This is a genomic window from Microbacterium sp. (assembly GCF_035556355.1).
In the GTDB taxonomy this organism is placed as follows: domain Bacteria; phylum Actinomycetota; class Actinomycetes; order Actinomycetales; family Microbacteriaceae; genus Microbacterium.
The window spans coordinates 1-55,488 of sequence record NZ_DATMFG010000021.1 but is presented as its reverse complement, the minus strand read 5'-3'; the positions used below and the strand labels follow the sequence as shown (position 1 = coordinate 55,488).

Here is a 55,488-nt window from a genome sequence, read left to right as displayed (position 1 = left end):
GCGGGCTGGCTCGCAGCTGCTCGGCGGTCAGGTGCTCGGTCGCCGTCGTGATGACGAGGGTGTCGAGCTCCGGACCGGCGAACTGGACGCACGATGTGTGCGGAGCCGGGACGTCGATCCGCGCGACGATTCGTCCGGCCGGCGAGATGCGCAGGACGCACCCCTCGCCCCACATCGCGACCCACAGGTGGTCCTCGGCATCCGTCGTCATCCCGTCGGGGGCGCCGTGCTCGAACCGCGCGAAGAGCTCACGCCGGCCGGTCGCTCCGGTGGCGGCGTCGTAGTCGCGCACGTGGATGCGCTTGCTCCACGTGTCGATGCTGTAGAAGCGCCCGCCGTCCGTCGACCACGCGAGCCCGTTCGAGAGTGTGAGGTCGTCGTCGAGCACGGTCACCTCGTCGCCGTCGACCCGCATCAGCAGCTCTCCACCCGGGCCCAGTGTGCCGACGACGAAACGCCCCCGCGGGTCCGGCTTGCCGTCGTTGAAGCGACGCTCGTCCCCCGAGATGAGCTCCACCCCCGCGCGGATCACTCCGTCCGCCGAACGGAAGTAGAGGCGGTGCCTTCCTGCGACGACGAGCTCACCCCTCTCCGCGACCGCGACCGCTCCGGCCGTATCCGGGAAGTCGTACCGCTCGTCGGCCTGAATGGTGCCGTCTGCGCGCAGGCGACCCGAGTGCACGGTGCCGTTCATGATGTCGACCCACAGGATCCTCTCGCGGATGCCGTCCCACACCGGCCCCTCGGAGAGGTAGTGCGAGTCATCGGTCGCGAGCCGTGCTGTGCCGGCCGAGGGCACATCCTCGTAGTGATGCGTCACCGGCATGGTCACTCGACGACGACCAGTTCGCGCGTCGTGTTGTTCAGGCGCCGCCCGCCGTTCTCCGTGACCGTGACGATGTCCTCGATGCGCACGCCGAACCGCCCCGCGAGGTAGATGCCCGGCTCGATCGAGAAGCACATGCCGGGCACCATCGGGCGCTCCTCCCCCTCGACCATGTACGGCGGCTCGTGGGTGGTCATGCCGATCCCGTGACCGGTCCGATGGATGAAGTCGTCGCCGTGACCCGCATCCGTGATGACCCCGCGAGCGACGCGGTCGATCTCCTGGCACGCGACGCCCGGCTGCACCGCCTCGAACGCGGCCTCCTGGGCCGCACGGACGATGTCGTGCACCTCGCGCATCTGCGCGGCGGGCTCGCCGACCGCGACGGTGCGCGTCGTGTCGGAGCCGTACCCGTGCATGAGTCCGCCGAAGTCCATCACGACCATGTCGCCTTCGGCGATCGTGCGCTCGCCCGCCTCGTGGTGCGGGTTCGCGCCGTTCGGACCCGACGCGACGATCGTGAAGTCGACCTGTTCGTGGCCGAAGTCGCGCAGCAGCCGTGCGAGGTCGGCCGCGACGTCCGTCTCCCTCCTCCCTGCGAACGAGACGTTCAGGATCTCTTCGAACGCGGCATCCGCGGCGCACCCCGCCGCCTCGAGGCGCGCGAGCTCGTTGGCGTCCTTCACCGCACGGAGCATGGGGAGCCGCTCGGTGATCGCGTAGTACCGCGTGCCGGCGACCCGACGTTGCAGCCCGAGAAGGTGCATCGCCCACGTCGAATCCGAGACGGCGTATTGCGCTCCGGGCCGCAGCAGCTCGGCGGCGACGTCGTAAGGGTCCTGCCCGTCGCGCCAGTCGCTGATCGAGAGCGCCGATGCGCCCACCGCGGAGTCCAGGTCAGGTCGCTCGAGCGTGGGCACGAGCATCCGCGGTTCGGCGTCGGTGCTGAGCACGAGCAGCGTCAGCCGCTCGGTGATCGCGGTGGGGCTGTAGCCCGTGAGCCACAGCAGGTCCGGTCCGGGGGTCACCAGCAGGCCGTCGAGCCCCTCCGCGACGGCGTCCTCCACGGCGCGCTCCATGCGCGTTCGGAAGTCGTCGGTGGTGAACGGGGCGGGAGCGGCGGTCATCGCGCACCTCCTTCGGTGTGGGTCGACGCTGCCGGTCAGGATACGCGTGACCGCGGGACCTTCGTACCTCGTCCCCGGGCGGCGCCCGCCTACAGTGAATCGCTGAGGTTCCGACCGATGGAGGGGGAACGACCATGAAGATCCTGGTGGCCTACGCGAGCAAGTACGGCGCGACGCAGGGCATCGCCGAGCGACTCGGCGACCGTCTCGGCGAGCGCGGGCATGAGGTGAGCGTCCGCTCGTGCATGGACATCGACGACGCATCCGGGTTCGACGCGTACGTCGTGGGCTCGGCGGTCTACGCCTTCAACTGGCGCAAAGGCGCGAGGAAGTTCGTCGAGCGTCACGCTGCCGAGCTCTCCGCCCACCCCGTCTGGCTCTTCGCCAGCGGTCCGCTCGGCACGGACGTCGTCGACAAGGACGGCAAGGACGTCCTGAAGGAGGCGGAGCCGAAGCAGTTCGCCGAGTACGAGGGACTGCTGGGTCCGCGTGGCAAGAAGGTGTTCCGCGGCGCGTACGACCACGAGCAGCTGCGCGGCGCCGACCGGATGGTCGTGTGGATGCCGGCGATTCGCGACCTGCTGCCCAACGGCGACTTCCGCGAGTGGGATGAGATCGACGCGTGGGCGGATGCGATCGCCGACGAGCTCGCCACGCCTGTGGCATCCGCCGAAAGAGCGCGGACCTGAGACGGAGGCAGGACGATGAGACGCCTCTCCGTCCAGATCGGCTTGGGCGTGCTGATCCTCGTCGCGGGGACGCTGCTCCTGCTCGAGGCGACCGGCGTGCTGACGACTCCCCCGGTCGTGTGGGCCGCCCTCCTGGCCGCGGGCAGCGGGGTCTTCTGGTGGGTGTTCTTCGCCGACCGGCCCGCGTGGTGGGCGGCGCTCCCCGGCGCAGCGCTGGCGGGTGCGGCGGTCGCCACGATCCTGCAGCTCGACACCGCCGTCAGCGGAGGGGCCGAAGTGCCGTTCTTCGGCGCGCTCAGCATCGGGTTCTGGGCGGTGTACCTCCGCGGCACCGCCAGATGGTGGGCGATCATCCCGGCCGGCGCGCTCCTGACGATCGCCGTCGTCGCAGGCGTGACGGGCATCGTGGGCGCGTCGGTGGCCGGTGCGATCTTCCTGTTCGGGCTCGCGACCACGTTCGCGCTCGTGGCGCTGCTGCCCGGCGGCGCGCGGCGTCGCACATGGGCGTGGGTCCCGGCCGCGGCCCTCACTCTCGCCGGGGTCCTCATCCTCTTCGGGGCGGGCGAGTGGTTCGTCGTCCTCAACTACGTGTGGCCGATGCTGGTCATCGCGGCCGGCGTGTTCGTGCTCTGGCGGGCGCTGCGAGGCGGCCGGGACTCGGAGGTTCGTGAGGTGACCGGGTCCGACGGGCGGGTGTCCGAAGACACGCAGCGCTGAGCTCAGATCCGCACCGTCTCGAGGTGCTCGGGCACGCGGGCGCGCCAGCCGAGCTGCCGTTGCAGGCGAGCGCGCAGCGCGTCGGCCGCGTCGCGCTCACCGTGCACGGGGTAGACGATGTCGGGCGGCACGTCGACCGCGGCGAGCCAGTCGTACAGTTCGTCGGCATCCGCATGCGCCGACATCCCGTCGATCGACACCACCTCGGCGCGGATCGGAACGTCGTTGCCGAAGATCCGCAGCGAGGTCGCGCCGCCCAGCAGCGCGGATCCGCGCGTGCCGCCCGCCTGGTAGCCGACGAGCACGATCGCGTTGCGCTTGTCTCCGGCGTAGGCGGCGACGTGGTGGAGGATCCGCCCGCCCGTGAGCATGCCGCTCGCAGACAGGATGACCATGGGCCCGCCGCGCAGGTTCAGGAGCTTCGACTCGTCGACATCGTGGACGAGGTTCGCGAGCTCGTACATCCGCCGGAATCGCTGCGGGTCGACGCGGTGCTCGCGGGGGTACCGCTGATAGATGCCCGCGGCGTCGATCGCCATCGGGCTGTTGAGGAACACCGGCACATCCGGAACGCGACCGCTGTCGATCAGGCGCGACAGGTGGTACAGCACCGTCTCGGTGCGTCCGACGGCGAACGCAGGGATGAGCACGACCCCGCCGCGCTTGACCACGCGGCCCACGACGTCGGCGAGCACATCCTCGGGGTCGATCGTCGGATGGCTGCGGTCGCCGTAGGTGGACTCCGTGACGAGCACGTCCGCCGGCTCGAGCGGGCGCGGCGGCTGCATGATCGGGTCGTGCGGGCGGCCGAGGTCACCCGTGAACCGCACGGAGCGCCCGCCGACCTCGACGCGCACGCCCGCCGCACCGAGGATGTGGCCGGCAGGCACGAAGGTGAACCGGATGCCCCTCCCCACGTCGTGCGGAGTGTCGAAGTCGACGCGCACGAAGCTCGCGAGCGACCGCTCGGCGTCCTCCGCCGTATACAACGGAAGCGGCTTGGCGTGCTTGGAGTATCCGCGGCGCTCCGCGCGCTTCGCCTCCTCCTCGGCGAGGTAGCCGCTGTCGGGCAGCATGATCCCGGCCAGGTCCGTCGTGGCCGGCGTCGCGTACACCGGGCCGTCGAACCCGTCGCGCACGAGGGCGGGCACGTATCCCGAGTGGTCGAGGTGGGCGTGCGTGAGCACGACGGCGTCGATCGAATCGGGCGGCACGGGGAAGGGCGCGCGATTGCGCTCGCGCAGCACCTTGTAGCCCTGGAACATCCCGCAGTCGACGAGCACGCGCGTCGACTCGAACTCGATGAGGAACCGCGAGCCCGTCACGGAGTCGGCGCCGCCCAGGAACCGCAGGGTCGGAGTCGCGCCGGGTCCCGGCTGACCGCTCATGCGCACATCCTCGCACGCCGGGCGACGCCGAGGAATCGACGGGCACCTCTGGCGCGACGCACGCGACGGTGGAACTATTAGACCAGTGGTCGAACCGTTGGTCTAGAAGGTGTGACGTGAGGATCCTCATCGCGGGGGCAGGTATCGCCGGGCCCACGCTCGCATACTGGCTGCTGCGCACGGGGCACGAGCCGACGCTCGTCGAACGCGCGCCCCACTTGCGCGAGGGCGGGTACGTCGTCGACTTCTGGGGCACGGGCTTCGATGTGGCCGAGCGCATGAGCATCGTCCCGCGACTGATGGACGAGGGGTATCACGTCCGCGAGATGCGTGAAGTGTCGCGCACCGGTCGACGGATCGCGCACCTGGATCCGGTGCGCGTGATCGAAGGCGCCGCGGGCGGGCGCTACGTCACCGTCGGCCGATCCGAGCTCTCGCGAGCCGTCTACTGCGCGATGGAGGGCAGCGCAGAGACGATCTTCAGCGACTCGGTCCAGACCCTCGACGACGACGGCACCCGCGTGCGGGTTCGGTTCGAAAGCGGGGTGGAGCGCGAGTTCGACCTCGTCGTCGGTGCGGACGGACTGCACTCCCGCATCCGCTCGCTCTCGTTCGGCCCCGAGAAGCAGTACGAGCGCTACCTCGGGATCACCGTGGCCGCCTTCGACCTCGAGGGCTACCGACCGCGCGAGGAGCTCATCGCGGTGACTCACACCGAGGTCGGTGCGCAGATGCTGCGATTGGCACTGCACGACGACGCCACCATGTTCTGCTTCATCTTCCGGCACGAGGGCGACGTCCCGATCGACGATGTGGGCGAGCAGCAGTCGTTGCTGCGGCGTCGACTCCGCGGAATGGGCGGCGACGTTCCCGGCGTCCTCGAGCAGATGCCGCGGGCGCGCACGTTCTACATGGATCGGGCGAGCCAGATCCGGATGCCGCAGTGGTCGAAGGGCCGCGTCGCGCTCATCGGCGATGCGGCGGCTTGCCCGTCGCTGCTCGCGGGCCAGGGATCCGCGTTGGCGATGGTCGAGGCGTTCGTCCTCGCGTGCGCGCTCCACGAGACGGATGGCGACCACCGGGCGGCGTTCAGCTCCTACGAGGATCGACTGAAGAGGGTGGTGGGCGACAAACAGGATGCGGCGATCGGACTCGGTTCGGCGTTCGCCCCGCGCAATCGCGCGCAACTCTGGCTCCGGGCGGCAGTCATCGGCCTCATGGGCGTCCCGCTCGTGTCGCGGCTCGCGATGGGACGAAGTCTGCGCGATCCGATCGAGCTCCCGCCGACGCCGAACGGTTGAATGGTCGCATGCCGCGCCCGCGCTTCCACCGACTCGCCGACGAGCAGCAGACGAGGATCCTCGACGCCGCTCTCGACGAGTTCGCGGCCCACGGCTATCGCGGGGCGTCCTTGAACCGCATCATCTCGAACGCCGGGGTCTCCAAAGGCTCGATGTACTACTACTTCGACGACAAGGAGGACCTGTACACGCACGTCATCCGTGATGGTCTGCAGCAACTGCTCGCCGAGGGCGGCGGCGTGCCGCTCCCCGCCCGCACCGACCCCGATGCCTTCTGGGCATCGCTGGAGTCGCAGTGCCTGCACCTCATGCGCAGGCTCGCCGCCTCTCCGCGGCTCGGCGCCGTGCTGCGCGACTGGCTGTCCGGCGCGGGGACCCCCGCGCTGAGATCCGCGCAGCACGAGGCCGAGCAGGAGGCGATGCCTTGGCTCACCGAGACGCTCGCGACGGGTCAGGCGATCGGCGCTGTGCGCACCGACCTGCCCCCGGGCCTCATCATCGCCCTGGCCATGGGCATGGGGAAGGCGATGGACACCTGGCTCATCACGAGTCCACCCGACGACGAAGGGCTCGAGAACGCAGTGCGCGCCCTCATGAGCACCATGCGGCGGGCGCTCCAGCCCTGACCGACCAGGCGGTCGAAGACGAACGCGCAACCGCATGTCGATTCCGGTCGGTCCCGTTCGACGCTTCAGTGAGGGCGTCCACCGCGCCCCGACGAGAGGATCGACCGATGAACGAGTACTTCTTGACCATGCCCCACGACTCCGAGACGGAGCCCACCATGGCCTCGATGCAGGAGAGCGACCCCGATGCGCTCGCCGCGGTGATCGCCGCGGTCGAGGAGTTCAACACCGCACTGAAGGAGTCCGGCGTGTGGCGCTACGCAGGCGGACTCCACCCGCCGTCGACCGCCAAGACCGTCGACGCGTCGTCGGGCGACGTGCGCGTGCTCGACGAGCCGTTCGTGCAGGCGCCCGCGTACGTGGGCGGATTCTGGGTGATCGAGGCGTCCGACGAGGCGACCGCGATCGAGTGGGCCGCGCGCGCTTCGCGCGCCGTGCAGTCGCCCGTCGAGGTGCGTGCGCTGCAGTAACCGCGAGCACATCGACCAGGCGGGATGGATGCCGCACGGAGTCCCGGGGGCGGGAGAGCGTCTTTTCGGGTCTCGGCGACCGTCGCCTAGACTCCCCTGGAGTCTCCCCCAGACGGACGACCCCGTCCCCAGGTACGACGCCGTCTCCCCAGTAGCGGGCTCCCCACCCGCCGTTCATCGGAGTGCATGTGGTCCGAATGCAGCCGAGCACCGATACCGCCGGCATCCGCACGCGCGCGGCCGCCCGTGCGCAGCAGCGGCGCCGGCGCTCGATCATCCTCCTGAGCATCACCGGCGCCCTCGTCGTCGCGCTCGTCGTCGTGCTGAGCGTCGTGTTCATCCGCGGGGCCGCCGGCGAGTCCGGCCAGCCGCAGGAACCCGCAGTCGCGGGTGACTGCCTGCCCGCGAGTCTCGACATCACGGCCGACCCGGTGGTCGCCGGCGCGCTCGAGGCGATCGTCGCCGACATGGCGGGCGATCGCTCCGACTGCCCGGAGACGACCATCACGACTGAAGACAGCGCGGTCACCGCGGCCGCCCTGGCGCAGGGAACCGCTCTGGAGTTCGATGTATGGGTCCCCGACTCGTCGATGTGGCCGGCGCGCGTCTCCAGCCAGCGCGAGCCGGCGGGCGCGGATGCCCCGGAGCTCATCGTCAGCGATCCCATCGCGAGCACGCCGGTGGTCTTCGCGGCGACCGACCCCACCGCGCGTGCCCTCGGCGCCGAAGCCGGGTTCGCAAGCCTCGCCCAGGGTGCGGTCGCGGCCGTGCTGCCCGACCCGTCGTCGGCGTCGGCGAGCGCCGCGGCCCTGCTCGCGCTGCAGACCGCGGTCGGCGGCGACGCACGCGCGTTCACCGGTCTCGTACTCGGCCTCGACGCCGAGGCCGTGGTTCCCACGACGGGCGACGCGCTGGCCGCGGCATCCGCTGCGGCCTCGCCCACCGTCGCCATCACGACCGAACAGGCCCTGTACGCCGACAGCGACGCCGCTCCGCTGGTGCCGATCTACCCCGTGGACGTGAAGCCCACCGTGACGGTGTCGCTGGTGACGGTCGCGGATGCCGCAGGCGACACTCTCGAGGCCGTCGACGCGCTCACCGCGGCGGTCGCCGACGCGAGCGACCTGCTGGCCGAGCACGGCCTGCGTGCCGCCTCGGGTGCGCCGCTCACGGACGGTGGCGGCGCCCCGAGCGTCGCGACCGAGCCCACGGACGGTGCGAACCAGGCCGAGGCGCTGCGCACGTGGGAGGTCCTGACTGCTCCGTCGCGCATGTTGGCACTCAACGACGTTTCGGGATCGATGTCGCAGCCGGCGACGGGCGACATGAGCCGGATAGACCTGTTCGAGCAGGCAGCCGTGCGCGCGATCGACTCGATGTCGGATGAGTCCTCGCTCGCCATCTGGGTGTTCTCGAGCCGCCGGAGCGGCGGACAGGACTGGGAGGAGATCGTGCCCTTCGGATCGCTCGGCGCCCCGGCGCACAAGCAGCTCACGATCGACACGGCGAACTCGCTCGACCGCTTCGTGGGCGGAGGGACCGGACTCTACGACAGTGTCCTCGCGGCGGTGAAGTACATGCGCGAGACGTACGTGCCCGGGCAGGTGAACCTGGTCCTGCTCAACACCGACGGCTACAACGAGGAGGACGACGGCCTCGACCTGCCCGGCCTCCTCGCCGAGCTCGAGAAGCTGCGGGATCCGTCGAAGCCGGTCGCGGTGATCGCGATCGGCTACGGTCCCGATACCGACCAGGCCGCGTTGGAGCAGATCGCCGCCGCCACAGACGGTGCGGCGTATCAGGCGCTGCAGCCGACCGACATCGGCTCGGTGCTCGTCGACGCGACCACCCAGCGAGGCTGTCGCCCGAACTGCGGCTAGCCGCACGACCGCTCATGGGCGTCATCCGGCCCGCCTGTTTCTCCTCGTTTCGCAGGATTTCCGCAAGTTCACCTCAACACTCCCAGCGGAAAATGCAAACTCCCTCGGCTCCCGATACTTTTGTCTCCGGACCGGTAGATGAGAGTTTCATGAGAATCGAGAGAGATCGCTCGTGGCAAGTACATACGTTGAGACAGGCACTCGCATCCGCGTCTACGACTCCTCGGTCAAGACGCACGCGTCGCTTCCGCTCGGCACGTACCGCGTTCACTTCGACGGGAAGGAAGGCTTCAGCCTCCTGAGGGTCGAGAACCTCACCGCCGGCGGCGAGCGCGTCTACGGACAGCGCGAGCAGAAGGTCGAGAAGATCTTCCGCTCCTACGAGCGCACCGATCGCAGCCTGGGCGTGCTGCTGTCGGGTGACAAGGGCCAGGGCAAGTCGCTGTTCCTGCGCATGGTCGGGCAGGAGGCGATCGCCCGCGGCATCCCGGTGGTGCTCGTGACGCAGGACGCCGACGGCATCGCCGACTTCCTCGACAGCCTCGAGGAGTGCCTGATCATCTTCGACGAGTTCGAGAAGATCTTCCCGAACGGACGCCAGCTCCACCACGGCGAGGTGAACCGGCAGCACCAGTTCCTCTCGCTGTTCGACGGCATGTCGCAGGTGAAGCGCATCTACTGCGTCACCGTGAACGACGTGCACGATGTGAGCCAGTACATCGTCAACCGGCCGGGCCGATTCCACTACCACATGCGGTTCGACTACCCCGGACCCGACGAGGTCCGCCAGTACCTCACCGATCAGGCGCCTGAGGCCCCGGCATCCGAGGTCCAGAGCGCCGCGCTGTTCTCGCGCCGCGTCCGACTCAACTACGACCATCTGCGGGCGATCGCGTTCGAGCTCAACAACCCGACGGCGCAGTTCTCCGAGATCGTCCACGACCTCAACATCAAGGCCATCGAGCCCAGCCACTACCGGGTCGAGGCGAAGTTCGCCGACGGCAGCTGTCTCGCCGGCGAGACGGCGCTCAACCTGTTCGAGCGCGTCCACGACACCCGCACGCTCGAGCTGCGGAACAAGCAGCGGTCGCTGTACATCTCGTTCCTCCCGCGCGACCTCGTGTTCGAGGAGGACGGGTCGATCCAGCTCCCGCTCCACAAGACGGACATCCTCGACGAGTACGACGAGACTCCCGACGACCTGCCGGTGAGCGTGTCGCTCACGCTCGTCGGGCACAACACCTACGCGTTCGACGCGTTCTGAGACCGGCCGGGGGGCTGAAGAGGCCCCGGGATCTCTCCCGGGGCCTCTTCGTGGTTGCGGCTTGTGGCTGTGCCGTCGTCAGGAACCGGCGACGCTCCGGTTGACCGCGCGTGTCGCCGAGAACTTCAGCACCGTGTAGTCGTCGATCTGGGTGGAGCCGTCACCGTCCGCGAACCGCACGCGGTGACCCTTGTGCTCCTGCGGATAGAACTTGCCGAATCCCGTGAGCGTGACCTTGTTCCCCTTCGAGACCAGGTCGATCAGCTCCTCGATGAACGCGTCGTAGACCTGCTGCGTGACCCCCAGCGGGAGCTTGCCGCGCCGCGCGACGCGCTGCACGAACTCCCTCTTGCTCACACGCCCCTGCTCGAGCCCTGCAATCGTGCTCATTCTTGCCATCCCCTGCTGCTCGCCGATGCGAGCGGTACGTGAGCCCCGGAAAACTCAACCCAGACCGGGACTCTGTCCACTTGAACGACGTGCCGTCGTCAGCATGCGGTCACGTCCTCTTCCGAGGATACCGCGTCGATGGCAAAGTTCGCTGGTAAAGGTGGTGATGCGTGGTTTTTACCTCGTTTATCACCGCATCCGTTGTCAAGGGGCGACGAGCGGCGCCCGCAACGGATAGCTCTGGTCGTCGAGGATCACCTGGGCGGCGCATCCGGTCTCGCGGTGGATGACGATCGGCGCGCGCAGGTTGACGCAGACGCCGTCATCGGCCGGATTGGCGACGACGAACACGCGCACGTCGGAGTCGCGTGCGGCCCCGATCAGATCACGGATGCCGTCGGTCAGCTGCGGGCGATAGCCGAAGTCGCCCGACAGCACGTCGAGCACGAACAGCCGCACCGCCTCTGATCTCGCGCGCAGCGCGTACAGCCCCTCGGCGCCGTCGATGCGGTCGAGCGTGAACAACGTGAGCGGCGCGAGCCCGAACGGCGGCGATGCGAACTCGACGACGGCCGCGGTGCTCATGCTCATCGCAGGAACTCCAAGAGGTTGGTCTGCAGAGCGCGGGCGGTCACCTGCAGTGCGGACTGGAACGTGAGCTCGGCCGACTGGAGCCGGATGAGCACCTCGAGGCTGTCGACGTCCTCGACTTCGGCCCGGCGAGCCTCGAGATCGACCGAGACGGCGAGGTTCTGCGCGGAGGCGCGCTCGATCCGGGACTGCTGCGCGCCGGTCGCACCGCGCGCCGCGATCATGCTCTCGAGGCGCGCGTCGATGTCGCCGAGCCTCGACCCGATCTCGCCGCCCGCTCGCAACTCGGCGGCGATGTCGTTCAGCATTGCGAACACGCTCGTCGCCCCCTCGCCGAACGCGTCCGCGCCGTCGCTGTCGACGCGCACCGTCTCGTTGTCGCCGATCCGCCGCTGCACACCGCTCCCCGTCGTGCCGTTGAAGGTGAAGGTCCCCGGTTCGAAGGCCCGGCCCGCATCGCTCGTGCCGGCGAAGACGCTGCGCCCCGCGAGCGTCGTGTTCGCCTGTGCGAGCAAGCCGGCGCTGATGCTCTCCAGCTCGGCCGCGATCGCGTCGCGGGCCGCGGGGCTCATCGCGCCGGAGTTCGCGCCTTGCACGACGAGGTCGCGAGCACGGTTGAGCAGATCGATGCCGGCGCCGAGCGCCGTGTCGACGGTCGTCACCCACGCCATCGCATCGTTGAGGTTGCGGGCGTACTGCGCGACGCGCGCCTGCTCGCTGTGGACTCCGAGCGCGCTCGCTGCGGCGGCGGGGTCCTCGCTCGGCGTCCGGAATGCGCGCTGCGACGTGGCCTGGTTCATCAGCCGATCCCTCTGGGCGAGATTCGCCTGGAGGGTGTGAAGCGTCTGCTGGGTCATCGTGCTGCTGGTGATCCGTCCGATCATCGTGGCTCCAGGACGATCAGCGGCCGACGAGGCCGGTTCGGTTGATGAGGATGTCGAGCGCCTCATCCATCGCGGTGAGCACGCGGGCGGACGCCTGGTAAGCGGTCTGGTACGTGAGGAGGCTTATCGTCTCCTCGTCACCGTCGACCGACGCGGTCGACTGCTGCGCAGCGATCGCGGCGACAGCGCCCGTGTCGGCGATGTCGGCGCGGTGCAGGTCGCCTGCGACCGAGACGCCGAAGCCGGTGACGAACGTCGACCACGTCGCGCTCGGCCCCGAGGCGGACATGCTCAGCGCGCTGATCCGGTCGGCGATCGTCGTATCGAGCGGACCCGCGCCCGGCGCACCCAGGGCCAGGTCCGCGATGCCGTCCGGCACGACGCTCAATCCGAGAGCCGCGGGGCCTGCCGGGTCCAGCGCGAAGAAGTCGCCGCCCGGAACGCCGGCCGACGTCTCGCCCGTGCGATGGATGTCGTTCACCGCCGTCGCCAGCTCGCCGGCCACCCGGTTGTAGGCCGCTGCCACAGCCGCGAGCGAGCCTCCGTCGTACTCCGGCGCGAGCGCGCTGATCGTGCCGCCGACAGTGCCGCCGGTCACCGCCACCGCGATGTCGGGGCGATCCGCCCACGCGACGGTGATGCGGCCCCCGTCGGCGATGTCGACCGGGCCGGCCACGACGAGGGCGCGGGCGCGATCTCCCGACACCAGCGCGTTGCCGTCGACGCGCACCGTGAGCGTGCCGTCCGTCTCGGCGGTGGCCGTCGCGCCGACCGTCGTCGACAGCTGCTGGACGATCAGGTTGCGCTGGTCGATCAGCTCGTTCGCGTTGCGCCCGGACTGCACCGCGTCGCGGATCTGCCCGTTGAGCACCGCGACCTGTTCGGCTGCAGCGTTCACATCGGAGATCTGGCGGTCGACCTGCTGACGCAGACCGGACCACTGGTTCGCAACCGACTGGTATCCCGCGGCGATCTGTCCCACGAGCACGCGGGCGTTCGTGATCACGACGTGGGCGGCCGCAGCATCCGGATCGTTGGCGAGATCGGACCACCCGGCCCAGAAGCGGTCGAGGGTCGCAGCCAGACCGTCCTCGGTCGGTTCGGCCATCGCGGCCTCGACCTGGCTCGCAGCGGTCGCGCGTGCCCTCCAGAAGCCCGAGGCCGACAGCGCGTCCCGCACACGCGCGTCGAGCACCTCGTCACCGAGCCGCGCGATCGCGGTCACGCCGACTCCGCCGCCGACGGCGAGCACCGAAGGCCACAGGCCGGTCAGACCGGGCGCCGGAACAGGCGTCTGCTCGACGCGCTGTCGGGTGTAGCCGACCGTGGTCTGGTTCGCGATGTTCTGGCCCGTGACGTTCATCCCCGTCCGGGCTGCGGCGAGGCCGGATTCGGCGAGACGGATGCCGGAGAAGGTGGACACGGTCGCCTCACACCCTCGTGTCGAGGAGTCGGGAGCCGCTGCCGTCGCGGACGACGTCACCGGACTGGTCGTACTCTCCGGTGGGCACGCCCAGGCCTGCGATCGTCTCCTGCGTGACGCGGAGCGCCGTGCGCAGACGCTGCTCGTTGAGCTTCTTCAGCTCGCCGATCTCGGCGGCAAGGCCCAGCATGGCCTCGAGGTGCCCGCTCAGCACCTCGCGCCACGCGCAGCTCGGCGCGGCGTCGATGAGCTCGCGCAGGGTCGTGGCATCCGGAACACCCCACTCGTCGGCGACCGCCACCACAAGGGTGTCGCGCGTGAGTGCGGTCACGGGCATCGCGGCGAGCACGCGCTCGATCTCGCTCACGGTCTGCGGAATCCACCGCGTCCTCCCGGTCGCCAGGAGCATCTGCTGCACGTCGAGTTTGAACAGCAGCAGCTCGAGCATCTCGCGCTCTCGCATCAGATGCATGCTCAGCTCATGAGCGGACACGGGCGGTCACCTCGTCGGGTCGAAGTCTGGCGACGGGGTCGCCCGTCACGTGCACGACTATCGCGACAGCGCACATCCGACGTAACCGCCCGCCGGCCGTCACTCCGTCTCCGACCGGCGTCCCAGCGCGTTCAGCAGCGCGTTCTCGGCCGCTTCGTCGGAGGAGGACTGCACGGCGCCGCGGTTCTCGTCGCTCACCGCCACGACGATCTCGGCCCGGTGGATGCCCTTGTCGCGCGGCGCGTCGATGCCGACGCGCACTCCGCCGGGGGTCACACCCAGGATCGTGACGGTGATGTCATCGCCGATCAGGATGCTCTCGCCGGCTCGTCGCGTGAGTACAAGCATGTCCGCCCTCCATGGCGTGAGCGCGCCGCGCTCGTCCTGAGATCACCATAGACCATATCCGCTGATATACGAGTGGAATCGTCACGGATTGACACCTGGAAGCGCGGGTTGCGACAACCGGACCACTCCGACGACGTCGGTGGCGAAGCCGCCCGCCGCGGCTTCGTCGTACGACAGCACGGGCAGCCCTCGCACCTGCGTCGCGACCATTCTGCGCACGGCCTGCCGCAGCGACGGCGCGCACACGAGGATCGGTTCCGGACCCGATCGGTCCAGTTCGTCCACGGTGCGACGGATGCTGTCGAGGAGGTCGAGCGTGGCATCCGGTGCCAGCACGATCTGCGGCTGGCCGTCGACGACCCGCATGCCCTCGAGAAGCTGCTGCTCGAGCAGCGGATCGAACATCACGACGCGGATCCGCCCCTCTTCGGCGAAGCGCGCGGCGATCGCAGGCCCGAGCGCGGTGCGCGCGGCCTCGATGAGCATCGGGGTCTCGGTCGTCGTCTTGCCCCGCAGCACGAGCGCCTCGAAGATCCGGGCCAGGTCGACGATCGGCACGCGCTCGGCGAGCAGTCCCGCCAGCACCTTCTGGATGCCCGCGAGCGACAGCACGGCCGGCGTGAGCTCCTCGACCGTCGCGGGATGCGTCTGCTTCAGGTGCTCCGTGAGCTGCCGGACGTCTTCGAGCGAGAGCAGCCGGTCGGCCTGCGCCTGCACGAGGTCGGAGAGGTGCGTGATGATGACGCTCGCGCGGTCGATCACGGTCGCGCCGGCCATGTCTGCCGCGTGCGACATCTCGGCCGGCACCCACTTGCCCTCGAGCCCGAAGACCGGATCCGTGACGCGCCTGCCGGGCAGCTGGTCCAGGTCGGCGCCGATCGCGAGCACGTGTCCGCGCGGCACGCTCCCCCGGCCCGCCTCGACGCCGGCGATGAGGATCGCGTAGGTCTCGGCGGGGAGCTCGACATTGTCGCGCGTCCGCACCGGCGGCATGATGATGCCGAGCTCGAGCGCCAGCTTGCGCCGCAGCGACTTCACCCGAGTCAGGAGGTCGCCCGCGCCGCCCGCGGCGAGGTCGATGATGTCCGGCGCGAGCGAGATCTCGAGCGGATGCACGCGCATGCGGTCCATGAGCTCGTCGGGGCCCTCGGCCGCGGCATCCGCCGATTCGGTCGCCTGCGCTTCTGCCGCCTCCGCCGCCTTGCGCGCGCGGTTCGCCCTCACGCGGGCCGCCGCGAACAGCAGCAGGCCGCCGATCGCGAGGAACGCCAGGAACGGCATGCCTGGGATGAGCCCCATCGCGATGGCGGCGAGGCCCGTGATGAGCAACGCGTTGCGCGACTGCATGAGCTGGCGACCCGCCGCCTGCCCGATCTCGGACTCGGTGTTCTCGCGCGTCACGATCATGCCGGTCGCGACCGCCATGAGCAGCGCCGGGATCTGGGTGACGAGGCCATCGCCGATGGTCAGGATGCTGTAGTTCTGCAGGGCATCCGCCATGTCCATGCCGCGCTGGGCCATGCCGATGATGATGCCGCCGACGAAGTTGATGGCGACGATGACGATCCCCGCGATCGCGTCGCCCTTGACGAACTTCGAGGCGCCGTCCATCGCGCCGTAGAAGTCGGACTCGGCGGCCACCTCGGCGCGCCGCCGGCGGGCCTCCTCCTCGGTGATGAGCCCCGCGTTCAGGTCGGCGTCGATCGCCATCTGCTTGCCCGGCATCGCGTCGAGCGTGAACCGGGCCCCGACTTCGGCGACGCGCTCGGCGCCCTTCGTGACGACGACGAACTGGATGACGGTGAGGATGAGGAAGATCACGGCGCCGATCACGAGCGACCCGCTGATCGTGATCTGGCCGAACGCCTGGATGACCTGCCCGGCGTGCGCCTCGCCGAGGATGAGGCGCGTCGAGGCGACGTTCAGGCCGAGCCGGAAGAGCGTGGCCACCAGGAGCAGGCTCGGGAAGACCGAGAAGTCCAGGGGCTTCTTCGCGAACATCGCGGTGAGCAGGATCAGCAGCGCGAACGAGATGTTCACGACGATGAGCACGTCGAGAAGCGCGGTCGGGATCGGGACGATGAGCAGCAGGATGATCCCCACGACCCCGACGGGAACGGTCGCCTTCGACAGCAGCTGTCTGATCATGACTCTGACCTCTCGCCTCTCCTCGAACTGTGTGCGGCGGCATCCGTCATAGGCCGCGGCTCCTCATGCTCGCCGCAGGCATCGTGTGCGTGCCGCGCGCCGACCCGCGACGTTTGAGGTGCTCGATGAACGCGAGCACCTGCGCGACCGCGGTGTAGAGCTCCTCGGGGATCTCCTGCCCGATGTCGCACGCCGCGTGCAGCGCACGTGCGAGCGGGATGTCACGGATCATCGGGACGCCCGCCTCCTCGGCACGCTCGCGGATCTTCTGCGCGACGACCCCCGCGCCCTTCGCGACGATCCGCGGCGCGGACCTGCCCGGCTCGTAGCGCAGCGCGACGGCGAGGTGCGTCGGGTTGAGCAGCACGACGTCGCTGTCGCCGACGGCGGCGATCATGCGGTTGCGGCTGAGGGCGAGCTGGCGGGAGCGGCGCTGCGCGCGCACGAGCGGATCGCCCTCGCTCTTCTTGTGCTCGTCCTTCGCCTCCTTCTTCGTCATGTGGGTGTGCTTACGGTTGCGGCGCATCACGACGGCCATGTCGATCGCCGCGAGGAGCACGCCGACGACGACCGCCACCTGAAGAAGCGCGACGACCCCTTCGCCGGCTCGTTCGAGCAGCCACGCGACGTTGTGGCGCCCGCTGTCCATCAGGACGGGCACGAGGCCGGATACGACGATCCACAGCGCTGCGCCGATCGCGAGCGTCTTCAGCAGCGCCTTGACGCCCTCCCACAGCGCGCGCCGGCCGAACACCCGCTTGAGCCCCGCGACGATGTCGAACTGCTCCAGCCGCATCGTCAGTCCGCGCACGTGGACACCGCCCTGCGCGACGGCCATCGCGGTGGTCGCGAGCAGGACGACGACGAGCATCGGCAGGAGGACCCCGCCGATCGAGGCCATCGCAGCACTCAGGGCCTCGACCGCGTTCGCCCTCGTCGGCTGCCGAGCGACCTGCGCGACCCGCAGGAACTGCTCGGTCAGCACCTGTGCGGCCGCGGCGATCGTGAAAGGCATCATGATGGCGGCGGATGCGATGCAGATCCATGCCGTGAAGTCCTGGCTGCGTCCGAGCTGCCCCTTCTTGCGGGCCTCGCGGAGGCGCCGATCGGTCGCCTTCTCGGTCCGTTCGCCGGTGTCGGTGTCGCTCATCGGGTCACCCCCACGAGCGTCCGGGCGGCGTCCTGCGCGAGTGCCGCGACGACGCTCGGGAGCGCGATGTAGACCAGTCCCACGAGCGTGAGGGTCAGGAGGATCTTGAGCGGGAAGCCGATCGCGAACGCGTTCAGGGCGGGCGCGACGCGCGTGACCAGACCCAGGCCGACGTCGGCGAGCACGAGCACGATCAGCAGGGGTCCTGCGATCTGCACAGCGCTGAGCATCATCTGCCCCGCGGCGGTGATGAGGACGTCGGCGGGACGGGCGAGGTCGATCATTCCCGTCACCGGCACGGCGTCGAAGGAGCGGAGCAGTCCTGCGAGCACGAGCTGGTACCCGTCGGAGGCGAACAGCAGCGCGATCGCGGTCATCTGGAACAGCCGGGTGAACTGGGCGCCGTTGATCGCCATCCCCGGATCGAACGCCTGCGCGAGCTGGAAGCCGCCGAACGTGTCGATGAGATGGCCCGAACCCTGGATCGCGCTGAAGATCACGAGCACGAGGAACCCGAGCAGTGCGCCCGTGATCGCCTGGCCCGCGAGCGCGAGCAGGAACGCGCCCGTGTCGAGCCGTTCGTAGCCGGCCATGGCGACCGGAGACACGGCGAGCGCGAGCCCCACGCCGAGCATCGCGCGGACGCGCATCGGCACCGTCGCGTGGCTGAAGGGCGGCGCGAACACCAGGAACGCCGTGATCCGCACGCACGCGAGCGCGGTCGCCTCGAGCCACACGAAGTCGACGGGGATGTTCACGGCGCCCCACTCAGCAGCGACGGGAGCTGCGCGAAGAGGTCGTTCGTGAACGCGACGATCTCCGAGATCATCCAGTGCCCGCACACGAGCAGCGCGATCCCGACGGCGACGAGCTTCGGCACGAACGAGATCGTCATCTCCTGCACCTGGGTGATCGACTGCAGCAGCGAGACGGTGAAGCCGACGACGAGGGCGGTGACCAGCAGCGGCGCGCACAGCTTGGCGCCGACCACGAGGGCGGCCAGGCCGATGTCCATGACGGCTTCGGGGGTCATCCGCCGCTCCCGTAGGACTGCACGAGTGCCGTCACGACGAGGCCCCAGCCGTCGACGAGCAGGAACAGCAGGATCTTGAACGGCAACGAGATCATGACCGGCGGCAGCATCATCATGCCCATCGACATGAGCGCGCTCGCCACCACGAGGTCGATCACGAGGAACGGCACGAAGACGACGAACCCGATGAGGAACGCGGCCTTCAGCTCGCTGATCATGAACGCGGGGACGAGCGTGTACAGCGGGACGCTCGACGGATCGGCGGGGTTGTCCATCTGCGCCGCCCGGTGCATGAGCGCGATGTCCTCTTCGCGCGTGTAGCCGAGCATCCACTCCTTGAGCGGCACCTGCGCGAGGTCGAACGCCTGGCTGAAGTCGATCCTCCCTTCCACGAACGGCGTGACGGCGATCGCGTTGATGTCGGTGAGCACCGGCCACATGATGAACAGCGTCAGGAAGAGACTGAGCCCGGCGAGCACCTGGTTCGGGGGGATCGACGGCAGCGACAGCGCGTTCCGGGTGAGCGCGAGGACCACGAAGATCTTCGTGAAGCTGCTCATCATGAGCAGCAGCGCCGGCGCGACGCTGAGCACCGTGATGCCGAGCAGCGTCGTGATGCTCGCCGACGGCGTCCCGTCGATGCCGTTGATCGTGACGCTTCCGCCGCCGTCGTCGGCGGGCGGGGTGGCCGCGTGGACGACGGCGGCCTGAAGGAGCACGAGCACCAGCGCGACCCCGATCCCCGCGGCGACGACCGCTGCCGTTCGCCGGCTCGCGCGCGCGGCCCGCGCGGTCGGCACGACGGTCGAGACGGATGCGGGCAAGGCGGCACTCCGAAGATGGTGGCGTGGCCGATCCGTAGCCGGGGGTGTCGAGCGATCCGTGCTCCCCGCCGACTATCGCGACAGGGCGGCTCGCGGTAACCCGCGAGCCGCCCTGCGGGTCAGGCGACGGACTTCGATCCCCCCGGTGTCCGTGCGCCCGACTCCCTCCCCCCGGCCGGTCTGTGAGATGTACTGCACCGCGTCGGCGTCGACCGACGACACCTCCTGCGTGTCGACGACGCTGATCCCCCGCTCGGTCACGCCGAGGATGTACCGGATGCCCCCGAATTCGGCCACCACGAGCTGCGCCTTGCCGCCGAGCCCGGCACGCGTCACGACCTCGATCCGGTCGGGACGGCTCGCGCGCGGCCTCCCCCCGGGTCGTCCCGGCAACAGCGCGGTGAGCTTCGCCGGGCCCGTGTGGGTCGCGTCCGCTTTCGGCGCCGCTGTGCCCGACTGACCCTTGCGGATGCGGTGGCGCAGCCACAGGAGCAGGCCGAGCACCGCCCCGAGCGAGACGATCACGCGGGCTGCGATGAGGACTTCTTCCATGCTCAGACGCTCCCCGCACCCTCGAGGATGCGCTCGACGCGCACCGCGAAGTCGCCGTCGGCGACGACGACGGTCCCGTGTCCGATGAGCCGGCCGTTGAGGCGGATGTCGGCGGGCGACCCGGCCGCCCGGTCGAGCTCGACGACGCGGCCGGGCTCGAGCGAGAGCACGTCGCGCACCGGCATCCGGGTTCGCCCGATCTCGACCACGAGATCCATCTCGACGCCGGCGATGCGGCTGAGCCGCTGGGGCGGGGCGGGCTGCGCGGCGTCCTCCGCGTCGAGGGTCACGGCCGTGCGCCCGACGACCGACCCGTCGGCGCCCAGAAGATCGAACACCTGGGTGCCCGGGGCGGTGAATGCCTCCTGCGCGCTCACCTCGCGGGCCTCGCCGAGCGTGCCCGGCCCGAGCACCGCGACGGCGGATTCGAAGACGGGGTGCAGCCGGTCGGTCAGGGAAGCGGCATCCGAACCGTCCTGAAGCGCCGACGGGTCGTTCACCTGGATCGCGATGCGCGCACCCGGCGCACCGGTGAAGGTCGCGACGACCGCGGTGCCGACGGCTCCGGGGTCGGTCGACGGGGTCGGGATGACCGGATGCCCGAACGGCAGCCGGCCGGCGATCGCGGCGGCGACGGCGGTCGCGTGGAAGGTGCTCATCAGCGGGTCTCCTCGTGGACGGTGGTGATCGTGCAGGCCAGACGCGAGCCGCGCGCGCCGGGCGTCGCGCGCGCGATCGGCGTCGCGCCGGCCACGAGCTCGAAGGGCTTGGTCTCGGGGTGCGGGAAGCGGAGGAGGTCGCCGGGTGCGAGCTCGAGCACCTCGCCCGCGCGGATGGTGATGGGCGCGAGCCGCAGCGCGACGTCCACCGGCGCACGGCTGACCTGGTCGAGGGTGTGCTCGGCCGTGTGCCCGGGCGCGACGCCGTCGCCAGCCTCGGCGAGGCGGTCGACGACGACCGAGACCGGGAGCATGACGGTCGCCGCGGTCTCGGCATCGCCCAGGCGCATCGCGTACCGCGCGACGATCACCGCCGCGGCGGCCGAGATCACCTGCATGTACTGCGGGTTGTAGTGCACGGCGCCGAACACCGGGGCATCCGGAAGCAGTGGATCGAGGCTCGCACCGAGGTGCTCGAAGGTGCCGTCCATCACGTGCCGCACGAGCGCGAGCTCGATCGGCGTGAACGTGCGACCCTCGGGCAGCGTCGTGCTCCTGCCGCCCATCATCTGCACGACCCACAGCAGCGCGCTATCGAGTCCGAACTGCACGACGCACGGCTCCTCGCGGTCGGCGAACGCTCCCGTGACCATCGCGGTCGTACCGGGAAGCGTGCTCGCGTACTCCTCGTATGTGACGAGCTCGACCCGTTCGAGCGCGACGTGCGCGCGGAGCCGCACCTTGGCGGTCAGCTGCGACGACCACAGGCGGGCGAACGACTCGAATGCCGCCTCGAGGTGACGGATGCTCTCGCGACTCAGCTGCGCCGGACGGCTGAAGTCGTACGGGACGTGCTGCACAGCGGCGTCCGGGGCTCCGGTCGTCCGAGGTTCCTCCACGACGATGGTCACGGTCCGTCAGCCTCCTTCACAGCAGCGACGAGTTCGGGAAGGAGCGCTCTGACCCGCTCCTCCTCCTTCGACTCGACGACGATGTCCACGCGCCGGTTGACCGCGAGCGCCGCCGCGTCGTCGCCCGGCGCGAGCGGCCGAGTGTCGGAGAAGCCGGTCGCCTTGACCCGGCCCCCGGCGACACCCTCGCGCTCGACGAGGAACCGGGCGACCTGCGTCGAGCGGCCGCTGGACAGCTCCCAGTTCGTCGGGAACGGCGGCACCGCGGCCCGATGATCGGCATGCCCCTCGATGCTCACCTCGTTGTCGACGCCCGCGAGCACATCGCCGATCGCGTCGAGCACGGCGTTCGCCTTCGCCGAGAGCTGCGTGCTGTTGTCGGCGAAGAACGTCTCGGCTCCGATGAGTCCCACCTTGAGGCCGCGGTCGTCGATGACGAAGTCGACGGTCCTCTCAAGCCCCTTGGCTGCGAGGGCCTGGCGCATGCGCTCCCGGAGCTCGACGAGCGACTCGTACTCGGTGGCGGCGCGCGCGGTGAGCTCCTCGGCACCGTCCTCGTCGAGCATCTCGGGCGGGATCACGAGCCCCTCGGTCGTGTCGGCGCCACCCTCCGTCACGTCGCGGCCGAAGCCGCTCGCGAGGCTGTTCGCGAGCTGCTCGAACTTGCCCTTGTCGACGGTCGACATCGCGAACAGGACGATGAACAGGCACATGAGCACCGTGACCATGTCGGCGTACGAGACCGCCCAGCGCTCGTCGGGCTCGTGCGCCTCGATCTCGCGACGGCCTCCGCGCGCTCCGCTGATCGCGCTCACGCCGGCACCTCCTCGGGCTTGCTCGAGGTGGCCTTCACCTTGACGCCGGCCAGGGCCTCGAGGCGCTCCTGCACGACGTGCGGTGCGCTGCCGGCGTGGATCGCGAGTATCCCCTCGGTCACGAGATTCATGCGCTCCTGGTCGGAGGCCCCGATGCGGTTCAGCCGGCCGGCGATCGGGTGCCAGATGAAGTTCGCCGACAGCAGGCCCCACAGGGTCGCGACGAACGCCGCGGCGATCATGGGGCCGAGGTGGTCGGGCTCGTCGAGGCGCTCGAGCACGTGCGTGAGCGATACGACGGTGCCTACGATGCCGATGGTGGGCGCGTAGCCGCCGAGCGAGGAGTAGAACTTCGCGGCGACCCGATTGCGGGCGGATGCTGCGGCGGTCTCGTCCTCCATGACGGTCCGCAGGTCCCGCGCGTCCATGCCGTCCGCGAGGGCCTGGAGCGCGTTGCGCGTGAAGTCGTCGGGTGCGCCGTCGAGCTCGCGCTCGAGCGAGAGCAGTCCGTCGCTGCGCGCCCGTTCGGCGTACGTCACGAGGAACGGGATCACCGCCTCGGGGGTCGTCTTCGGCCCACGGATCATGCGACCGAGGCTCTTGACGGCGAGGATCGTGTCGCGGAACGTGTGGCTCGCGATGCCGACGCCGATCGTCGCGCCGAGCACGAGGATCATCGGCGCGGGCAGCAGAAGGGCGTCGATGCTCGCGCCCTCCATCGTGATCATCGCGAGGAGCGCCCCGAAGGCGATGATGACGCCGAAGATGAATGCCGGATCCACGATCAGACCTCTGGTCGCCCCACGAGAGCCTGCGCCGTGGCCAGCACTCTGGCCCGATAGCCCACGATCAGATCGGTGAGCTGGTCGAGGGTCTCCTCGATCACGTACACGTGCCCGTCCACCATGTGCAGCGTCGTGTCGGGCGCCGCGTGGACCCGCTCGATGAGGTCCGGGTTGACCGCGAACCTGGCGTGGTCCAGGCGAGTGACGGTGATCATCGGCGCACTCCGGGTTCGGGCGAGGGGTCTCGAGGGGCGGACGGGGTCTGGCCCCGACTATCGCGACGAGGCCCGCCCCGGGTAACCGGGGCGGGCCGATGATGCGGGGGCATCCGTCTTCGGTGCGATCAGCGTTTGAGCTGCGTGAGCTCCTGCAGCACCTCGTCGCTCGTCGTGATGATGCGGGCGTTCGCCTGGAAGCCGCGCTGCGCGACGATGAGGTTCGTGAACTCCTGTGACAGGTCGACGTTGCTCATCTCGAGCGCGCCCGACACGAGGTCGCCGAAGCCTGCGGCGCCGGGTACGCCGAGCTGCGGCTGACCGGAGTTCGCCGAGACACGGTAGGCGGTGCCGCCCGCCTTCTCGAGACCCTCGGGATTGGCGAACGTCGCCATCGCGATCTTCGCGAGCGTCTCTGTGCGGCCGTTGCTGAAGATGCCGATGATCGAGCCGTCGCCGGTGATGCTGTAGGACTTGAGCGAGCCGGCGGCGGCGCCGTCCTGCCCGGTGACGGCGACCGTCGACATGTCGGCGTATCCCGTGACGGCCGTGAGGTCGACCGTCAGCGCGCCCGCCGTGAGCGTGAGTCCGGGGGCGGTCTGCACGCCGTCGGTGAACGTCAGCGAGCCGGTCGCGCCGCTGACGGGCTCGGTGACATCCCATCCTGCGGCGGTCTTGGTGAATGTGAGGCTCAGCGTCGAGCCCGCACCCTGCGCGTCGTAGACGGTGACGTCGCGGACGAGTGTGTCGCCGATCTCCGCCGTCGAGGGCAGGTTGCCGGTGACGGTCGCGGAGGTCGTGGCGCGGGCCGGGGAGATCGCGTTGAGCGGCAGCACGATGTCGGCCGGAGCGAGGCCCGTGTTGACGACTCCGTTCGTCGCGGCCCAGCCCTGCACGACGGCGCCGTCGACCGTCACCATCTTGCCGGTCGAGTCGAACGTGAAGGCTCCCGCTCGCGTGTACAGCGTCTCGCCGCCGGAGCGCACCGCGAAGAATCCGTCGCCCGAGATCATGAGGTCGCCGCCGCGGCCGGTGGCCTGCGCCGAGCCCTGCGCGAAGTTGGTGCGGATGCCGGCGACCTGCACGCCGAGGCCGACCTGCGCGGGGTTGCGGCCGCCGACCTGGTCGTCGGGGATGCCCGCGTTGCCGATGAGCTGCGAGAGGGAGTCCTGGAACACGACCGACGAGCCCTTGAAGCCGGCCGTGTTGACGTTGGCGATGTTGTTGCCCGTGACGTCGAGCATCGTCTGGTGCGAGCGGAGCCCGGAGATTCCGGAGTAGAGCGAGCGGAGCATGGGTGTCTCTTCCTGTGGGGAGTGGGTTCGATGTCAGGAGATGTCGGTGATCATGTCGAGCGGGATGTCGGCGTCGCCGACGGTGACCTGCGGGACGGGGCCGTTGAACGAGACCCTCGTCACGGTGCCCGTCACGAGTCGGCCCTCGGCGTCTTCGTACCCGACCTCGCGGCCCAGGAGGGCCGTCGCGGCGTGACGCATGTTGAGCGCGAAGGCCTCGCCGCCGATGTCGGTGAGTGCGGTGAGCTGCTCCATCATGGCCAGCTGGGTCGTCTGCGAGATCATCTCGTTCGTGTCCATGGGGTTGGACGGATCCTGATGCGTGAGCTGTGTCACGAGCAGCCGCAGGAACACCTCGCCGTCGAGCACCTGCTTGCGCGCGGCGGGGTCGGTGGTGCCGCCCGTGTAGAGCGAGGCCGGCGGGGTCGAGGTGACGGCTTCGACGGTCATCGTGCGCTCCTTCCTCAGACGAAGATGTCGAGCCCGGCGCCGGAGGCGGCGTGGACGGTGGTCGGGACGGAGCGGTCCGCGGCGGTGCTCGCCGCGCGCGGAGTGCTCTCGCCGTCAGGGCGCTGTGCGCCTTCGGGTTGATCGCCCGCGCGCTCGCCGATGCCGGGCTGCGCGTCGCGATCGTGTGCACCCGTCTCACCGGCGGAGCTCGACGCGAGGCTGAGGCTCGCATTCGGCATGACGGCCGCGAGATCACGGCGCAGGTCGGCGACGATCGCCCGCAGGGCATCGCGTCCTGCGTCGGTCGCCCCGAGAAGCTCCACCTGCACGTCGCCGCCGGCGCCGATGCGCGCACGCACCGTCACCGGGCCGAGGCTCTCGGGGTGCACGGTCATCGTGAGCTGGTGCGTGCCCGACGGGCGCTGCGCGATCGCGATGACAGTCGGCGAGACCTGGGCGGCGATCGCGCGGGGCGTGGCCGCAGGAGGTCCGGATGCCTCGACCGGCGCCGGCGCAGAGACGGATGTCGGCGCCGGCGCGACCGCAGGCGCTGCGTGCGTCACGCGGTGGGCAGGACCGGCCTCCTCCGCCTGCTCGGACTCGCGGGGCGCGAGCGTCGGCGGCGCGGTGGGAACCTGAGGCGGGTTCGCAGGACGCTCGGGCGCAGTCGGCTGGAATGCCTCCGGAGCGACGGGCGCCGTCCGCACGCCGGCCGTGGCGGGGGCTGGCGCGGGTGCGGTCGCGCGCACGGGCGAGGCATCCGGCCCCGAGAGAGCCTGCTCGCCGGCGGCCGACCCGGGGTCCGCGGGAGCGGCCGCAGGGGTCGACAGGGCGGCGGCCGCGGGCATCGTGGCGGCGGGGACTTCGCCCGAGTCGGCGGGCGGGGCGACATCGGGCGCGGACGGGCCCGACGGCGCGGCCACTCCAGGCCGGGGTGCCTCAGCGATGAGTGCAGTCGCGGGCGCCGGATGCCGCGGTCCGATGCATTCCGACGCTCCCCCGCCGAAGCCGTCCACCGGCAACGTCACGGGAGTGGCGGGATCCGTCGAGTCGTCTTCGCCTGCCGGCGCACCCGCAGAGTTCTCAGACGGGTCGAGTTCGACCACGGGAAGCTCGAGCGCGGCGAGCGCCAGCGCGGTGCCGAATCGCGTCCCGGTCGCCTCGCCCGCGCGGCCGCGGTCGGCACCGGAGACCGATGCGACGGTCGGGGCCGCGAGCAGGGTCATGACGGGCAGTGCATTCATGCGGCGCTCCCTTCTCGACGCACAGACCGCACCACGGCTATCTCGTCGAGCGCGCTCTGCTCGGCGTCGCGCTGCGCCTTCGAGGTGCGCGTGCGGTGGGCGAGTTCGAGGCGCTCGAGCCCTTTGAGCTCACGGCGCGCCTCGACGTGGGCGGACTTCGCGCGGGCCTCTGCCTCTCGGCACAGCACGGTGAGCGCCTCGAGGTCGCTCAGCGCGCTGCTTCCGGCCGAACGGGCGGCGGCCATGGCCAGCAGCATCCGAGGGTCTCCGATCGCGACGGCGGTCTCGGCGAGACTCGACGAGATCCGGTCGCGGGCCTGTTCGGCCTCGGCGCGCTCGGCGGTGGCGTGCGACAGCTGCTGCGCGGCGAGGCGCTCTTGCATCTCGCGCACGCGCAGAAGTCCTGCCAGGGGGAATGTCATGGCGTCAGCCCTCCGAACTCGGTGGTGAGGGCAGCGAGCCGCTGCCAGGAATCGCCGACGTCGGCGAGGTCGTCCATCCCCTGCGTGAGGAAGCGGTCGATCGCGCCCTCGTGTGCGAGCGCCGCGTCGACGAGCGGGTTCGCACCCTGTCGGTAGGCACCGATGTCGATGAGGTCGGCCGCGGCGCGGCGCGCAGCGAGCACGCTGCGGAGAGCGACGGATGCCTCGCGCTGCGCTCCGCTCGTGACCTTGGACTCGACGCGCGAGACCGAGCCGAGCACGTCGACCGCGGGGAAGTGCCCGCGCACAGCGAGCCCTCGATCGAGCACGACGTGTCCGTCGAGGATGCCGCGCGCGGCATCCGCGATCGGCTCGTTGTGATCGTCGCCGTCCACGAGCACCGTGTACAGGCCCGTGATCGACCCGGTGGGTCCCGTTCCGGCACGCTCGAGCAGCCGCGCGAGCACGGAGAACGTCGACGGCGGGTAGCCGCGTGTGGCCGGCGGCTCACCGGCCGACAGTCCGATCTCGCGTTGAGCCATCGCGACGCGCGTGAGCGAGTCCATCATGAGGAGCACGTCGTGGCCCTCGTCCCGGAAGTGCTCCGCGATGCGGGTCGCGACGAACGCCGAGCGCATACGGGCCATGGCGGGCTGATCGGAGGTCGCGACGACGACCACCGAGCGGGCGAGACCGGCCGGGCCCAGGTCGTCCTCGAGGAACTCGCGCACCTCGCGCCCGCGCTCGCCCACAAGCGCGATGACGTTCACGTCGGCCGTCGACCCGCGCGCGATCATCGACAGCAGCGACGACTTTCCGACCCCGGAGCCGGCGAAGATGCCGAGTCGCTGCCCGATCCCGACCGGGGTCATCGTGTCGAGGACGCGCACGCCGAGCCCGAGCTGCCGGTCGATGCGCCGACGCGTCATGATGCTCGGCGACTCGTGGTCGAGGGGCACGAAGGCGGTCGCCGGATCGAGCGGACCCTTGCCGTCGATCGGTCTCCCGAGCCCGTCGAGCACGCGGCCCAGCAGCACCCGCCCCGTCGGAACGTGCAGCGGGGCCCCCGCGTGACGCGCCCGCGAGCGAGCCCTGACGCCGGCCACCGGTCCGAGCGGCATGCACCGTGCCGACGTGCCGTCGACCGCCACGACCTCGGCGTCGACGGGTCGGCCGTCATGCGTCTCGATGCGGATGCGGTCGCCGACGGCGGCGCTGATCCCCCGCACCTCGACGCTCAGGCCCACGACGGCGTCCACGGTGCCCGAGCGCTCGGGACGGACCGCGCTCAACGCACGGATCCACGACGCGGTCGCGGTGCTCACGACAGCACCTCGCCGCCGTGCTCATCGGCCCCGCGCAGGGCGTCGGCGGCCCGGCGCAGCGCCTCCCCGATCCGGGTGTCGACGGCGCCGTCCTCGATCTCGACGATCGCACCGCCGGGATCGACGTCGGATGCCGTGACCACCTCGATCCCGTCGAGCAGGTGCGCGGCATCCGCGTCTTCTCGCAGCGTCTCTCCGTCGCGCTCGCTCAGCGTGACCCGCGTCCACAGGCCGACCGGCATCGCATCGAGCGCACGGCGCAGCGCATGTGCGGCCGACCGCGCCGGGTCGGACAGCTCCACCCCGAGGATCGCGGTGGCGAGCTCTGTCGCGAGCTCCTCGATCCGCGCCGCGGCGACGTCGCCGAGCCGTGCGGCGCGCTCGTCGAGCGCGACCTTGGAGGCCCGAAGCGCACTGAGCGCCGTGCCCCGCTCGTGCAGGTACGCCTCGCGCAGCATCCGCATCCGCTCGTCCTCGCGAGCCTGCTCGGCGCGCGCCTCTTCGAGCGCGACGCGGCGACCCTCCGCGAACCCGTCCGCGTAGCCCCGTGCGCGGGCGCGATCGGCTTCGCTGCGCGCATCGACGGGGGTCGCACCGAGGCGCGGCACCACGAGCGGCGTGAAGGCGGAATCGAGCACGGCGGGCTTCCCGGTAGTGGATGTGGCCGGTCCGTGGCGGAGGTCGAGCGATCCGTGCTCGCATCGGACTATCGCGACAGGGTGCGACGCGCGTAACCTCGCGCGCCGCGGGCGGCTCATTCGACGAGCTCGTCCTCGTCGTCGCGCGAGATCGTGATCTCGCCGGCGGCCGCGAGCTCGCGGATGATGCGCACGACCTCGGCGCGCGCCTCGTCGACCTGGCGCATGCGCACAGGACCGAGCGTGCGGGCCTCCTCGGCGAGGTTCTCGCGGTTGCGCTCGGTCATGTTGCGGCGGATCACCTCGGCGATCGGCTCGTCCGCGCCCTTGAGCGCGAGTGCGAGCATCCGCAGGTCGATCCCGCGCAGCACGCGCTGCGCGTCGCGGTCGTCGAGCCGCACGATGTCGGCGAATGTCACCATGCGGCCGCGGATGTCCTCCGCGAGCGCCGGGTCCCTCCCCTCGAGGCTGGCGAGCAGCGACTTCTCGAGAGAGGTGTCGGAGCGGTTGATGATCTCGACGAGCGGCTGCACGCCGCCGATCGACTCCTGCACGTCGCGGACCGCGAACACACCCGTGCGCGAGCGCAGCGAGTCCGCCACGATCGAGATCGCCTCCTGGGTCGCGGTGCCCATCGTCGCGATGGCCTGCGCGACGTCGGTGCGCAGCGGGTCCTGCAGCGCCGCGAGGACGGCCGCGGCGCGATCGGCCCGCAGGTTCGCCAGCACGACGGCGACCGTCGCGGGCAGCTCCCCTTCGAGGATCGTCGCGAGCTGAGCCGGATCGGCCGCGTTGAGGAAGTCGAACGACACCGCGCCCTGCGACATGACGCGGCTCACGATGCCGACGGCCTTCTCGCGCCCGAACGCCGTCTCGAGCAGGCCCGTCGCGAGCTCCTGTCCCCCGCGCGACGGCACCGAGCCGCCGACCGCGATGCGGCGGAACTCGCCGAGCGCGCGAGCGGTCGAGGCGACGTCCACACCGCCCAGCTGCGTGAGCTCCGCGGCGAGCAGCTCGGCGCGCTCCTCGCCGATGCGGCGGAGCACCTCGGCGCTGGCGGCGCGGTCCATGTTGAGGAGGACGATCGCCGCCTTGCGCAGCCCGCTCAGCGGCGGTGCGGCCGAGGCAGGCTGGGCGGGCTGGAGCGCGACATCCGTCTCGTTCGTGTCTTCCGTCTCGTCGACGGGGCCGACATCGGCGGTCGGCCTTTCCGCGAGCAGGCTCATACCATCGCCTCATCCATGAGGTTCGCGAGCGCGGCGGCGATCGCGTCGGGATCCGACTTCGCGATCTCGTCGATCTCGCGCCGACGGCGTTCGACGAGCACCTGATCGGGCTCGGGTTCCTCGTCCTCGATGTCGAGCACCGCCGTGGGCAGCGTCTTGGCGGGGGGCGGCGCGGTGACCTCGAGCGGGTCCTTCCAGCCCTTGATCGCCTTGAGCTTCTGCTCCTCGGACTCGGTCATCGTGGCCAGGTACTCGATCGGCCCGTCCTCCGTGTGCAGCAGGCGGCGCTTCATGCGCCGGCGCACGACGAGGGCCGCCACGACGATGATCGCCGCGAGCAGGATCGACCCTCCGATGATGATCGAGCGCAGCAGCTCCTGCTGAAGCAGCGCCTCGCGTTCCGCTTCCGCCTGCGCGAGCGCCTCCTCCGCGAGCTGCGCCGGTGACTGGCTGAACTCCACGAACTCGACCGCGACGGTGTCGCCGCGCTCGGTGTCGATTCCCGCGGCCGTCGTCACGAGCGCCTCGATCTGCTCGGCGGTCACGCCCGCGACCTCGCCGCGGTTGAGCGCGACGCTCACGGTCTGCCGCGTGACCTCCCCGGCCGGGGTCACCGTCTTCTCCGTGGCCTTGTTGACGGCGTTGCTGCGGATCGTCTCCTCGTACTCGTACGTCCCCTCACCGTTGCCGCCGTTCGGGACCGCGATGTTGTCGGGACCGAGCACGCCCGCGCCGGGGGCTCCGCCACCCGTGTAGGTCTCGGTGGTGGTCTGCTCGGTCGGGCTCAGCTCGCCGTCCGGCGCGCTGTACACCTCCTCGAGGCGTTCCGATGTGGAGTTCGTGACGTCCGTCGACACCGTCACGGTCGCGTTGCCGGGGCCCACGATCGTCTCGAGCATCTGCGTGACGGCGGCGGCGACCTTCGCCTCGCGCTCGGACGCCTGCTTCGAGGCGTCGCCGACGATGCCGGCCCCGATGGCTGAGAGCACGCGGCCGTTCTGGTCGGTCACCGCCACGTCCTGCGGCGTCATCCCCGACACCGCGGCGCTCGTGAGGTGCACGATCGCCTGCACCTGGTCTTCGTCGAGGGTCGCGCCGCTGCGGGTCTTCACGAACACGGATGCCGTCGGGTTCTGCTTCTCCGAGACGAAGACGCTCTCTTCCGGGATCGCCAGCTGCACGCTCGCGGTGGAGACGTCCTTCATGGCGCCGATCGTGCGCGCGAGCTCTCCCTCGATCGCCCGCTTGTAGGTCACCGACTGCTGGAACTCGCTCGCGGTCACGCCCATCTCATCGAGGAGCGTGTAGCCCTCGCTCGTGTCGCCGGGAAGGCCCGCGGAGGCGGCGGCGAGACGCTGCGCGTAGACCTGGTCGTCGGGGACGAGGATCGTGGCACCGCCCTCAGTCAGTTCGTACGAGACACCCGCCGACTTCAGCTGCTCGACGACGGCGGAGGCGTCCGCGGCGCTGAGCCCCGTGAACAGGGGGCTCATCTGCGGCCGCGTGAGCCACGCGCCCAGCGCGACGGCGCCCATCGCGAGCAGCGCGACGCCGATGATCGCGATGGTGCGCTGCGCGAGCGTGAAGCCCGACACGACCTGCTTGGCACGGTCGTAGTAACCCACGAGCACTTTCGGCATGTCAGGCCTGCATCCTCATGATCTCGTTGAACGCCGCAACGCTTCGGTCGCGCACGGCGACCACGAGATCGAGCGTGAGCGACGCGCGGGTGGCGGCGATCGTGGCCTGGTGGATGTCCTGCAGGTCACCGGTGACCGCCTTCACGGCGAGCGCGTTCGAGGTCGACTGCAGCTCCTGCAGGTTCTCGACGGCGTCGGCGAGGGTCGAGGAGAAGGCTCCGGATGCGGCGGCGTCGGCGACCGCCGCATCCGGAACCGGTCTTTCGAAGCTGAGCGGCGTGAGAGATCCCGCGCCCAGTGGCGGGATCGCGTCGATCGGGCCGGACATCAGCCGCGTCCGATCTGGAGGGCCGCCTCGTAGGCGGTCTTCGCGCGGTCGACCACGGCCGCGTTCGCCTCGTACCCGCGCTGGGCGAGGATGAGCATGCTCATCTGGTCGCCGAGGTCGACGTTCGGGTACTGCACGTAGCCGGCCTCATCGGCGTACGGATGCTCCGGGTCGTACACGAGGCGGCCGTCGGCCTCGGACTCGACGACGCCGGCGACGTAGACGCCCGGGCTCCGGGTACCCGCCTGCACGGTGACGAGCCGCTCGCGGAACGCCTCCTCGCCGGCGGGCGTCGCGGTGTTGATGTTGGCGATGTTGTCGCTCAGGGCGTCGAGCCACTTGCGGTGCACGTTCAAGCCGGTGCCGGCGATGCCGATCGCGTCGAAGGTCATGCGGATGCCTGCCCGATCGCCGTGCGGATGGAGTCGGCCTGGCCGCTGAACGCCTGGCTCGCGAACTGGAAGCGCAGCACCGTGTCGATGTTCGACAGCGTCTCGGTGTCGAGGTTCACGTTGTTGCCGTTCAGGCGGGTCGGCTCGAGCGAGCGCTCGACGATCGCCTCGGCGGCACCGGTGCCGCGCGCGACGGCTTCGCGCAGCTCGTCCTCGAAGAGGACGCGCTTGGCGTGGTAGCCGGGCGTGTTGATGTTCGCGATGTTGTCGGCGATCGCGCGCTGACGCAGAGAGAGGCCGTCGAGCGCGCTGGACAACGCGACGGCGGTGACGGATTCGAGCACGGCGCACTCCGGATGCTGGGGATGGGCCTATCCGTGGCCAGACGTCGAGCGATCCCTGCTCGGTGCCGACTATCGCGACAGGTTCGCGATCGCGTAACCGCGATGCGTCAGCCTTCGACGTCGAGGTAGGCCGGCGCATCCGGCGGCGTCGTCGGGACCCGGCGCAGCGCCGCGAGCTGACGCGCGACCTTCGCGCGCGACGCGATGACGCTGTTGATCATGAGCTGCTGCCGCGCGAGGATCGCCTCGGCTCGTTCGCGCACCTCTTCGGGCGGCGGGCCCGGCGGAGGCTCGAGCTCCTGGGGCACGAGCTGCTCGTCGGCCGCATCGAGCGCGGCCTCGAATCGGTCGAGCAGCCTGAGCCACTCGGCGAGGTGGTCGGCCCCGTCGGTCACGTCGCTCACGCGAGGGCGGACTCGACGGATGCCGGAACCCCTGCGAGCTTCGCGGCGGCCTGGTGCCACGCATCGCGCAGCGGCGCGACGATGTCACGGCACTCCGCGGTCGCGGTGCGGTCATGCCCGACGTTCGCGACGATGAGCCGGCCGGTGAGGTAGGTGTAGAGGCTCCGCAGGCCCTCGGCTCCGTCCCAGGCATCCGTGAGCGACGCGGTCAGCTCGGCGACGATCTGCTGCGCGTGGATGAGGTGGTTCCCGGCGGCGATCCACTCGGCGCTGTCCTGCGCCGCGGCGGCGCGATCGATGTCGACCAGCAGCCGGTCGTAGAGCATCGTCACGAGCAGCTCGGGTGAGGCCGAGGCGACCCGCTGCTCGAGGTACTGCTGCCGGGCGCGTTCCGGTGAGGTGCGCATCGTCATGGGCTCCCAGAGAATCGGTGGCGGAGGTCCTCGCGGTCAGGATGACGAGGACGGCGGAGAAGGCAGGGAGGCGAGCTGCGACGTCAGCCACGCGGACTGGGACTGGAGCGCAGACAGCCGCACCTCCAGCTGCGCGTAGGTGCGCTCGAGGGTGGCGCGGCGCTGCTCCAGACGCAGGTCCCAGCGTTCGACCTGCGTCTGGAGGCTCTTCACCTCGTCCTGCTGACCGGTGATGCGCTGGGTGAGAAGACCTTCGTACTTGTCCGAGTACTGGTTCGTGGTCTCCTGAACGCGGGCGGCGATCTGCGAGAACATCGCCTGGGTGCCCTCCGGATCGTCGGCGAGCGCCTTCTCGAACTTCTCGGCGTCGAAGGACAGCACCCCATTCCGGTCGAACGAGATGCCGATGGTCGAGGGCGACCAGCCGTCGACCGGGGCCTGGACGGCGTTCGAGAGCGCGATCCGCAGCGAGCGCACCGTGCTGTCGCCGCTGAAGACGCCGAGCCGCGTCTTCTCGCCCGCGTCGCCGATCGTCGCCTTCGAGCCGTTGTCGATGCGCGTGAGCAGGGCGGCGATCTCCTTGACGAAGGCCTCTGCCGATGTGGTCTGGGCCTTCGCGTCCAGCGCCACGGTAACGGTCACCGGGTCGGAGCTGACGGCCGAGACCGTGACGTCGATGCCCTCCGCCGGCGTGAACGTGTTCGTCGCGCTCGTCAGCGTCTGCTCGGCCGCCGTGCCTGCGAAGAGGCGGATGCGGGCGTCCGCGCCCTGCGCGATGACCGCCGCCCCGGCATCCGCAGCGACATCGGTCGCGGTTCCCCCCGCGACCTCGTCGGCGGTGCCGCGGTACATCCTGAAGGAGGCGGCCGCGCCGGTCCTGTCGGCGGTGAGCTGGATCCGCGAGAGCGGATCGCCCCCGGCATCCGTGCCCGCCGGCACGACCGTCGCGACCACGCCGGCCTTCGCGGCGTTGATCGCCTTCGCGAGGTCGTGCGGGCCCGTGCCCGTCGCGCTGACCTCGGTCTTCGTGCCGTCGGATGCGACGAGCGTGAACGTGCCGCCCCACGCGTCGGCGCCCGCGGCCGCCGTGACGACCGTGTGGGCGGATGCGACGGCGTCGACGACGATGCTCGTCGAGAACGCTCGCGCACCGGCACCCGCGGCGACGGTGACGCCCTCGGCGGACGCGGTCGCGGTGTACGCGGCGAGAGAGCTCGCGCCCGCGGCCGCCTTCGCCTTCTCGAACAGCTCCTGCAGCGACGTGTTCAGCGACTGCAGGTTGGAGATGATCGAGTTGCGGTCGGTGATCTTCGCCGTGAGCAGCGTCTTCGGGATCGCGTGCACGTTCATGAGCGCGTCGATCACCTCGGCGGTGTTGAGACCCGAGACGAGGCCGTCGATCTTCATGCCCGGATGCCTTCCATCGGTGGTTCGGGGATGACCGTTTCATGTGTTCAGGCGCCCGGGCGGAAGGGGAAGTCCCCGCCCGGGCGCCTCGTGCGCCGGAAGCGCGGTGGGTCAGCGGAGCAGCTGCAGGATGCCCTGGCCCGACTGGTTCGCCTGCGCGAGCATCGCGGTGCCCGCCTGCTGCAGGATGTTCGCCGACGTGAAGCGGACCATCTCGGCCGCCATGTCGGTGTCGGCGATGCGGCTCTTCGCAGCGGCGAGGTTCTCGGCTGCGACCTGCAGCGAGTTGATCGTCGACTCGAAGCGGTTCTGGACCGCACCGAGGTTGGCGCGAGCGGTCGAAACCGTGATGATCTCGGCGTCCACGGCAGCGATGCTCGTCAGCGCGGTCGCCGCGTCGTCGGCGGTCAACGCGCCGATGGTCGCGCCCAGGCCCGAGAGATCTTCGAGGCTGACCTCGATCTGATCCTCGGCGGCAACCGAGCCCGCGCCGACGTGGAACGTCAGCGTCGCGTTCGTGCCGTCGAGCAGCTTGATGCCGTTGAAGTTCGTCGACGCCGCGACGCGCGTGAGCTCCTCGCCGAGCTGCTCGATCTCCGTGGCGATCGCGGCACGCGAGTCGTCGTTGTTCGAGTCGTTCGCGCCCTGCACGAGCAGGTCGCGGACGCGCTGCAGGATCGAGTGCACCTCGGTGAGCGCACCTTCCGCGGTCTGGATGACCGAGATGCCGTCCTGGGCGTTGCGCGTGGCGACGTTGAGGCCGTTGACCTGTGAACGGAGCCCCTCCGAGATGGCGAGGCCCGCCGCGTCGTCGGCCGCGCGGTTGATGCGAAGACCGCTCGAGAGCTTCTCGAGCGACTTCGACAGGTCGTTCTGCGTGCCCGACAGGTTGCGATAAGCGTTGAGCGCGCTGATGTTGGTTGCGATCTGAAGACCCATGTTGTCCTCCGTGTCTGGGGTCGGATGCGGGTCCGTCCGTGGACCTGCACATCCGACATTCGCGACACCGCCCGAACGCGTAACCGCGATCGAGGCGTATCGTGTCAGGACGCGACGAGCAGCCCGTCGGAACGACCGTGGGTGCGGCGCGGCGGGCGACCGAACACCGCCTCGAAGAACTCCGCCTTGATCTTGGTGCCGCGGTCGCCCTCACCCCCGCTCTCCCATGCTTCGAGTGCCTCCCGCATGAGCTCGAGGCCGTTCCGCCTCAGCTTCGACACGTAGGCGTGACTCACCCCGAGCTCCTCGGCGATGTCCTTGACCATGCGGTCCTCGATGTAGATGCCGCGGATGACGTGCTTCATCGCGGCGGGGAGCGCTTCGACCACGCGCAGGAGCATCGCGCGCGTCTCGGACTGCTCGGCGGCGTGCTCGGGCAGGATGACGCTGCTCGTGAGGTCGGCGGCCTGCCGGCCCTCCTCCGCGTCGAAATGGGCCTCGAAGCTCGTCGCCGTGCGGACCATCGCGTCGAGGTGCAGCGCGTCGGCGACGACGTCTTCGCCGAGACCCGACTCCCTGGCGAGCTCGGCGAGCGTGGCGTCGCGTCCGGTGCGCGCGCGCACCGCCTCCGCGGCGACATTCACGCGCTGGATCTTCACGCGGCCGCGCTCGCCCGCGGGGTCGGCGCCGCGCATTTCGTCGAGCATCGCCCAGGTGATCTGGTGCCGGGCGAACGCGCCGAACGGGATGCCGCGCTCGGGCTCGTACGAGAGCGCTGCCCTCGCGAGCCCGAACATCGCGGCGGAGATGAGGTCGTCCAGATTCACGTGCTGCGCCGTCCGCGCCTTCTCGACGGCGAGGTACTTCGCGAGCGGCAGATTCTCGCGGGCGAGGCGTTCAGGAGTGGGGATGGATTCCGAAGGCGCGTCGGAATCAGCGCAAAAAACAGAATGGTTCGACAACGTGACTCCGTGGGGATATCGGCTCGTTTACGAGCGAAAATAGCACCTTCCACAAGAAAGTGTGAGAACTTTCTCATTATTGGCTTGCGCGCAGATCCGCGCCCGCGCAAGGCGGCGGAAAGGCCCCATCCCCGCATCCGCTCATGCCCGTCCGGCGGCCGACGCGGATCGGCCGGGCGAGCGTCGCCGAACGCGCGCACGGCGGGAGTCGTGCGCGGGACGATCGCGCACGTGGCCGCCTTCCGCGGTGCGAAGCGCTCGGGCTACGACGCGGAGAGGGACACCGAGAGCGTCAGACGGCCGCCCGGATGAGCGGCACGGGGAATGCCGAGGCGCGGATCGGGTCGAGCCGGGCGTCGGTGATGCCGGCCGTGAACGGTTCGAGGTCGGAGACCTTGAACAAGGCGTCCCGACCGAACTTGGAGCTGTCCGCCACGAAGAACGCTTCGCTCGCGATCGACAGCATCGTGCGCTTGAGCTCGATCTCGTAGCTGGACGTGCTGTAGACACCGTCGTCCATGACGGTGTCGCAGCCCAGGATGGCGACGTTCACGCGGAGATTCTGCAGCTGCTCGACGGCCGTCGGACCCCACATCGACACATCGTTCGGGAGCAGCTCGCCCCCTATGAACACGAGGCTCGCGCTGCGACGCTGCGCGATCTCCACCCCGATCTGCAGGTCGTTCGTGACGACCGTGATGCGCGAGCTGGCGAGGTGCCGGGCGACCTCCAGCGTCGTCGTGCCGCTGTCGAGCAGGACAGTCTGGCCGTCGAGGATGCGATCCGCCATCGCCTTCCCGATCGCGACCTTCTCCCGGCGGTGCAGAGTCTCCTTCAGGTCGAAGGGCGCATCGGTCTGGCGCACGGGCAGCGCACCGCCGTGCGTGCGTTGCACGAGATCGCGCGCCTCGAGGCGCTCGAGATCGCGTCGGATCGTGGACGGAGTCACGTTGAAGACGCTCGCCAGTTCTGCGACCGACTGAAAGCCGCGCTCCACGAGAAGCTCGACGATCTGGGCCTCACGCGTCATTGCGATCCGACTCCTCCGCTAGGTGATGCGAACGACTATACCGCGCGATCTGCGCGTTTTCGCGCGGACTCTGCGCGCCTGCTGCCCGCTCTGCGCGAATTCGATTGCACAGATGCGCGATTTCTGTGTAATGTCGTGCGCCAGATCGTCGCAAACGCGCACCGTGAGCGACCCGATCACGAAGGAGTGAGTATGAAGCGAAAGAGTCCTGCAATCGCCCTGCTCGCGGGAGCGACTGTGTTCGCACTCGCGGGATGTGGCACCACGGCCGGGGGCGGATCGTCTGACGGTGGCGCGAACAGCGGCGGCACCGCCGAGGGCGCGTACGTCACCGTCGTCAAGGCGACCGGCATCGGCTGGTTCGACCGCATGGAGGTCGGCGTCGACGAGTGGGCCGACGAGACCGGCGTCGACGCGCGTCAGGAGGGTCCGGCCCAGGCCACGAACGAGGGCCAGGTCGAGATCATCCAGAACCTGATCGCCCAGGAGCCGGTGGCGATCACGGTCGTCCCGAACGACGTCGCGGGCCTTGCGACCGTGCTCGGCGAGGCGCGCGACAAGGGCATCATCGTCGTCGCGCACGAGGGCGCGGGAATGCAGAACGTCGACATCGACATCGAGGCGTTCGAGAACAAGGCGTACGGCTCGCAGATCATGGACAACCTCGCGGAGTGCATGGACGAGGAGGGCGGCTACGTGCAGTTCGTCGGCCGCCTCACCAACGGCTCGCACAGCGAGTGGGTCCAGGGCGCGCTGGAGAACCAGGAGGCGAACTTCCCGAACCTCACGCGCCTCGAGGACCCGATCGAGTCCGAAGAGGACGAGGAGGTCGCCTACAACAAGGCCAAGGAGCTGCTCGCGAAGTACCCCGACATCAAGGGCTTCCAGGGCTCGGCGGGCACCGACGTCACGGGCATCGCGCGTGCGGTCGAGGAGGCCGGCAAGAGCGACAGCGTCTGCGTGATGGGCACGTCGATCCCGTCGGTGGCCAGCAGCTACCTCGAGTCCGGCTCGATCGACAAGATCTTCTTCTGGGACCCGGCCATGGCCGGCAAGGCCCAGCTGGCGATCGCCAAGATCCTCGCGGAGGGCGGCTCGATCGAGGAGGGCACCGACCTCGGTGTTCCCGGCTACGAGTCGCTCGTGAAGCTCGAGGGCTACGACAACGTGTTCGCCGGTGAGGCGGGCGTGGTCGTCGACGCCTCGAACGTCGCGGAATACGACTTCTGATCCGATAGATCGCTCGTCGACCGCGCGGGAGTGCATCGAGCAGATGCGCTCCCGCGCGGCGACTCGAAGGAGATCGCACACTCATGAGTCCCGCGCACACGGTCCTCGAGGTGCGCGACATCGTCAAGACGTACGGCGGTGTGCGCGCACTCGGCGGAGTGTCGCTCAGCCTCGAAGCCGGCGAGGTGCATTGCCTCGCCGGTGAGAACGGCAGCGGCAAGTCGACCCTCATCAAGATCATCAGCGGTGTCGAAAGGCCCGACTCCGGCACCATCACGATCGACGGTGAGACCCACACCCACACGACACCGACCGGCGCCATCCGCGCCGGCATCCAGGTGATCTACCAGGACTTCTCCCTCTTCCCCAACCTGACGGCCGCCGAGAACATCGCCATGCTGAGCGAGCTCGCGGACCGCCGCAAGCTCTCCTCGCGCCGCCGCATCCGCGCGGCCGCGGAGCGCATCGTCGCCGACCTCGGCCTGAACATCGATCTCGACGCCGATGTCGAGCATCTCTCGGTCGCGGATCGCCAGCTCATCGCCATCTGCCGCGCGCTGGTCGGCGAGGCGCGAGTGCTCATCATGGACGAGCCGACGACTGCGCTGACCCACTCGGAGGTCAAGCGCCTGTTCACGATCGTGCGCCGGCTCCAGGACCGCGGCGTCGCCGTCGTGTTCGTCAGCCACAAGCTCGACGAAGTGCTGCAGATCTCGCAGCGCGTCACCGTGCTGCGCAACGGCGAGGTGGTCGAGTCCGGCCTCGCATCCGAGTACACGGGCCGCGCGATCGCCAAGGCGATGACCGGCCGCGACGTCAGCGAGGAGCGGCTCGTCGACGAGCTTCCCGACGGCCGGGAGCCGCTGATGGTCGTCGAGGGCCTCGGCCGCAAGGGCGCGTTCGCCGACGTCAGCTTCACTCTCCGGCCTGGCGAGATCCTCGGCATCACCGGCCTCCTCGGCTCCGGTCGCAGCGAGATCGCCGAGGCGATCTTCGGAGTCGCCCCCGCCGACACGGGCACCGTGACGATCGGCGGTCGCACCCGCCGCATCCGCTCGATCAAGGATGCCGTCCGAGCCGGCATCGGATACGTTCCCGAGGATCGCCTCACGCAGGGTCTGTTCCTCGAGAAGTCCATCGCCGACAACATGGTCGCGGCGTCGCTCGACTCGTACCGCAACAAGGCGTTCCTCCTGGACGGCAAGCGCATCGCCCGGTCGATGGCCGACCTGTTCCGGCGGCTCCGGATCAAGGCGCCCAACGTGCAGGCGCCCGTGCGCAGCCTCTCGGGCGGAAACGCGCAGCGGGTCGTCATCGCGAAGTGGCTCGATCGCAAGCCGAACATCCTGATGCTGAACGGGCCGACCGTCGGCGTCGACATCGGCTCGAAGGAGGAGATCTTCGCGATCCTCCGCGAGCAGGCCGCGAACGGCATGGGAATCATCGTCATCTCGGACGACATCCCCGAGCTCGTGTCGAGCTGCCACCGCGTGCTCATCGTGCGCGCGGGGCACGTCGTGGCGGAGGTCGTCGGCGACGACATCGACGTGGACGGCATTCAGGAAAGGATGACCGCCTGATGGACATTCTCCGTCGTCTGCGTGGGGCGAACAACGAAGGCGTGCTCGCCGCGGTGATCATCGTCGTGGCCATCGCCATGGCGCTCGCGAGCCCGGCGTTCTTCACGCCCAGCACCTTCTTCGGCCTCGTCCGCAGCTCCCTCGTGCCGCTGATCTTCGCGCTCGGCGTGCTGCTGGTCATGATCTCGGGCGGGATCGACGTCTCGTTCCCCGCCATCGCGATCTTCGCGGCGTACACCACCGTGCAATGGTCCTCGCAGGCGAGCTTCGACCCCACGCTCGTCGGGATCTTCGCGATCGCGATCGTGATCGGCGCCCTGTGGGGCCTCGTCAACGGCGTGGTGATCGCGCGGTTCCGGCTTCCCACGCTGATCGTGACCCTCGGAACCCAGGGGATCATCAAGGGGATCCTGCTCACCTACATCGGCTCCGCCTACATCTCGGCGGCCAAGCTCCCCCCGAGCATCTCGGATGCCGGCGACGCCCACCTCGTCGACATCCCCGGGGCCGGCTACCTGCACGGAATGCTCATCCCGGTCGTGATCGTCGTCGTCGCGGTGTGGTGGATGCTCAAGCACACGACCTTCGGGCGCAGCATCTTCGCGATCGGCGGCGACATCGAGGCGGCTCGCCGGGTCGGCATCAAAGTCGTGCGCACGCAGATCCTCCTGTACGTGCTCGTCGGCGCGCTCGCCGCGTTCGGCGGCGTCATCTCGGTGATCCTCGGCAAGAATGCAAACCCGCAGTCCCTCGTCGGCACCGAGCTGGACATCATCGCCGCGGTCGTCCTCGGCGGAGCGTCCATCTTCGGCGGGCGCGGCTCGGTGTTCGGGACGGTGCTCGGCGTCGTCCTCGTGCAGCTGATCAACAACAACCTCGTGCTCATCGGCATCCCCAGCACGTGGCAGCGCGCCGCGGTCGGCGCTCTGCTCATCATCGGCGTCAGCATCCAGGCGCTGGCCGCGCTGCGCGACCGCCGAAAGCCCGTCCTGCTCGAAGAGGAGGTGAGCCGAGCATGAGCGATCTCGGTTCGAACGGCCTGCGCACGGCCAACAGCAGACTCGACGGCGCGGTGCGCAGCGTCATCGACCGCGTCCACCTCCAGCGCGGCGCGGGCCGCATGGTGATCCTGCTGGTGGTCACCTTCCTGCTCTTCGCCGCGCTCAATCCGCGTGTGTTCCTGAACCCCGTCAACCTGCAGAACATCATGGTCGGGGCGCCCGAGATCGGGCTGATCTCGCTCGCGATGATGATCGCGATGCTCACCGGCGGCATCGACCTGTCGGTCGTGGCGATCGCGAACATGGCGGCGATCACGGTGTCGTCGCTGTACACGCTGGTGGCCGCCACCTCCGGGCCCGAGACCGCCGAGGCGATGTCCGGGCTGATCATCCTCGCGGGGATCGCCATGGGTGCGCTGCTCGGCGCGGTCAACGGCGTGCTCGTCAGCGTCGTCGGCGTCACGCCGATCCTCACCACGCTCGGCACTATGCAGCTCTTCAACGGGCTGGCGCTCGTGTGGACGGGCGGAGTGACGATCTCGGGGGCTCCGACGGTGCTCACCACCATCGGCAAGACGACGCTCATCGGCATCCCGGTGCTCTTCCTCGTGCTGATCGTCGCCGCGATCGTCCTGGCCCTCGTCATCGATCGCACCCCGATCGGCCGCAAGGTGCAGCTGCAGGGCGCCAACCCGGCCGCGGCACGCTACTCCGGCATCAGCGCACGGTCGACGCTGATGCTCACGTACACGGTGAGCGGCCTGCTCGGCGCGCTCGCGGGCCTGGTGTTCCTCGCCCGCAACCCCTCGGCGAGTGCCGACTACGGGTCGAGCTATGTCCTGCTCGCGATCGTGATCGCGGTGCTGGGCGGCACGAACCCGAACGGCGGCTTCGCGACCGTCCTCGGCGTCGTCCTCGCGACGCTCACGCTGCAGGTCGTCTCCAGCGGGTTCACCGCGATGCGCCTGTCCGCGTACGAGTACGCCATCGCGCAGGGCGTCCTGCTCATCGCCGTCATGGTGTTCGACCAGATCAACTTCAGGCGACGCAGGCGATCACCGCTGCCTGCCCCGCCGGCGTCGAGCGAGACCGTCGCCATCGCCACCGAGCGTCGCAGAAAGGACACAGGAGAATGAGGAAGATCATCAACGCCCCCGAGGCGTTCGTCGACGAGTTCGTCGAGGGCATCCTGCTGGCGCACCCCGACCTGGTGAAGACGCCGGGCGATGATCTGCGGGTGCTGGTGCGCGCCGACGCACCCCAGCAGGGCAAGGTCGGCATCGTCACCGGCGGCGGCTCCGGCCACCTCCCCCTCTTCAAGGGGTACGTGGGCAAGGGCCTTTGCTCGGGCGTCGCAATCGGCAACGTGTTCAGCTCGCCCAGCTCGCAGCAGATCTTCGAGGCGACGAAGGCCGTGGACGGCGGCGCGGGCGTGCTGTACCTGTACGGCAACTACGGCGGAGACGTCTTCAACTTCGACCTGTCCGTCGACCTCGCCGAGCTCGACGACATCCCGACGCGCACGGTGCTCGGCCGCGACGACGTCGCGAGCCAGCCGAAGGAGCGCAAGCAGGACCGCCGCGGCGTCGCGGGCATCTTCTTCGCGTACAAGGCCGCCGGAGCGGCGGCCGAGCGCGGCGACACCCTCGACGAGGTCGCGGCCGTCGCCGAGGACGTCGTCGAGCACACCGCGACGATGGGCATCGGTCTCGCGCCCACCATCCTTCCCACGACGGGTCAGCCGAGCTTCGAGCTGCCCGACGGCGAGATGGAGATCGGCATCGGGATCCACGGCGAGCCCGGCATCCGCCGCGGCCCCCTCGAAACCGCCGACGAGATCGCCGAGCACATCGTGCAGGCCCTCGTCGACGATCTGGAGCTCACCTCCGGCGCCCGCGTCGCGGTGCTCGTGAACGGCATGGGCGCGACTCCTCTCGAGGAGCTGTACGTGCTGTACCGCAAGACGCACCAGATCCTCAGCGGGCTCGGCATCGAGATCGCCAAGAGCTACGTCGGCGAGTACGCGACGAGTCTCGAGATGGCCGGCGCGTCGATCTCGCTGCTGGAGCTGAACGACCAGCGGCTGGAGCTGCTGAACGCACCGGCGAAGTCCCCGTTCTTCGAGGAGGCCTGACATGGATGCGACCGACCTCAACGAGCACATCCGCCGGAGCCTCGCGCTCCTGATCGAGTCCGCCGACGAGCTGCGCGACCTGGATCAGCAGCTCGGAGACGGCGACCTCGGCATCACGGTCTCGGCCGGCTCGACTGCCGTCATCGGCGCGCTCGAGCAGCTTCCGGCCGACGCGACGCCCGCCGAGATCGCGAAGGCGACCGCCAAGGCCTTCGCGAACGCCAACCCGTCCACCATGGCCGCGCTCGTCGCGGGCGCGCTCCTCGCGGGATCTCGCGTGTGGGCCGACAAGACCGAGATCGCGATCGCCGACGCGCAGGCGTTCGCGGCGGCCGCCGCAGACAGCATCGCGCAGCGCGGCAAGACCCAGCTGGGCGACAAGACGATCTACGACGGGCTCGTGGCGGTCGCCGAGGCTCTCGTCGATCAGACGGATGCCGACACCGCCGTCGACGCGGCCGTGACCGCCGCCGCGGATGCGGTCGAGCGCACCAAGAACCTGCAGTCCCGCCGCGGCCGTGCCTCGTGGCTGCAGGAGCGCAGCATCGGCATCGCCGACCCGGGCGCCACAGCGCTGCTCCGCTTCACCGAGGCCTGGCGCACCGCGCGCCGATCGGGCTGACACGCCTCATCCCAGACCCCATCCCCAACCAAGCAACACCTAAGGCGGTAACCCTCTGTGAGTACCTGGCTCGACGACGTCTTCCCCGTGACCAAGCCGATCATCGGCATGTGCCACCTGCCCGCTCTCCCGGGCGACCCCGCGTACGACAAGAACAGCGGCATGGACGCCATCATCGCCCACGCGCGGCACGAGATCACGGCCCTCCAGGAGGGCGGCGTCGACGGCATCCTGATCTCGAACGAGTTCAGCCTGCCCTACCTGACCGAGACCGAGCCGATCACCGCCATCAGCATGGCGCGCGTCATCGGCGAGATCCGCAGCGAGCTCTCCGTTCCCTTCGGCGTGAACGTCCTGTGGGACGCCGTGCGCTCGATCGACCTCGCCGTCGCGACGGGAGCCGCGTTCGTGCGCGAGATCTTCACGGGCGTCTATGCGAGCGACTTCGGCCTGTGGAACACGAACGTCGGCAAGACCGCGCGGCACCGTCAGGCGGTGTCGGGCGGCGACGTGCGGCTGCTGTTCAACATCGTCCCGGAGGCCGCCGCGTACGTGGCGGAGCGCGACCTCGCGCAGCTGACCCGTTCGACCGTCTTCAACTGCGTGCCCGACGGCCTCTGCGTCTCGGGGCTCACCGCCGGCGCCCCGACCGACACGTCCACCCTGAAGATCGTGAAGGAGCACGCAGGCTGCACGCCCGTGTTCGTCAACACCGGCGTTCGGCCCGACACGCTCGCGGAGAGCATGAAGTTCGCCGACGCGGGCATCGTGGGCACCTTCTTCAAGAAGGACGGCAAGTTCGAGAACGACGTGGACAAGGCGCGTGTCGAAGACCTCATGAGCGTCGCAAGGAGCGTGCGCTGAGGATGTTCCTCGGGATCGACATCGGCACGTTCGAGAGCAAGGGCGTGCTGGTTGACAGCACCGGGACGGTGATCGCCGAAGCCCGGCGGCGCCACGGCATCTCCACGCCCGAGCCCGGCCATGTCGAGCAGGATCCTGAAGCTGTGTGGTGGGCGGACGTCACCGCCATCGCCCGTGAGCTCACGGCCCACCCCGCCGCGGCGCAGATCGCCGGGGTGGGCGTGAGCGCGATCGGCCCTTGCGTGGTGGCGACCGACGCCGAGCTCCGACCGCTGCGCCCCGCGATCCTGTACGGGATCGACACGCGTGCGACCGCGCAGATCGAGAGCCTCACCGCTCGGCTGGGCGCCGACGAGATCGTCCGGAGGGCGGGCAACTCGCTCACGAGTCAGTCGGCCGGGCCGAAGATCGCGTGGCTGAAAGACGAGGAGCCGGATGTCTGGAGCCGAGCGCGCTGGTTCATGACGAGCCAGTCGTGGCTCGTCGCGATGCTGACCGGCGAGGTCACGATCGATCACGCGACGGCCGGCTACTTCCATCCGCTGTACGACATCGCACGCGGCGCATGGGACACGAGCGGCTGCGAGGACTTCATCGACGAGACGCGCCTCCCCCGCGTCGCATGGAGCGCCGACATCGCCGGCACCGTGACCGCCGAGGCGGCGGCGGCCACGGGCATCCGTGAGGGCACTCCCGTGGTGCTCGGCACGACAGACTCCCCGGCCGAGGCCGTGGGCTCCGGCGTCGTGGGCGAGGGCGAGCTCATGGCGATGTACGGGTCGAGCGGCTACTTCATCCGCGTCGGCGACCGGCTGCGCGTGGGCGACGACCTCTGGTCGGCCCCGTTCGTGTTCGAGGACACCTACGTGCTCGCAGCGGGAACCTCGACCGCCGGAACCGCGACGCGGTGGATCGCGGATCTGCTCGACATCACGGCGGATCGCGACGAGGACACGTTCTCGACTCTGATCGCGCTGGCTTCCGAATCCGAGCCCGGCGCGCGCGGACTGCTCGCGCTGCCCCACTTCGCAGGCGAGCGCACTCCGTTCCAGGACCCGGCGAGCCGCGGCGTGCTCATGGGTCTCGGGCTCGAACACACCCGCTCCGATGTCGCCCGAGCGGTGCTGGAGGGTGTCGGCCACTCGATCGCGGCCGCGATCCTCTCCTTCCGCTCGGCCGACGCCCCGATCGACCGCGTGGTCGCGATCGGCGGGGCGACGAAGAATCCGTACATCATCGGCACCGTGTCGACCGTGACGGGTCTCACGCAGGTCGTCGCGGACACCCCCGGAGCGTCCTTCGGAGACGCGTTCCTCGCGGCACTCGGCGTCGGAGCGGTCGGCGCGCCGACGGATGCGCGCGCATGGGTGCGCGAACGGAACCCGGTGCGACCGGACTCCGCGACGCAGGCCGCCCTCACCGCCGACCACGACGACTACATGGCGCTCTACCGCGCTTTGGCTCCCCTTCAGCACGGACGGGCACGATGACCAGCAGCACGATCGAGTGGAGCCGCATCGCGGCTCTCGTCGCCGACGGTGTCGGCGTCACCCGGGGCGACAAGGTGTCGGTGTTCGTCACCGACAGCTCCGCGATGGATGCCGTGGCCGGATTCGTCGACGAGTGCTGGCGACGCGGCGCGGTTCCGCAGGTCGTCTCGACCGATGAGCGGTTCGACGAGAGCGCCCTGCGCTGGGCGGACTCCTCGGTGCTCGAGCAGGCGCCGCCGCTCGAGGTCGCGGCGATGGAGTGGTCGGACGTGCATGTCTCCTTCCGCGCCATGACGTCGCCCGTCGTGGACGCCGACCCCGCGCGCATCGCCGCACACCGGCACGGTCGCGGAATCGTCTCGACGCTCCGCTGGCAGAACACCCGGTGGGCGCTCGTCCGGGTTCCCACGCCGACGTGGGCGGCCGAGACCGGGCTCGACTATGGACGCCTGCTCGCCGAATGGGCCGCCTCGTTCGACGCGGACTGGTCGGAGGCGGCTGAGCGCATGGGCGCCCTGTGCGATCGGCTCGCGCGCACGCGCACGGTCGTGATCGAGGACGAATGGGGCCGTCTCGAGCTCCCCGTCGCCGGCCGGCGCTGGGTCGCCTTCTCTGGCGAGGCGAACTGGCCCGACGGTGAGATCGCGACCGCGCCCGTCGAGCACGGCGTGAGCGGCACGATCCGATTCCCGGGCGTCTTCTATTTCGCGGGTGTGCGGGTGCGCGATCTGGAACTCACCTTCGAGAACGGCCAGGTCGTACGCGAGACCGCATCCGAGGGGCTCGAGCTTGTCACCCGGCTGCTCGACACCGACGCCGGAGCGCGGCGCGTCGGGGAGCTCGGAATCGGCACGAACGCCGCTCTGGCGACCCCGACGGGCGACCTGCTCATCGACGAGAAGATCCTCGGCACCGTCCACATCGCACTCGGGCGGGCCTACCCGCAGTGCGGTGGCGTGAACGAGTCCGCCCTGCACTGGGACATCGTCAAAGACCTCCGCCCGACTGCCGGGAGCGGCTCGCTCGCTGTCGACGGCGAGTGGCTCATCCGAGACGGAGTCGTGCAGCAGGCACTGGCGGATGCCTCGGTCGCCCGGCCTCTGGACGCCTGAAGCGCTGCACTCCCCCGGCCGCGACCGGCCGACGACCGACCATGAGGAAAGAGACATGTACGCGAACGAACTCGACACGCCGGCACCGCTGACGCAGCATCCGCTTCGCTGGCGGGAGACCGCCACGCCCGCCCCCGGACCAGGGCAGGTTCTCATCGAGGTCGTCGGCTGCGGCGTCTGCCGGTCCAACCTGCACATGATCGAGGGTGACTGGGTGGCTGCCGGCGTACCTGCGATCAGCCCCATCGTCCCGGGTCACGAGGTGACCGGACGCATCGCCGCGCTCGGCGACGGCGTGACCGGCTTCTCCGTCGGCGACCCGGTCGGCGTCCAGCCGCTGTGGTGGACGTGCGAGGAGTGCGAGTTCTGCACGAGCGACCGCGAGCACCTGTGCCACCGGCGCCTCATCACCGGCGAGCACGTCGACGGCGGCTACGGCGAGTTCATGCTCGCGACGGCCGCGCACACGTATCGCGTGCCGGAGAACCTCGACCTGGCGGATGCCGCACCGCTCTTCTGCCCCGGCATCACGGGGTACGGGGCCGTGAAGAAGCTCGACGTCGGTCCCGGCCAGCGTGTCGGCGTGTTCGGCCTGGGCGGCGTCGGCCACCTCGCGCTGCAGTTCGCGCTGCTGACCGGTGCGGAGGTCGTCGCCGTCGCACGCGGCGCGGACCATCTCGCCGTCGCACACGAGCTCGGCGCGCACGAGACGGTCGATGCATCCGCCGTCGATCCCGGGGAGGCGCTCGAAGACTCGCTCGATGCCGCCGTCACCTTCGCCCCGTCGGATGCCGTGACCGCGCAGGCGCTGCGTGCCCTCAAGTGGGGAGGCACTCTCGTCAGCGGCGTGCCTGTCTCGGTCGAGGGGTTCCCCTTCAACAAGGAGCAGGTCATCAAGGCGTCCATCCTCGGGTCGCGCCGCGACATGGAGGAAGTGCTCCGCCTGGCGTCCGAGGGGAAGGTGCGCACGGTGGTCGACCGGTTCGAGATGTCGCGCGCCGAAGAGGCCCTCACGCTGCTCGCGCAGGGGCGGCTGCGCTCACGCGCAGTCCTCGTGAACGGCTGATCCCGCCGCCACGGGACCTTCGACCCCGTGGCGCTCGAGGCTGCGGCGCATCGTGGTGTGCGAGGAGGCAGAGATGTTCACGAACCCCGCATCGTCGCGGATCGATGAGGTCGTCGAGATCCTGACCGAGGAGCAGTGCTGGAACCTGCTCGACCGGTGCGAGCTGGGTCGCCTTGCGGTGGTCGCCGACGGAGACCCCGAGATCTTCCCCGTGAACTACGTCACGGACGGTCCGCACGTGCTCTTCCGCACCGCCCCGGGCACGAAGCTGGAGCGGCTCTCCGAGAGCCCGCGCGTCGCGTTCGAGGTCGACGAGTACGACGACACGCACGCCGCGAGCGTCGTCCTCAAGGGCGTCGCCCACCGCCTGACGCTTCAGAGCGAGATCGACGCCGCCGAGGCGCTCGCGCTCGAGTCGTGGATCCCGACCCTCAAGTACCGGTGGGTGCGGATCACCGCAACCCAGGTCTCGGGCAGGCGATTCGCGCGCGGCAAGGAGCCCGAGCGCTATCGCGCGTCGCGCGAGGAGCCGGGCGCCTAGACGAGACTGCGAGTCGGTCTCGTCTTCGACGAAGCGCACCTGACCTCCGATTCTGCAATGGGAGTACCCTGCGACTGAGCGTGCGACCCACGCATCCGCGCACTGGGGACGGATCATTCGCGAGGAATCATGGTCGACAACCGGACGCCCACACGTGTCAACGCGCGGCTGAGCCTCATTCTGGCCGCCGTCGCAACCCTCGTCGGGTGCACGGTGGGTCCCGCCGCGAATCCCGCCCCGACGGCGACATCGGCACCGCCGGCATCGTCGAGCGAAGGCCTCGACCCGGACACGACCTTCACACCGGTCATCGCCTCGATGCTCACCACTCCGAGACCCGTGATGGGCACGGACGAGAGACTCCACCTGGCGTACGAGTTCCTCTTGACGAACGCCACCTCCGCGCCGTTCGAGCTGGAAGGGATCGAGGTCGTCGACTCTCGCACCCAGGCGAGTCTGCGCACGGTCGGCACGGAAGAGCTGCCTCGCACGGTGACCAGGCTCGGAGAGTCCGCCGGCGGGGTTCCGGGAACCGGAAGCGTGCTGCTTCGACCGTCCGAGACCTGGATCGCGTGGATGGACGTCCAGCTCGAAGGCGATGAGATCCCGGCTGAGATCGAGCACCGGCTCATCGGCAGCATCGACGGCCGGAACGGCCCCGTCTCGTTCGAGGCAGCCGTCGGAACCTCCCCCGTCGACGACCGACCCGCGCCCACGGTCGGCGTGCCCGTCACCGACGGCATCTGGTACATGAGCGAGGGATGCTGCTTCGACGACACCCACCACCGGCGCGGGTTCGCCCCAGTCAATGGCCAGGGCCTGGTGCCGCAACGGTTCGCGATCGACTTCTACCTGCTCGACGAAGACGGACGGACGTGGGAGGGCGACCCGAGCGACATCACGAGCTACTTCACATACCGTCAGCCGATCATCGCGGCCACGGCCGGCACCGTGGTCAAGGCGATGGACGGCGTGCCCAACTCCACGTCGATGCCGGAGCCCCCGCCCATTCCTCCGATCCAGGAGACGGTCGGAAATCACGTCGTGATCGAGATCGAAGAGGGTCTCTACGCGCTCTACGGCCATATGGATCCCGGATCGGTGCGGGTCGCGGTCGGCGATCGGGTCGAACGCGGTCAGGAGCTCGGACTGATCGGGAGCAGCGGCAACTCGACCACGCCCCACCTGCATTTCCACCTGCAGAGCACGCCGACGTTCTTCCCGTCAGACGGCATCCCGTACGAGTTCGACGAGTTCGAGCTGCTGGGGACGATCACCGAACGGCTATGGGATGACAACCTCGGGCTCGAGTCGGATGGGCTGCTGCCGTTCGAGCGAGTGGAGCCAAGCATCCGGCGCAATCAGCTGCCCCTCGACCGAACGGTGATCCGCGTTGGACCGTAGGCGCCGCGATGCGGCTACCAGACGATGCCGCCGCCCGCCGAGATTCCGGCCCACGTGAGCAGGACGAAGATCGCGGCGAACACGACGGGCGCGATGCCCTTGCCTTCGCGCGCGAGTCCTTTGAGGAGTGCGATCACGGTGAGGACGGCCGCGACGATCGAGAGGCCGCCACCCAGGATCAGCCCGATGAACAGCGGGATCGGCATGAGCACGAGCCCGGCCAGACCGAACCAGAAAGCTGCCCAGGCGGTCGGGTTGCTGCGGCGTGGGGCGGTAGAAGACATGCCTCCATCATGTCGCCTTCTGCGGAACCCGGTCGTCGGCGAGCGTTGACTGCTCGCCCGCGGGAGGGATCGCCCCCGGTGCGTCCTGGTTCGCGCCGCGGCATCCGCACTCATGTACAACGTTGGAATTTTCTCATGACCTTCGATGGTCAAAGCGGCCACTATGGGTGATGTGGGAATTTACGACGTTGTAAACCGCCACATGCGGAGCTTCGTCGACCTTCCGCCCCCTGGTTCGCCCCTCGGGCGAGCGCGCGCTTCCGCATGACGCGGGCGCGAGGTTACACGAGAGGAAATCGAAGGTGATTCTGACAGATCGAAGGCGGGGCACCGAAAGGCACTCCCGTCGTGCAGTGGTGGCGATGACCGCTGCAGCCGCGTTGGGCGCGTCCACGCTCCTCGCGGCGCAGCCGGCCGCAGCCGCCGAGGACACCTGGGTGGCCGAGATCGACAACGTCGTCTCGGACGTCTACCAGTTCACGGTCCCCAACTCGGCGATCGAGCCGGCGACCGGCATCACGGGCGCGGTCGTCGCGGTCGAGGGCAACTTCGCTCCGGGCAAGACCTGGACGACCCTGAACATGGGGCAGAACGGAGCCAATTGGACCTCGACCATCGGCCCGCTCGAGCCCGGCTTGTACTACTACCAGTACTCGGCACGGCCATCGTGGGGCGAGGACGCCATCCCGTTCCGGAACCCCGCCAGTCCGCAGGAGGTGACCTCGAAGCCGACGTGGAACACGCTGTTCGTCGACGGCCCGGGCGCTGAGTGGCTCGCGGATGTGCCGAACGGCGGCAACCTCGAGGAGCTCGCCTACAAGGGCACCGCAGGCGCCGAACGCTCGGCCCTGGTGTGGACCCCTCCCGGGTATGACCAGAACCGCTCGGAGCCGTACCCGGTGCTGTATCTCCTGCAGGACGAGGGCCAGAGCTATCGCGAATGGGTCGAGCTCGGGCGGGTGAAGCAGATCCTCGACAACCTGACGGTCAATGGGGACATCGAGCCGGCCGTCGTCGTCATGGGGGACGGCGAGACGGATGAGATCCGCGGCGAGGTCGTCAAGAAGCTCCTCCCCGCCGCGGAGTCGTCCTTCAACATCTCCGGCGATCCCGACGATCGCGCGATCGCCGGGATCGGGCGTGGTGCGGAGCAGGCGCTCAGCCTTCTCGTCAGCGCCACGGGCGAGTTCTCGAAGGTCGGCTCGTTCTCGGGTTACCTCGAGCGCAACGTCGGCAAGGGCAAGGCGCGGCAGATCAACGACGCGACCGACCTCATCCGCCTGTACGTCGGCAACGTCACCGACCCCCGCTACAACGACACTGTCGCGCTCGCGGACAAGCTCGAGCGCGCGGGTGTCGAGTTCCAGTCGGACGGCTCCGACCCCGAGACGGGCGGCACGTGGGACACGTGGCAGAAGGGCCTGCACGACTTCGCACTGCGCGCGTTCGGCGCCCCGGGTGACACGGGGCCGAGCGAGGGCCATCTCCCGCTCGAGCCGCACTCGCTGCCGGCCGCCGGGACCACCCCGACCCCGTGGATCGACGAGAACGGAGTCGTCACGTTCGAGACCGGCACGGAGTTCGCCGACGCGAACAACGTCACGGTGTGGGGCAACTTCGGCCCGGGCGGCAGTTGGCCGCGCACGCCGATGACCAAGCAGGACGACGGCCGCTGGCGTCTGACGATGCCTGTCGAGTCGGGCTCGTACTACTACAAGTTCATCGTCGAGGGCGTCGACCACAAGGACGAGACCAACCCGACGACGGTCTTCTCCGAGCCGAACTGGAGCACGTTCCAGATTCCCGGCGACGACACGCTCCGCGGCGAGTACACGACCCCGCTCGAACCCGAGTCGCGCGGCACCGTCGAGATCATGAGCTACACGAGCACGGCCGCCGGCAACCCCGAGCGCTCCGCGTACGTGTGGACGCCGCCGGACTACGACCCCCAGCGGGAAGAGCCCTACCCGGTGTTCTACCTCCAGCACGGTGGCGGACAGACGTGGACGGACTGGATCGAGGTCGGCTTCGCCGCCCAGATCCTGGACAACCACTACCTCCGGGGCAACATCGAGCCGATGGTGGTCGTGATGGCCAACGGCAACGGCGTGAACTTCCCCAACGAGATCATGCAAGCCATCACGGTGGCCGCCGAGGCGCAGTACAACGTCAGCAGCGACGGCGAGAACCGCGCTCTGGCCGGGCTGTCGCTGGGTTCCGGACACGCCCTCAGCACCCTGTGGGCGTTCCCGGGCGAGTTCGCCTACGTCGGCGCCATGTCGGCGTTCGGCAACGTTCCGGCCAACGCGGATGTCGAGGCGATCAACTCCGGGACCAAGCTGCTGCGCATCTACTCCGGTGACGTCCAGGACTTCACCTATGGAGCGACGCTGACCCTCATCAGCAGCCTGACGAGCCGCGGTGTGGTGCACGAGTTCGCGCCGATCATCCCCGGCCCGCACAGCTGGGACGTGTGGCAGAAGTCGCTGATCGACTTCCTGCCGCGCCTGTTCCAGGACTGACGCGTCAGCCGAGAGTCCGGTCGAAAGGAGGTCCCGTGAGAGTGGGCAGGTTGCCCGCCCTCACGGGGCCCTTCGCTGTCGAGCGGTGTCAACATTCAGCATTCGGCCCGGGTCCGGGCCCCTCCGGATGCGCCAGGTCATAGGCCCGGGAGAGTTTGAGCGGCACGACCATCCGCCACGCGTCGACGACGAACTCGCGCGCCTCACCCGGATCCAGCGCCGCGAGGTCGGACTCGACCCAGTTGAAGCGAAGGTCTGACGGCGCCGGCATCCGGAACTTCTTCGGGTTTCCTCCGACGAGGGCGGCCCGTTCCTCTCGCGGGAACGCGAAACCCATCTGCAGGTTGTCGGCAGAGAACGCGACGTAGACGAGCTGTCCGACCCGGAACTTCAAACGATTCCGCACAGAGACCGGGTAGGACCGCTCCAGCTCCGATCCCAGGTCGAGGACATCTTCCAGCACTGCCATTCGACTTCGCCTCTCAGCGCAACTCCACAGGGAAGAGCTCGGTGCGCGCGACCACCCGATCACGTTCGCTCGCGAGGGCCACACGGTCGGCGTCGGTCACGTAGGCGTCGAGTGCCGCGGCATCCGGGAATCGGTAGAGATGAACCTCGTGGGGCCTGCCCTCCGCGCCGTCGCCCACAGCGCGCTGGATCACCTCGCCACCGTGACGGGGAACGAGCACGAGGACGCGGTCCTCATACGCGGTGAGCCCGGCGGCCTCGCCTTCGCGGGCCCACAGCAGGCAGCACAGGAGAATCTCGTCGCCGTTGCTCACGCGCTGATCCTATGGTCCTCCACACCCGTCGGCTCAGTGGATCGTCTCGCCCCGTCGGAGCATCTCGACGTACTGGGCGACCCGGGCCGCGCGGTTCTCCGGCCGCTTGAGGCTGCTCACGCGGAACGCCATCGCGAACCTGTTCTGCGCGGATTGCGCGGCGAACGCGGCGGCGACGGCCGGGTCGGCGTCGAGCGCCGCCTGGAGCTCGGGCGGGATCTCGCCGTCGCGCTGACGATATGCGGCATCCCAGCGTCCGTCCGCCTTGGCACGGTCGATCTCGCGCTGACCGGCGGGACGCATCCGGCCCTCCTCGATCAGGCGCGTGGCGTGCTGGATGTTGACCTTCGACCACACCCCGCGCGGCCGGCGTGGAGTGAACACCTGCAGGAAGTAATCGGCATCCAGCGCCTGCTTCTGTCCGTCGATCCAGCCGAAGCACAGCGCGGCATCCAGCGCTTCGGCGTAGGTGATGCCCGGCTCCTTCGACGCGGTCTTGCGGATGCGGAGCCTCACCCCATCGGGATCGGGATCCGACTCCAGCCAGCGCTCCCATTCCTCGACGGTGTCGACGTGGAGCACGGGTTTGGCGGAGACGGCGACCATTCTCGAACCGTAACCGCTGCCACGGACACACCGTTCGGGGCCGCGCGGTTCAAAGCTCCCCGGCAGCCGGGGTCGGCGGGTTCGCCGTCCACAGACCGATGGAGACGCCGGTCGGCTCTCTGAAGGTGGCGAACCACCGGTCTGAAGCGCCCTGGGTCTGATGGAGACTCGCGCTATTTGATTCCGACCAGCAGTTCGCGGTCGGCTTGGACAGCATAGAACGCGTTCTCGAACTCGACGGGCGGGACGTCGCCGAGGTAGCCATGGAGACGTTGCGCATTG

The 55,488-nt window shown here is 69.7% G+C and carries 61 protein-coding genes (1 of these 61 only partly in view); 20 read left to right on the top strand and 41 right to left on the bottom strand.

Annotated elements, in window-relative coordinates:
• Positions 1 to 826 carry the 5' portion of an SMP-30/gluconolactonase/LRE family protein gene (locus VNR19_RS04815; protein WP_325724442.1) on the bottom strand. 89 nt of this gene lie to the left of the window's left edge, so 826 of the gene's 915 nt are visible here — the first part of the coding sequence; it begins with the start codon at positions 824 to 826; its stop codon lies beyond the left edge, outside the window.
• Positions 827 to 828: 2 nt separating this feature from the next.
• Positions 829 to 1,953, bottom strand: a complete 1,125-nt coding sequence (locus tag VNR19_RS04810) for a M24 family metallopeptidase (protein ID WP_325724440.1) — start codon at positions 1,951 to 1,953, stop codon at positions 829 to 831.
• A gap of 134 nt (positions 1,954 to 2,087) precedes the next feature.
• Between VNR19_RS04810 and VNR19_RS04805 the strand changes: the two genes are divergently transcribed.
• Positions 2,088 to 2,642: a flavodoxin domain-containing protein gene (locus VNR19_RS04805; RefSeq protein ID WP_325724438.1), complete on the top strand. Its 555-nt coding sequence runs from the start codon at positions 2,088 to 2,090 to the stop codon at positions 2,640 to 2,642.
• Between the two features lie 15 nt (positions 2,643 to 2,657).
• Complete coding sequence (locus VNR19_RS04800) at positions 2,658 to 3,359, top strand: hypothetical protein (RefSeq protein WP_325724436.1); 702 nt, start codon at positions 2,658 to 2,660, stop codon at positions 3,357 to 3,359.
• Positions 3,360 to 3,361: 2 nt separating this feature from the next.
• Here the strand turns inward: VNR19_RS04800 and VNR19_RS04795 are convergent, their stop codons facing one another.
• Positions 3,362 to 4,747, bottom strand: coding sequence for an MBL fold metallo-hydrolase (locus VNR19_RS04795; RefSeq protein WP_325724434.1), 1,386 nt, complete (start codon positions 4,745 to 4,747; stop codon positions 3,362 to 3,364).
• Positions 4,748 to 4,863: 116 nt separating this feature from the next.
• Here VNR19_RS04795 and VNR19_RS04790 point away from each other — a divergent pair, with 116 nt between their 5' ends.
• The 5 genes from VNR19_RS04790 to VNR19_RS04770 all read left to right on the top strand — a co-directional run bounded on the left by VNR19_RS04790 (position 4,864) and on the right by VNR19_RS04770 (position 10,288).
• Positions 4,864 to 6,048: an FAD-binding domain gene (locus VNR19_RS04790; protein WP_325724432.1), complete on the top strand. Its 1,185-nt coding sequence runs from the start codon at positions 4,864 to 4,866 to the stop codon at positions 6,046 to 6,048.
• Positions 6,049 to 6,056: 8 nt separating this feature from the next.
• Positions 6,057 to 6,674, top strand: a complete 618-nt coding sequence (locus VNR19_RS04785) for a TetR/AcrR family transcriptional regulator (RefSeq protein ID WP_325724430.1) — start codon at positions 6,057 to 6,059, stop codon at positions 6,672 to 6,674.
• A gap of 107 nt (positions 6,675 to 6,781) precedes the next feature.
• Positions 6,782 to 7,144: a YciI family protein gene (locus VNR19_RS04780; protein WP_325724428.1), complete on the top strand. Its 363-nt coding sequence runs from the start codon at positions 6,782 to 6,784 to the stop codon at positions 7,142 to 7,144.
• Positions 7,145 to 7,332: 188 nt separating this feature from the next.
• On the top strand, positions 7,333 to 9,024 hold the full coding sequence (locus VNR19_RS04775) for a vWA domain-containing protein (protein ID WP_325724426.1): 1,692 nt from the start codon (positions 7,333 to 7,335) through the stop codon (positions 9,022 to 9,024).
• 172 nt (positions 9,025 to 9,196) lie between these two features.
• Positions 9,197 to 10,288: an AAA family ATPase gene (locus tag VNR19_RS04770; protein ID WP_325724424.1), complete on the top strand. Its 1,092-nt coding sequence runs from the start codon at positions 9,197 to 9,199 to the stop codon at positions 10,286 to 10,288.
• Positions 10,289 to 10,366: 78 nt separating this feature from the next.
• On the opposite strand, the gene VNR19_RS04765 is transcribed toward VNR19_RS04770, so the two are convergent.
• From VNR19_RS04765 to VNR19_RS04600, 34 genes are all read right to left on the bottom strand, one after another.
• Positions 10,367 to 10,678 carry an HU family DNA-binding protein gene (locus tag VNR19_RS04765; protein ID WP_325032827.1) on the bottom strand — a complete coding sequence of 104 codons (312 nt, stop codon included), beginning with the start codon at positions 10,676 to 10,678 and terminating at the stop codon, positions 10,367 to 10,369.
• A 204-nt stretch (positions 10,679 to 10,882) separates the two neighbouring features.
• The gene (locus VNR19_RS04760; protein ID WP_325724422.1) at positions 10,883 to 11,269 is read right to left on the bottom strand and encodes a flagellar assembly protein FliW; all 387 of its coding nucleotides are present in this window, start codon (positions 11,267 to 11,269) and stop codon (positions 10,883 to 10,885) included.
• The gene (gene flgL, locus VNR19_RS04755) at positions 11,266 to 12,153 is read right to left on the bottom strand and encodes a flagellar hook-associated protein FlgL (protein ID WP_325724420.1); all 888 of its coding nucleotides are present in this window, start codon (positions 12,151 to 12,153) and stop codon (positions 11,266 to 11,268) included. The genes VNR19_RS04760 and flgL overlap by 4 nt, the downstream gene beginning before the upstream one ends.
• Before the next feature lie 16 nt (positions 12,154 to 12,169).
• On the bottom strand, positions 12,170 to 13,576 hold the full coding sequence (gene flgK / locus VNR19_RS04750; RefSeq protein WP_325724418.1) for a flagellar hook-associated protein FlgK: 1,407 nt from the start codon (positions 13,574 to 13,576) through the stop codon (positions 12,170 to 12,172).
• A 7-nt stretch (positions 13,577 to 13,583) separates the two neighbouring features.
• The gene (flgN, locus tag VNR19_RS04745) at positions 13,584 to 14,048 is read right to left on the bottom strand and encodes a flagellar export chaperone FlgN (protein WP_325724416.1); all 465 of its coding nucleotides are present in this window, start codon (positions 14,046 to 14,048) and stop codon (positions 13,584 to 13,586) included.
• 120 nt (positions 14,049 to 14,168) lie between these two features.
• Positions 14,169 to 14,417: a carbon storage regulator CsrA gene (gene csrA / locus VNR19_RS04740; RefSeq protein WP_325724414.1), complete on the bottom strand. Its 249-nt coding sequence runs from the start codon at positions 14,415 to 14,417 to the stop codon at positions 14,169 to 14,171.
• Between the two features lie 81 nt (positions 14,418 to 14,498).
• On the bottom strand, positions 14,499 to 16,565 hold the full coding sequence (locus VNR19_RS04735) for a flagellar biosynthesis protein FlhA (protein ID WP_325724412.1): 2,067 nt from the start codon (positions 16,563 to 16,565) through the stop codon (positions 14,499 to 14,501).
• Positions 16,566 to 16,611: 46 nt separating this feature from the next.
• A complete protein-coding gene (locus tag VNR19_RS04730) occupies positions 16,612 to 17,715 on the bottom strand; it encodes an EscU/YscU/HrcU family type III secretion system export apparatus switch protein (RefSeq protein ID WP_325724410.1) in 1,104 nt (367 codons plus the stop codon).
• The gene (locus tag VNR19_RS04725) at positions 17,712 to 18,473 is read right to left on the bottom strand and encodes a flagellar biosynthetic protein FliR (protein ID WP_325724407.1); all 762 of its coding nucleotides are present in this window, start codon (positions 18,471 to 18,473) and stop codon (positions 17,712 to 17,714) included. The genes VNR19_RS04730 and VNR19_RS04725 overlap by 4 nt, the downstream gene beginning before the upstream one ends.
• Positions 18,470 to 18,748 (bottom strand): flagellar biosynthesis protein FliQ, encoded by a 279-nt coding sequence (gene fliQ / locus VNR19_RS04720; RefSeq protein WP_325724405.1) that lies wholly within the window; start codon positions 18,746 to 18,748, stop codon positions 18,470 to 18,472. The genes VNR19_RS04725 and fliQ overlap by 4 nt, the downstream gene beginning before the upstream one ends.
• Complete coding sequence (gene fliP, locus VNR19_RS04715) at positions 18,745 to 19,572, bottom strand: flagellar type III secretion system pore protein FliP (RefSeq protein ID WP_325724403.1); 828 nt, start codon at positions 19,570 to 19,572, stop codon at positions 18,745 to 18,747. The genes fliQ and fliP overlap by 4 nt, the downstream gene beginning before the upstream one ends.
• Positions 19,573 to 19,644: 72 nt before the next feature.
• The gene (locus VNR19_RS04710; protein WP_325724401.1) at positions 19,645 to 20,124 is read right to left on the bottom strand and encodes a flagellar biosynthetic protein FliO; all 480 of its coding nucleotides are present in this window, start codon (positions 20,122 to 20,124) and stop codon (positions 19,645 to 19,647) included.
• Between the two features lie 2 nt (positions 20,125 to 20,126).
• The gene (locus VNR19_RS04705) at positions 20,127 to 20,783 is read right to left on the bottom strand and encodes a FliM/FliN family flagellar motor switch protein (RefSeq protein ID WP_325724399.1); all 657 of its coding nucleotides are present in this window, start codon (positions 20,781 to 20,783) and stop codon (positions 20,127 to 20,129) included.
• The gene (locus tag VNR19_RS04700) at positions 20,783 to 21,694 is read right to left on the bottom strand and encodes a flagellar motor switch protein FliM (RefSeq protein WP_325724397.1); all 912 of its coding nucleotides are present in this window, start codon (positions 21,692 to 21,694) and stop codon (positions 20,783 to 20,785) included. Before VNR19_RS04700 ends, VNR19_RS04705 begins: the two co-directional genes overlap by 1 nt.
• Positions 21,691 to 22,509, bottom strand: coding sequence for an OmpA/MotB family protein (locus tag VNR19_RS04695; RefSeq protein WP_325724395.1), 819 nt, complete (start codon positions 22,507 to 22,509; stop codon positions 21,691 to 21,693). The genes VNR19_RS04700 and VNR19_RS04695 overlap by 4 nt, the downstream gene beginning before the upstream one ends.
• Positions 22,506 to 23,291 (bottom strand): motility protein A, encoded by a 786-nt coding sequence (locus VNR19_RS04690; RefSeq protein ID WP_325724393.1) that lies wholly within the window; start codon positions 23,289 to 23,291, stop codon positions 22,506 to 22,508. Before VNR19_RS04690 ends, VNR19_RS04695 begins: the two co-directional genes overlap by 4 nt.
• Before the next feature lie 2 nt (positions 23,292 to 23,293).
• On the bottom strand, positions 23,294 to 23,509 hold the full coding sequence (locus VNR19_RS04685) for a flagellar FlbD family protein (protein WP_325032811.1): 216 nt from the start codon (positions 23,507 to 23,509) through the stop codon (positions 23,294 to 23,296).
• A gap of 128 nt (positions 23,510 to 23,637) precedes the next feature.
• Entirely contained in the window at positions 23,638 to 24,804 is a 1,167-nt protein-coding gene (locus tag VNR19_RS04680) for a flagellar hook protein FlgE (RefSeq protein WP_325724391.1), read from the bottom strand.
• A gap of 33 nt (positions 24,805 to 24,837) precedes the next feature.
• Entirely contained in the window at positions 24,838 to 25,254 is a 417-nt protein-coding gene (locus VNR19_RS04675; RefSeq protein WP_325724389.1) for a flagellar hook assembly protein FlgD, read from the bottom strand.
• Between the two features lie 14 nt (positions 25,255 to 25,268).
• Complete coding sequence (locus VNR19_RS04670; RefSeq protein WP_325724387.1) at positions 25,269 to 26,498, bottom strand: flagellar hook-length control protein FliK; 1,230 nt, start codon at positions 26,496 to 26,498, stop codon at positions 25,269 to 25,271.
• Complete coding sequence (locus VNR19_RS04665; protein ID WP_325724386.1) at positions 26,495 to 26,920, bottom strand: flagellar FliJ family protein; 426 nt, start codon at positions 26,918 to 26,920, stop codon at positions 26,495 to 26,497. The genes VNR19_RS04670 and VNR19_RS04665 overlap by 4 nt, the downstream gene beginning before the upstream one ends.
• A complete protein-coding gene (locus VNR19_RS04660; RefSeq protein WP_325724385.1) occupies positions 26,917 to 28,245 on the bottom strand; it encodes a FliI/YscN family ATPase in 1,329 nt (442 codons plus the stop codon). The genes VNR19_RS04665 and VNR19_RS04660 overlap by 4 nt, the downstream gene beginning before the upstream one ends.
• Positions 28,242 to 28,883, bottom strand: coding sequence for a FliH/SctL family protein (locus VNR19_RS04655; protein ID WP_325724383.1), 642 nt, complete (start codon positions 28,881 to 28,883; stop codon positions 28,242 to 28,244). The genes VNR19_RS04660 and VNR19_RS04655 overlap by 4 nt, the downstream gene beginning before the upstream one ends.
• A gap of 116 nt (positions 28,884 to 28,999) precedes the next feature.
• Positions 29,000 to 30,109 carry a flagellar motor switch protein FliG gene (gene fliG / locus VNR19_RS04650; RefSeq protein WP_325724381.1) on the bottom strand — a complete coding sequence of 370 codons (1,110 nt, stop codon included), beginning with the start codon at positions 30,107 to 30,109 and terminating at the stop codon, positions 29,000 to 29,002.
• Positions 30,106 to 31,749 carry a flagellar basal-body MS-ring/collar protein FliF gene (fliF, locus tag VNR19_RS04645; RefSeq protein ID WP_325724379.1) on the bottom strand — a complete coding sequence of 548 codons (1,644 nt, stop codon included), beginning with the start codon at positions 31,747 to 31,749 and terminating at the stop codon, positions 30,106 to 30,108. Before fliF ends, fliG begins: the two co-directional genes overlap by 4 nt.
• 1 nt (position 31,750) lies before the next feature.
• Complete coding sequence (gene fliE, locus VNR19_RS04640; RefSeq protein WP_325724377.1) at positions 31,751 to 32,077, bottom strand: flagellar hook-basal body complex protein FliE; 327 nt, start codon at positions 32,075 to 32,077, stop codon at positions 31,751 to 31,753.
• Positions 32,077 to 32,469 (bottom strand): flagellar basal body rod protein FlgC, encoded by a 393-nt coding sequence (locus VNR19_RS04635; RefSeq protein WP_325724375.1) that lies wholly within the window; start codon positions 32,467 to 32,469, stop codon positions 32,077 to 32,079. Before VNR19_RS04635 ends, fliE begins: the two co-directional genes overlap by 1 nt.
• Entirely contained in the window at positions 32,466 to 32,813 is a 348-nt protein-coding gene (locus VNR19_RS04630) for a flagellar basal body rod protein FlgB (protein WP_325032968.1), read from the bottom strand. Before VNR19_RS04630 ends, VNR19_RS04635 begins: the two co-directional genes overlap by 4 nt.
• 107 nt (positions 32,814 to 32,920) lie before the next feature.
• Entirely contained in the window at positions 32,921 to 33,217 is a 297-nt protein-coding gene (locus VNR19_RS04625; RefSeq protein ID WP_325724372.1) for a hypothetical protein, read from the bottom strand.
• Positions 33,214 to 33,630, bottom strand: coding sequence for a flagellar export chaperone FliS (gene fliS, locus VNR19_RS04620; RefSeq protein WP_325724370.1), 417 nt, complete (start codon positions 33,628 to 33,630; stop codon positions 33,214 to 33,216). Before fliS ends, VNR19_RS04625 begins: the two co-directional genes overlap by 4 nt.
• 36 nt (positions 33,631 to 33,666) lie before the next feature.
• Positions 33,667 to 35,037: a flagellar filament capping protein FliD gene (gene fliD, locus VNR19_RS04615; RefSeq protein WP_325724368.1), complete on the bottom strand. Its 1,371-nt coding sequence runs from the start codon at positions 35,035 to 35,037 to the stop codon at positions 33,667 to 33,669.
• A 111-nt stretch (positions 35,038 to 35,148) separates the two neighbouring features.
• Positions 35,149 to 35,976 (bottom strand): flagellin N-terminal helical domain-containing protein, encoded by an 828-nt coding sequence (locus tag VNR19_RS04610; protein ID WP_325724366.1) that lies wholly within the window; start codon positions 35,974 to 35,976, stop codon positions 35,149 to 35,151.
• 104 nt (positions 35,977 to 36,080) lie between these two features.
• Positions 36,081 to 36,938, bottom strand: a complete 858-nt coding sequence (locus VNR19_RS04605) for a sigma-70 family RNA polymerase sigma factor (protein ID WP_325724364.1) — start codon at positions 36,936 to 36,938, stop codon at positions 36,081 to 36,083.
• 292 nt (positions 36,939 to 37,230) lie between these two features.
• Positions 37,231 to 37,968: a DeoR/GlpR family DNA-binding transcription regulator gene (locus tag VNR19_RS04600; protein WP_325724363.1), complete on the bottom strand. Its 738-nt coding sequence runs from the start codon at positions 37,966 to 37,968 to the stop codon at positions 37,231 to 37,233.
• A 192-nt stretch (positions 37,969 to 38,160) separates the two neighbouring features.
• Here VNR19_RS04600 and VNR19_RS04595 point away from each other — a divergent pair, with 192 nt between their 5' ends.
• From VNR19_RS04595 to VNR19_RS04540, 12 genes are all read left to right on the top strand, one after another.
• The gene (locus tag VNR19_RS04595) at positions 38,161 to 39,198 is read left to right on the top strand and encodes an autoinducer 2 ABC transporter substrate-binding protein (RefSeq protein ID WP_325724361.1); all 1,038 of its coding nucleotides are present in this window, start codon (positions 38,161 to 38,163) and stop codon (positions 39,196 to 39,198) included.
• Positions 39,199 to 39,281: 83 nt separating this feature from the next.
• Positions 39,282 to 40,778, top strand: coding sequence for a sugar ABC transporter ATP-binding protein (locus VNR19_RS04590; RefSeq protein ID WP_325724359.1), 1,497 nt, complete (start codon positions 39,282 to 39,284; stop codon positions 40,776 to 40,778).
• The gene (locus tag VNR19_RS04585; RefSeq protein WP_325724357.1) at positions 40,778 to 41,797 is read left to right on the top strand and encodes an ABC transporter permease; all 1,020 of its coding nucleotides are present in this window, start codon (positions 40,778 to 40,780) and stop codon (positions 41,795 to 41,797) included. Before VNR19_RS04590 ends, VNR19_RS04585 begins: the two co-directional genes overlap by 1 nt.
• The gene (locus VNR19_RS04580) at positions 41,794 to 42,915 is read left to right on the top strand and encodes an ABC transporter permease (protein ID WP_325724355.1); all 1,122 of its coding nucleotides are present in this window, start codon (positions 41,794 to 41,796) and stop codon (positions 42,913 to 42,915) included. Before VNR19_RS04585 ends, VNR19_RS04580 begins: the two co-directional genes overlap by 4 nt.
• Positions 42,912 to 43,913, top strand: coding sequence for a dihydroxyacetone kinase subunit DhaK (locus tag VNR19_RS04575; protein ID WP_325724353.1), 1,002 nt, complete (start codon positions 42,912 to 42,914; stop codon positions 43,911 to 43,913). The genes VNR19_RS04580 and VNR19_RS04575 overlap by 4 nt, the downstream gene beginning before the upstream one ends.
• Position 43,914: 1 nt before the next feature.
• Positions 43,915 to 44,535 carry a DAK2 domain-containing protein gene (locus tag VNR19_RS04570; protein WP_325724351.1) on the top strand — a complete coding sequence of 207 codons (621 nt, stop codon included), beginning with the start codon at positions 43,915 to 43,917 and terminating at the stop codon, positions 44,533 to 44,535.
• Between the two features lie 57 nt (positions 44,536 to 44,592).
• Positions 44,593 to 45,399: a BtpA/SgcQ family protein gene (locus VNR19_RS04565; RefSeq protein WP_325724349.1), complete on the top strand. Its 807-nt coding sequence runs from the start codon at positions 44,593 to 44,595 to the stop codon at positions 45,397 to 45,399.
• 2 nt (positions 45,400 to 45,401) lie between these two features.
• Positions 45,402 to 46,889 (top strand): FGGY-family carbohydrate kinase, encoded by a 1,488-nt coding sequence (locus VNR19_RS04560; protein ID WP_325724347.1) that lies wholly within the window; start codon positions 45,402 to 45,404, stop codon positions 46,887 to 46,889.
• The gene (locus VNR19_RS04555) at positions 46,886 to 48,001 is read left to right on the top strand and encodes an aminopeptidase (protein WP_325724345.1); all 1,116 of its coding nucleotides are present in this window, start codon (positions 46,886 to 46,888) and stop codon (positions 47,999 to 48,001) included. The genes VNR19_RS04560 and VNR19_RS04555 overlap by 4 nt, the downstream gene beginning before the upstream one ends.
• A gap of 55 nt (positions 48,002 to 48,056) precedes the next feature.
• A complete protein-coding gene (locus tag VNR19_RS04550; RefSeq protein WP_325724343.1) occupies positions 48,057 to 49,067 on the top strand; it encodes an alcohol dehydrogenase catalytic domain-containing protein in 1,011 nt (336 codons plus the stop codon).
• 73 nt (positions 49,068 to 49,140) lie between these two features.
• Complete coding sequence (locus tag VNR19_RS04545) at positions 49,141 to 49,608, top strand: pyridoxamine 5'-phosphate oxidase family protein (protein WP_325032985.1); 468 nt, start codon at positions 49,141 to 49,143, stop codon at positions 49,606 to 49,608.
• A 129-nt stretch (positions 49,609 to 49,737) separates the two neighbouring features.
• Positions 49,738 to 51,012 (top strand): M23 family metallopeptidase, encoded by a 1,275-nt coding sequence (locus VNR19_RS04540; protein WP_325724340.1) that lies wholly within the window; start codon positions 49,738 to 49,740, stop codon positions 51,010 to 51,012.
• Positions 51,013 to 51,026: 14 nt separating this feature from the next.
• On the opposite strand, the gene VNR19_RS04535 is transcribed toward VNR19_RS04540, so the two are convergent.
• Entirely contained in the window at positions 51,027 to 51,296 is a 270-nt protein-coding gene (locus tag VNR19_RS04535) for a hypothetical protein (RefSeq protein WP_325724338.1), read from the bottom strand.
• Between the two features lie 362 nt (positions 51,297 to 51,658).
• On the opposite strand from VNR19_RS04535, the gene VNR19_RS04530 reads away from it, so the two are divergent.
• Complete coding sequence (locus VNR19_RS04530) at positions 51,659 to 53,818, top strand: alpha/beta hydrolase-fold protein (protein WP_325724336.1); 2,160 nt, start codon at positions 51,659 to 51,661, stop codon at positions 53,816 to 53,818.
• 88 nt (positions 53,819 to 53,906) lie between these two features.
• On the opposite strand, the gene VNR19_RS04525 is transcribed toward VNR19_RS04530, so the two are convergent.
• Genes VNR19_RS04525 through VNR19_RS04515 form a run of 3 tightly spaced genes read right to left on the bottom strand, consistent with a single transcriptional unit; the run spans position 53,907 to position 55,206 of the window.
• Complete coding sequence (locus tag VNR19_RS04525) at positions 53,907 to 54,287, bottom strand: hypothetical protein (protein ID WP_325724334.1); 381 nt, start codon at positions 54,285 to 54,287, stop codon at positions 53,907 to 53,909.
• A 13-nt stretch (positions 54,288 to 54,300) separates the two neighbouring features.
• Complete coding sequence (locus VNR19_RS04520; protein WP_325724332.1) at positions 54,301 to 54,600, bottom strand: hypothetical protein; 300 nt, start codon at positions 54,598 to 54,600, stop codon at positions 54,301 to 54,303.
• Positions 54,601 to 54,633: 33 nt separating this feature from the next.
• Positions 54,634 to 55,206 (bottom strand): YdeI/OmpD-associated family protein, encoded by a 573-nt coding sequence (locus VNR19_RS04515; RefSeq protein WP_325032991.1) that lies wholly within the window; start codon positions 55,204 to 55,206, stop codon positions 54,634 to 54,636.
• Positions 55,207 to 55,488: the final 282 nt, after the last annotated feature.

Coding starts and splice junctions, on each gene's coding strand:
- VNR19_RS04685 (WP_325032811.1), bottom strand. CDS start 23,509: ATGATCACCGTCACTCGCCTGGACCACGCCAGGTTCGCGGTCAACCCG.
- VNR19_RS04555 (WP_325724345.1), top strand. CDS start 46,886: ATGACCAGCAGCACGATCGAGTGGAGCCGCATCGCGGCTCTCGTCGCC.
- VNR19_RS04540 (WP_325724340.1), top strand. CDS start 49,738: ATGGTCGACAACCGGACGCCCACACGTGTCAACGCGCGGCTGAGCCTC.
- VNR19_RS04580 (WP_325724355.1), top strand. CDS start 41,794: ATGAGCGATCTCGGTTCGAACGGCCTGCGCACGGCCAACAGCAGACTC.
- fliG (WP_325724381.1), bottom strand. CDS start 30,109: ATGAGCCTGCTCGCGGAAAGGCCGACCGCCGATGTCGGCCCCGTCGAC.
- fliQ (WP_325724405.1), bottom strand. CDS start 18,748: ATGACCCCCGAAGCCGTCATGGACATCGGCCTGGCCGCCCTCGTGGTC.
- VNR19_RS04525 (WP_325724334.1), bottom strand. CDS start 54,287: ATGGCAGTGCTGGAAGATGTCCTCGACCTGGGATCGGAGCTGGAGCGG.
- VNR19_RS04635 (WP_325724375.1), bottom strand. CDS start 32,469: ATGACCTTCGACGCGATCGGCATCGCCGGCACCGGCTTGAACGTGCAC.
- VNR19_RS04805 (WP_325724438.1), top strand. CDS start 2,088: ATGAAGATCCTGGTGGCCTACGCGAGCAAGTACGGCGCGACGCAGGGC.
- VNR19_RS04515 (WP_325032991.1), bottom strand. CDS start 55,206: ATGGTCGCCGTCTCCGCCAAACCCGTGCTCCACGTCGACACCGTCGAG.
- csrA (WP_325724414.1), bottom strand. CDS start 14,417: ATGCTTGTACTCACGCGACGAGCCGGCGAGAGCATCCTGATCGGCGAT.
- VNR19_RS04595 (WP_325724361.1), top strand. CDS start 38,161: ATGAAGCGAAAGAGTCCTGCAATCGCCCTGCTCGCGGGAGCGACTGTG.
- fliF (WP_325724379.1), bottom strand. CDS start 31,749: ATGCCGAAAGTGCTCGTGGGTTACTACGACCGTGCCAAGCAGGTCGTG.
- VNR19_RS04550 (WP_325724343.1), top strand. CDS start 48,057: ATGTACGCGAACGAACTCGACACGCCGGCACCGCTGACGCAGCATCCG.
- VNR19_RS04710 (WP_325724401.1), bottom strand. CDS start 20,124: ATGGAAGAAGTCCTCATCGCAGCCCGCGTGATCGTCTCGCTCGGGGCG.
- VNR19_RS04665 (WP_325724386.1), bottom strand. CDS start 26,920: ATGACATTCCCCCTGGCAGGACTTCTGCGCGTGCGCGAGATGCAAGAG.
- VNR19_RS04780 (WP_325724428.1), top strand. CDS start 6,782: ATGAACGAGTACTTCTTGACCATGCCCCACGACTCCGAGACGGAGCCC.
- VNR19_RS04795 (WP_325724434.1), bottom strand. CDS start 4,747: ATGAGCGGTCAGCCGGGACCCGGCGCGACTCCGACCCTGCGGTTCCTG.
- VNR19_RS04585 (WP_325724357.1), top strand. CDS start 40,778: ATGGACATTCTCCGTCGTCTGCGTGGGGCGAACAACGAAGGCGTGCTC.
- VNR19_RS04765 (WP_325032827.1), bottom strand. CDS start 10,678: ATGAGCACGATTGCAGGGCTCGAGCAGGGGCGTGTGAGCAAGAGGGAG.
- VNR19_RS04530 (WP_325724336.1), top strand. CDS start 51,659: ATGACCGCTGCAGCCGCGTTGGGCGCGTCCACGCTCCTCGCGGCGCAG.
- VNR19_RS04705 (WP_325724399.1), bottom strand. CDS start 20,783: ATGAGCACCTTCCACGCGACCGCCGTCGCCGCCGCGATCGCCGGCCGG.
- flgL (WP_325724420.1), bottom strand. CDS start 12,153: ATGATCGGACGGATCACCAGCAGCACGATGACCCAGCAGACGCTTCAC.
- VNR19_RS04760 (WP_325724422.1), bottom strand. CDS start 11,269: ATGAGCATGAGCACCGCGGCCGTCGTCGAGTTCGCATCGCCGCCGTTC.
- VNR19_RS04730 (WP_325724410.1), bottom strand. CDS start 17,715: ATGAGCGACACCGACACCGGCGAACGGACCGAGAAGGCGACCGATCGG.
- VNR19_RS04600 (WP_325724363.1), bottom strand. CDS start 37,968: ATGACGCGTGAGGCCCAGATCGTCGAGCTTCTCGTGGAGCGCGGCTTT.
- VNR19_RS04570 (WP_325724351.1), top strand. CDS start 43,915: ATGGATGCGACCGACCTCAACGAGCACATCCGCCGGAGCCTCGCGCTC.
- VNR19_RS04535 (WP_325724338.1), bottom strand. CDS start 51,296: ATGTCTTCTACCGCCCCACGCCGCAGCAACCCGACCGCCTGGGCAGCT.
- VNR19_RS04810 (WP_325724440.1), bottom strand. CDS start 1,953: ATGACCGCCGCTCCCGCCCCGTTCACCACCGACGACTTCCGAACGCGC.
- VNR19_RS04785 (WP_325724430.1), top strand. CDS start 6,057: ATGCCGCGCCCGCGCTTCCACCGACTCGCCGACGAGCAGCAGACGAGG.
- fliE (WP_325724377.1), bottom strand. CDS start 32,077: ATGTCCGGCCCGATCGACGCGATCCCGCCACTGGGCGCGGGATCTCTC.
- VNR19_RS04675 (WP_325724389.1), bottom strand. CDS start 25,254: ATGACCGTCGAAGCCGTCACCTCGACCCCGCCGGCCTCGCTCTACACG.
- VNR19_RS04735 (WP_325724412.1), bottom strand. CDS start 16,565: ATGATCAGACAGCTGCTGTCGAAGGCGACCGTTCCCGTCGGGGTCGTG.
- flgN (WP_325724416.1), bottom strand. CDS start 14,048: ATGCATCTGATGCGAGAGCGCGAGATGCTCGAGCTGCTGCTGTTCAAA.
- fliS (WP_325724370.1), bottom strand. CDS start 33,630: ATGACGATGCGCACCTCACCGGAACGCGCCCGGCAGCAGTACCTCGAG.
- VNR19_RS04670 (WP_325724387.1), bottom strand. CDS start 26,498: ATGAATGCACTGCCCGTCATGACCCTGCTCGCGGCCCCGACCGTCGCA.
- VNR19_RS04545 (WP_325032985.1), top strand. CDS start 49,141: ATGTTCACGAACCCCGCATCGTCGCGGATCGATGAGGTCGTCGAGATC.
- VNR19_RS04680 (WP_325724391.1), bottom strand. CDS start 24,804: ATGCTCCGCTCGCTCTACTCCGGAATCTCCGGGCTCCGCTCGCACCAG.
- VNR19_RS04575 (WP_325724353.1), top strand. CDS start 42,912: ATGAGGAAGATCATCAACGCCCCCGAGGCGTTCGTCGACGAGTTCGTC.
- fliD (WP_325724368.1), bottom strand. CDS start 35,037: ATGAAGATCGACGGCCTCGTCTCGGGTCTCAACACCGCCGAGGTGATC.
- VNR19_RS04560 (WP_325724347.1), top strand. CDS start 45,402: ATGTTCCTCGGGATCGACATCGGCACGTTCGAGAGCAAGGGCGTGCTG.
- VNR19_RS04610 (WP_325724366.1), bottom strand. CDS start 35,976: ATGGGTCTTCAGATCGCAACCAACATCAGCGCGCTCAACGCTTATCGC.
- VNR19_RS04800 (WP_325724436.1), top strand. CDS start 2,658: ATGAGACGCCTCTCCGTCCAGATCGGCTTGGGCGTGCTGATCCTCGTC.
- VNR19_RS04590 (WP_325724359.1), top strand. CDS start 39,282: ATGAGTCCCGCGCACACGGTCCTCGAGGTGCGCGACATCGTCAAGACG.